The organism is Desulfobotulus pelophilus (assembly GCF_026155325.1).
Taxonomy (GTDB): Bacteria; Desulfobacterota; Desulfobacteria; order Desulfobacterales; family ASO4-4; genus Desulfobotulus; species Desulfobotulus pelophilus.
Genome location: NZ_JAPFPW010000011.1, coordinates 1 through 57,671 on the forward strand (window position 1 = coordinate 1; position 57,671 = coordinate 57,671).

The 57,671-nt window shown below is 49.3% G+C and carries 47 protein-coding genes and 1 riboswitch (1 of these 48 running past the window's edge); of the genes, 24 read left to right on the forward strand and 23 right to left on the reverse strand.

The window, feature by feature from the left end; translation table 11 throughout:
• Positions 1-172: 172 nt before the first annotated feature.
• The 4 genes from OOT00_RS10075 to OOT00_RS10090 all read left to right on the forward strand — a co-directional run bounded on the left by OOT00_RS10075 (position 173) and on the right by OOT00_RS10090 (position 3,683).
• On the forward strand, positions 173-580 hold the full coding sequence (locus tag OOT00_RS10075) for a pancreas/duodenum homeobox protein 1 (RefSeq protein ID WP_265425252.1): 408 nt from the start codon (positions 173-175) through the stop codon (positions 578-580).
• A 311-nt stretch (positions 581-891) separates the two neighbouring features.
• The gene (locus OOT00_RS10080) at positions 892-2,196 is read left to right on the forward strand and encodes an NCS2 family permease (RefSeq protein ID WP_265425253.1); all 1,305 of its coding nucleotides are present in this window, start codon (positions 892-894) and stop codon (positions 2,194-2,196) included.
• 196 nt (positions 2,197-2,392) lie between these two features.
• The gene (locus OOT00_RS10085; RefSeq protein WP_265425254.1) at positions 2,393-2,947 is read left to right on the forward strand and encodes a phosphoribosyltransferase; all 555 of its coding nucleotides are present in this window, start codon (positions 2,393-2,395) and stop codon (positions 2,945-2,947) included.
• 22 nt (positions 2,948-2,969) lie between these two features.
• Positions 2,970-3,683 (forward strand): dolichyl-phosphate beta-glucosyltransferase, encoded by a 714-nt coding sequence (locus OOT00_RS10090; protein ID WP_265425255.1) that lies wholly within the window; start codon positions 2,970-2,972, stop codon positions 3,681-3,683.
• 34 nt (positions 3,684-3,717) lie between these two features.
• Here OOT00_RS10090 and OOT00_RS10095 read toward each other — a convergent pair whose 3' ends face one another.
• The 8 genes from OOT00_RS10095 to OOT00_RS10130 all read right to left on the reverse strand — a co-directional run bounded on the left by OOT00_RS10095 (position 3,718) and on the right by OOT00_RS10130 (position 12,849).
• Complete coding sequence (locus OOT00_RS10095) at positions 3,718-4,374, reverse strand: ATP-binding cassette domain-containing protein (protein ID WP_265425256.1); 657 nt, start codon at positions 4,372-4,374, stop codon at positions 3,718-3,720.
• Entirely contained in the window at positions 4,367-5,107 is a 741-nt protein-coding gene (locus tag OOT00_RS10100; protein ID WP_265425257.1) for an ABC transporter permease, read from the reverse strand. The genes OOT00_RS10095 and OOT00_RS10100 overlap by 8 nt, the downstream gene beginning before the upstream one ends.
• 9 nt (positions 5,108-5,116) lie before the next feature.
• On the reverse strand, positions 5,117-6,133 hold the full coding sequence (locus tag OOT00_RS10105; RefSeq protein WP_265425258.1) for an ABC transporter substrate-binding protein: 1,017 nt from the start codon (positions 6,131-6,133) through the stop codon (positions 5,117-5,119).
• Complete coding sequence (locus OOT00_RS10110) at positions 6,133-8,283, reverse strand: TonB-dependent receptor plug domain-containing protein (RefSeq protein ID WP_265425259.1); 2,151 nt, start codon at positions 8,281-8,283, stop codon at positions 6,133-6,135. The genes OOT00_RS10105 and OOT00_RS10110 overlap by 1 nt, the downstream gene beginning before the upstream one ends.
• A 65-nt stretch (positions 8,284-8,348) precedes the next feature.
• Positions 8,349-10,097, reverse strand: coding sequence for an NADH-dependent [FeFe] hydrogenase, group A6 (locus OOT00_RS10115; protein ID WP_265425260.1), 1,749 nt, complete (start codon positions 10,095-10,097; stop codon positions 8,349-8,351).
• Between the two features lie 31 nt (positions 10,098-10,128).
• Complete coding sequence (locus OOT00_RS10120; protein ID WP_265425261.1) at positions 10,129-11,907, reverse strand: NADH-quinone oxidoreductase subunit NuoF; 1,779 nt, start codon at positions 11,905-11,907, stop codon at positions 10,129-10,131.
• Positions 11,897-12,304, reverse strand: a complete 408-nt coding sequence (locus tag OOT00_RS10125; RefSeq protein WP_265425262.1) for a (2Fe-2S) ferredoxin domain-containing protein — start codon at positions 12,302-12,304, stop codon at positions 11,897-11,899. The genes OOT00_RS10120 and OOT00_RS10125 overlap by 11 nt, the downstream gene beginning before the upstream one ends.
• Before the next feature lie 53 nt (positions 12,305-12,357).
• The gene (locus OOT00_RS10130) at positions 12,358-12,849 is read right to left on the reverse strand and encodes an NADH-quinone oxidoreductase subunit NuoE family protein (protein WP_265425263.1); all 492 of its coding nucleotides are present in this window, start codon (positions 12,847-12,849) and stop codon (positions 12,358-12,360) included.
• Positions 12,850-13,194: 345 nt separating this feature from the next.
• Here OOT00_RS10130 and OOT00_RS10135 point away from each other — a divergent pair, with 345 nt between their 5' ends.
• From OOT00_RS10135 to OOT00_RS10180, 10 genes are all read left to right on the forward strand, one after another.
• Positions 13,195-15,198 carry a sigma 54-interacting transcriptional regulator gene (locus OOT00_RS10135; RefSeq protein WP_265425264.1) on the forward strand — a complete coding sequence of 668 codons (2,004 nt, stop codon included), beginning with the start codon at positions 13,195-13,197 and terminating at the stop codon, positions 15,196-15,198.
• Positions 15,199-15,637: 439 nt separating this feature from the next.
• Positions 15,638-17,080: a 4-hydroxyphenylacetate 3-hydroxylase family protein gene (locus tag OOT00_RS10140; RefSeq protein ID WP_265425265.1), complete on the forward strand. Its 1,443-nt coding sequence runs from the start codon at positions 15,638-15,640 to the stop codon at positions 17,078-17,080.
• A 7-nt stretch (positions 17,081-17,087) separates the two neighbouring features.
• Positions 17,088-17,369: a hypothetical protein gene (locus OOT00_RS10145; protein WP_265425266.1), complete on the forward strand. Its 282-nt coding sequence runs from the start codon at positions 17,088-17,090 to the stop codon at positions 17,367-17,369.
• 34 nt (positions 17,370-17,403) lie between these two features.
• Positions 17,404-18,714 (forward strand): acetyl-CoA hydrolase/transferase family protein, encoded by a 1,311-nt coding sequence (locus OOT00_RS10150; RefSeq protein ID WP_265425267.1) that lies wholly within the window; start codon positions 17,404-17,406, stop codon positions 18,712-18,714.
• A gap of 314 nt (positions 18,715-19,028) precedes the next feature.
• A complete protein-coding gene (locus OOT00_RS10155; protein ID WP_265425268.1) occupies positions 19,029-20,303 on the forward strand; it encodes a hypothetical protein in 1,275 nt (424 codons plus the stop codon).
• A gap of 178 nt (positions 20,304-20,481) precedes the next feature.
• The gene (locus OOT00_RS16455) at positions 20,482-21,192 is read left to right on the forward strand and encodes a nuclease-related domain-containing protein (RefSeq protein WP_265425269.1); all 711 of its coding nucleotides are present in this window, start codon (positions 20,482-20,484) and stop codon (positions 21,190-21,192) included.
• Between the two features lie 231 nt (positions 21,193-21,423).
• Positions 21,424-23,295 carry an MFS transporter gene (locus OOT00_RS10165; RefSeq protein WP_265425270.1) on the forward strand — a complete coding sequence of 624 codons (1,872 nt, stop codon included), beginning with the start codon at positions 21,424-21,426 and terminating at the stop codon, positions 23,293-23,295.
• Positions 23,296-23,468: 173 nt separating this feature from the next.
• Positions 23,469-24,455, forward strand: coding sequence for an AAA family ATPase (locus OOT00_RS10170; protein ID WP_265425271.1), 987 nt, complete (start codon positions 23,469-23,471; stop codon positions 24,453-24,455).
• Positions 24,455-25,795, forward strand: coding sequence for a vWA domain-containing protein (locus OOT00_RS10175; RefSeq protein ID WP_265425272.1), 1,341 nt, complete (start codon positions 24,455-24,457; stop codon positions 25,793-25,795). Before OOT00_RS10170 ends, OOT00_RS10175 begins: the two co-directional genes overlap by 1 nt.
• A gap of 215 nt (positions 25,796-26,010) precedes the next feature.
• On the forward strand, positions 26,011-26,481 hold the full coding sequence (locus OOT00_RS10180; RefSeq protein WP_265425273.1) for a hypothetical protein: 471 nt from the start codon (positions 26,011-26,013) through the stop codon (positions 26,479-26,481).
• Between the two features lie 112 nt (positions 26,482-26,593).
• Here the strand turns inward: OOT00_RS10180 and OOT00_RS10185 are convergent, their stop codons facing one another.
• From OOT00_RS10185 to OOT00_RS10210, 6 genes are all read right to left on the reverse strand, one after another.
• Positions 26,594-27,283, reverse strand: a complete 690-nt coding sequence (locus OOT00_RS10185; RefSeq protein WP_265425274.1) for a hypothetical protein — start codon at positions 27,281-27,283, stop codon at positions 26,594-26,596.
• Positions 27,284-27,517: 234 nt separating this feature from the next.
• Positions 27,518-28,162, reverse strand: coding sequence for a 3,4-dihydroxy-2-butanone-4-phosphate synthase (ribB, locus tag OOT00_RS10190; protein ID WP_265425275.1), 645 nt, complete (start codon positions 28,160-28,162; stop codon positions 27,518-27,520).
• A 114-nt stretch (positions 28,163-28,276) separates the two neighbouring features.
• Positions 28,277-28,425, reverse strand: a riboswitch (FMN riboswitch).
• 99 nt (positions 28,426-28,524) lie between these two features.
• Positions 28,525-29,712: an aminotransferase-like domain-containing protein gene (locus tag OOT00_RS10195; protein WP_265425276.1), complete on the reverse strand. Its 1,188-nt coding sequence runs from the start codon at positions 29,710-29,712 to the stop codon at positions 28,525-28,527.
• A gap of 136 nt (positions 29,713-29,848) precedes the next feature.
• A complete protein-coding gene (locus tag OOT00_RS10200) occupies positions 29,849-31,183 on the reverse strand; it encodes an OmpP1/FadL family transporter (RefSeq protein ID WP_265425277.1) in 1,335 nt (444 codons plus the stop codon).
• Between the two features lie 288 nt (positions 31,184-31,471).
• Positions 31,472-32,782 carry a PAS domain S-box protein gene (locus OOT00_RS10205; protein ID WP_265425278.1) on the reverse strand — a complete coding sequence of 437 codons (1,311 nt, stop codon included), beginning with the start codon at positions 32,780-32,782 and terminating at the stop codon, positions 31,472-31,474.
• The gene (locus OOT00_RS10210) at positions 32,760-34,889 is read right to left on the reverse strand and encodes a Tex family protein (RefSeq protein WP_265425279.1); all 2,130 of its coding nucleotides are present in this window, start codon (positions 34,887-34,889) and stop codon (positions 32,760-32,762) included. Before OOT00_RS10210 ends, OOT00_RS10205 begins: the two co-directional genes overlap by 23 nt.
• Positions 34,890-35,066: 177 nt before the next feature.
• Here OOT00_RS10210 and guaA point away from each other — a divergent pair, with 177 nt between their 5' ends.
• The 4 genes from guaA (at position 35,067) to OOT00_RS10230 (ending at position 39,954) form a co-directional block, all read left to right on the forward strand.
• Positions 35,067-36,335 (forward strand): glutamine-hydrolyzing GMP synthase, encoded by a 1,269-nt coding sequence (gene guaA, locus OOT00_RS10215; RefSeq protein ID WP_265425280.1) that lies wholly within the window; start codon positions 35,067-35,069, stop codon positions 36,333-36,335.
• Between the two features lie 140 nt (positions 36,336-36,475).
• Positions 36,476-37,591: a tRNA-queuosine alpha-mannosyltransferase domain-containing protein gene (locus tag OOT00_RS10220; protein ID WP_265425281.1), complete on the forward strand. Its 1,116-nt coding sequence runs from the start codon at positions 36,476-36,478 to the stop codon at positions 37,589-37,591.
• Positions 37,592-37,778: 187 nt separating this feature from the next.
• Complete coding sequence (locus tag OOT00_RS10225) at positions 37,779-39,050, forward strand: glycosyltransferase family 4 protein (RefSeq protein WP_265425282.1); 1,272 nt, start codon at positions 37,779-37,781, stop codon at positions 39,048-39,050.
• Between the two features lie 88 nt (positions 39,051-39,138).
• A complete protein-coding gene (locus OOT00_RS10230) occupies positions 39,139-39,954 on the forward strand; it encodes a protein phosphatase 2C domain-containing protein (protein WP_265425283.1) in 816 nt (271 codons plus the stop codon).
• A 208-nt stretch (positions 39,955-40,162) separates the two neighbouring features.
• Here OOT00_RS10230 and OOT00_RS10235 read toward each other — a convergent pair whose 3' ends face one another.
• Together OOT00_RS10235 and OOT00_RS10240 are read right to left on the reverse strand one after the other, a co-directional pair.
• The gene (locus OOT00_RS10235; RefSeq protein WP_265425284.1) at positions 40,163-41,647 is read right to left on the reverse strand and encodes a hypothetical protein; all 1,485 of its coding nucleotides are present in this window, start codon (positions 41,645-41,647) and stop codon (positions 40,163-40,165) included.
• A gap of 27 nt (positions 41,648-41,674) precedes the next feature.
• Complete coding sequence (locus OOT00_RS10240; RefSeq protein WP_265425285.1) at positions 41,675-42,247, reverse strand: xanthine phosphoribosyltransferase; 573 nt, start codon at positions 42,245-42,247, stop codon at positions 41,675-41,677.
• A 364-nt stretch (positions 42,248-42,611) separates the two neighbouring features.
• Between OOT00_RS10240 and OOT00_RS10245 the strand changes: the two genes are divergently transcribed.
• The 5 genes from OOT00_RS10245 to OOT00_RS10265 all read left to right on the forward strand — a co-directional run bounded on the left by OOT00_RS10245 (position 42,612) and on the right by OOT00_RS10265 (position 47,121).
• Positions 42,612-43,292 carry a GAF domain-containing protein gene (locus OOT00_RS10245; RefSeq protein ID WP_303649946.1) on the forward strand — a complete coding sequence of 227 codons (681 nt, stop codon included), beginning with the start codon at positions 42,612-42,614 and terminating at the stop codon, positions 43,290-43,292.
• A 373-nt stretch (positions 43,293-43,665) separates the two neighbouring features.
• The gene (locus OOT00_RS10250; protein ID WP_265425286.1) at positions 43,666-44,034 is read left to right on the forward strand and encodes a NifB/NifX family molybdenum-iron cluster-binding protein; all 369 of its coding nucleotides are present in this window, start codon (positions 43,666-43,668) and stop codon (positions 44,032-44,034) included.
• A gap of 98 nt (positions 44,035-44,132) precedes the next feature.
• Positions 44,133-44,921, forward strand: coding sequence for an alpha/beta fold hydrolase (locus OOT00_RS10255; protein WP_265425287.1), 789 nt, complete (start codon positions 44,133-44,135; stop codon positions 44,919-44,921).
• Positions 44,922-45,097: 176 nt separating this feature from the next.
• Positions 45,098-46,528 (forward strand): nicotinate phosphoribosyltransferase, encoded by a 1,431-nt coding sequence (locus OOT00_RS10260; RefSeq protein WP_265425288.1) that lies wholly within the window; start codon positions 45,098-45,100, stop codon positions 46,526-46,528.
• Positions 46,528-47,121, forward strand: coding sequence for a nicotinamidase (locus OOT00_RS10265; protein ID WP_265425289.1), 594 nt, complete (start codon positions 46,528-46,530; stop codon positions 47,119-47,121). The genes OOT00_RS10260 and OOT00_RS10265 overlap by 1 nt, the downstream gene beginning before the upstream one ends.
• A 72-nt stretch (positions 47,122-47,193) precedes the next feature.
• Here the strand turns inward: OOT00_RS10265 and OOT00_RS10270 are convergent, their stop codons facing one another.
• The 6 genes from OOT00_RS10270 to OOT00_RS10290 form a co-directional block, all read right to left on the reverse strand.
• Positions 47,194-47,991 carry an alpha/beta fold hydrolase gene (locus OOT00_RS10270; RefSeq protein ID WP_265425290.1) on the reverse strand — a complete coding sequence of 266 codons (798 nt, stop codon included), beginning with the start codon at positions 47,989-47,991 and terminating at the stop codon, positions 47,194-47,196.
• 485 nt (positions 47,992-48,476) lie between these two features.
• Positions 48,477-49,223, reverse strand: coding sequence for an SAM-dependent methyltransferase (locus tag OOT00_RS10275; protein ID WP_265425291.1), 747 nt, complete (start codon positions 49,221-49,223; stop codon positions 48,477-48,479).
• Positions 49,224-49,341: 118 nt separating this feature from the next.
• On the reverse strand, positions 49,342-49,989 hold the full coding sequence (locus OOT00_RS10280; RefSeq protein WP_265425292.1) for a LysE family translocator: 648 nt from the start codon (positions 49,987-49,989) through the stop codon (positions 49,342-49,344).
• A 44-nt stretch (positions 49,990-50,033) separates the two neighbouring features.
• A complete protein-coding gene (locus tag OOT00_RS16460; RefSeq protein WP_368407591.1) occupies positions 50,034-50,246 on the reverse strand; it encodes a DUF1330 domain-containing protein in 213 nt (70 codons plus the stop codon).
• 132 nt (positions 50,247-50,378) lie between these two features.
• Positions 50,379-51,221: an MBL fold metallo-hydrolase gene (locus OOT00_RS10285; RefSeq protein WP_265425293.1), complete on the reverse strand. Its 843-nt coding sequence runs from the start codon at positions 51,219-51,221 to the stop codon at positions 50,379-50,381.
• A gap of 431 nt (positions 51,222-51,652) precedes the next feature.
• Positions 51,653-52,069: an integrase core domain-containing protein gene (locus OOT00_RS10290; protein WP_265425294.1), complete on the reverse strand. Its 417-nt coding sequence runs from the start codon at positions 52,067-52,069 to the stop codon at positions 51,653-51,655.
• Between the two features lie 416 nt (positions 52,070-52,485).
• Between OOT00_RS10290 and OOT00_RS10295 the strand changes: the two genes are divergently transcribed.
• Positions 52,486-55,455 (forward strand): DUF748 domain-containing protein, encoded by a 2,970-nt coding sequence (locus OOT00_RS10295; protein WP_438266397.1) that lies wholly within the window; start codon positions 52,486-52,488, stop codon positions 55,453-55,455.
• Between the two features lie 26 nt (positions 55,456-55,481).
• Here OOT00_RS10295 and OOT00_RS10300 read toward each other — a convergent pair whose 3' ends face one another.
• Positions 55,482-57,671 carry the 3' portion of a SulP family inorganic anion transporter gene (locus OOT00_RS10300; protein WP_265425296.1) on the reverse strand. 45 nt of this gene lie beyond the right edge of the window, so only the last 2,190 of its 2,235 coding nucleotides appear in the window; the start codon falls outside the window, past its right edge; its stop codon occupies positions 55,482-55,484.

Below are 57,671 nucleotides of genomic sequence, written 5' to 3' on the forward strand. Positions count from 1 at the left end.
CTTACCCATGAAACATAGCGGATTAGGTTTGACGATACCTTTCCCTTAGGGTAAGGTACCGCATTTTGGGGCTGCTGTTTACGGCAGACAATGATTTTATCAGGAAAGAACAAGGGAGTTTCTTATTGTAAAGTTTTCTTTGCAATAGGAATCATTCCGTTAGGGAGAACCAATGGTATCAAAAAAATGGAGCACCATTTTCACACCCGAAAAAATGAAAAATTTATTTCCAGAAGATCGTTCCAATTCTTTTTTCGATGCACTGTTTGGGGATCCTGAGGAAGGAGCCTATGATATCAGCCTTACATTCCGGGGGGAAGGGGCAGAAGATGTACTGGATTTCGCTTTTGTGCTGGAACAGAGGCCTGGAAAGTGCCTTGTCTGCAGCCTGACCTATGGTTTGCCAGATGTTTTTATGCGTCACCCCGTGATCAATGTAAAAGGGCTTGTTTCCGATCTTGTTGCAGCCATTGGAGAGAATGCACAATGCAAGAGCTGGGAACTTGGTCCAACGCGGGAAATAAGCCGTTCCTCCCATGAAATCCCCTTACGCCTCACGATTGTTTCTGGCATGGAGTAATTCATGTGTTCTGTATTTTTTTGATGCGTAATAAAAAGAGTCGGGCTTTTGTTGGATATTGCCTGGCTTTTTCTATCGTTCATGCGGGTTTTTTTGTCTTGGTTTACAGTCTAAAGCCTTTGTATTCATGAGTTTTTTAGAACCACATGAAAATGCAGGGGGCCTTGACATTGACCTGCATAAGACGGCATATTGTTTATTTAAACACACAACAGAAACCGGGCTTGCAGGGCATGGCAGGAGGTGCTGCCGCCTGTCTGCAGGAACCATGGCAACAACGATTGATAACTTTGCTTAAAGAGACTCTGAATATGACCGCACAGTTAGCTAATCTTTTTAAACTTGCAGAAAACAGAACAACAGCACGTCAGGAAGTGATAGCAGGCCTTACCACCTTTCTGACCATGGCCTACATCATTTTCGTGAATCCCACCATATTGGAAAAAGCGGGAATGGACAAGGGAGCACTGATCACAGCAACTATCCTTGCTGCTGGCTTTGCGACCATACTCGTTGGGCTTTGGGCCAATGTGCCGTTTGGAATGGCGCCGGGCATGGGTTTGAATGCTTTTTTTGCCTACACTCTGGTTCAGGGGCAGGAGATGGCGTGGCAGACTGCTCTCGGTGTTGTTTTCATATCCGGTATCTTTTTTCTCCTGCTCACCCTGCTGGGTGTCCGAAAATGGATTATAGCCGCCATACCTGTGGAGTTACGTCTGGGAACCGCTGCGGGTATTGGTCTTTTCATTACATTTATCGGGCTTCAGAATCTTGGTCTGATTGTCCAGCATCCGGTTACCATGGTTGGTCTCGGTAAATTGACGACACCGGTTATCCTTGGGCTTGGAGGACTGGCATTGATAGCCATCCTTGAAGTGATGCGTATTCGGGGTTCCATACTTATCGGAATTATTGTCACAACTATTTTAGGTATGTTATCTGGTGTGGTGAGCGCTCCGGAGAAACTTTTTTCTACGCCTCCATCCATTGCTCCCATTTTCATGCAGCTGGACATTTTGTCTGCTCTGAAATGGGGGTTCGCTGGTGCCATCTTTTCGTTTATGTTTGTTGATCTTTTTGATTCCATAGGCACGGTTGTGGCGTGCTCTTATGAAGCAGAGATGGTGGAAGAAGATGGAACCATCCGGTCCATTGACAGGGTCCTTGAAGCGGATGCAGTGGCTACGGTTGCCGGTGCTCTCATGGGAACGAGCACGACCACTACTTATGTGGAATCCGGCGCCGGTATTGCAGAAGGTGGGCGAACAGGTCTTACGGCTCTGACAACGGGCCTTCTGTTCCTTTCAGCACTTCTTGTTACGCCTTTTATTGCCGTTGTACCTGCATTCGCAACGGCTCCGGCTCTTATTGTTGTGGGCGTATTCATGTTTAAAAATGTTCATAAAATTGATTTTCAGACATTTGAAACGGCTTTTCCGGCTTTTCTGACCATTATTTTGATGCCCTTGACCTACAGCATCAGCATGGGACTTTGTGTGGGGTTTCTCTCTTTTATTCTTGTATCATCGTTTTCAGGGAAAATTCGGACTATTCATCCTGTTATGTGGATTATTGGTGCTTTTTCTCTTGTTGAACTCCTGCTGAAAGCCTTATAAAAGTATATATGTTGTTTCTAACAGGCGGCTTTCGTTTCCCGAAGGCCGCCTGTTACAGCAAAATCAATGCTGCTGGTATTTTGAAAAAGAACAATCTTTCTTGTGCGTTTATGATGGTTAACAGCTTTCAAATATTGCAGGCATCATCGAACATGTGACCAATACTCAATCAGGATGTAACGGATACAGGAGAACTATGGAAGCTGCCCCTAATAAAGTGTATATCAGTGCCGGGCAGATGGAGCAGGATTGCTGGGCGTTTGCTAAGGATCTTTTCAGAAAGGGTCTGAATTTTGATCTTTTTGTTGGTGTAACCCGTGGTGGAGCCCAGGTATCCATCTATATGCAGGAAGTGTTCAGTGTTCTTACGGGCAAAATGAAGGGATACGCAACCATACAGGCTCGATCCTATGAGGGGTTTTTTGATGCCCGAAATAATGTGGAAGTGGACAATGTCGAGTCCGTAATTCGTCATGTGAAACCCGGCATCCGAATTCTTGTGATTGATGATATTTTTGACAGAGGGAAAACCTTTGAAGCTGTCAAGGATGCCATTATAAGGGAACTTCCCTATCCGGATGTGCATTTGTCCCTGGCGGCACTTTATTATAAACCGGAGAACAGTCAGGTTTCCATACGGCCGGATTATTTCTACCGAATTTTTGCTTCCCGAGACTGGCTGGTCCTGCCCCACGAACTGGATGGTTTAACCAGAGACGAGATGACTGCAAAAGGTTTTGTCTGGCCCTGATGGCATGTTAGCAAAGGATTCTATGATATTTTCTATTGTCATACCCGCTTATAACGAAGAAGATCGCATTCGAAGAACCTTAGAGGAAACAAGCCGATGGCTTGAATCGGAGTCCATGAGTGCGGAGATTCTTGTGGTTAGTGATGGAAGCCGGGATGGGACCCGTAAGGTAGTGGAGAGTTTTTCAGCCCCAAAAAATGTAAAGCTGCACTGTATGGAATATTTTCCTAATAGAGGGAAGGGGTATGCCGTTCGCCACGGTATGCTCCATGCGGAAGGTGAACGTATTCTGTTCATGGATGCAGATTATTCCGTACCGGCATCGTTTATTCATACCGCAATGGGCATGCTGGACGAGGGGGCGGATGTTGCCATTGCTTCCCGGGCTATGGCAGGCTCTACCATTCAGCAGCACCAGAAACCTGTCAGAGAACTTGCAGGGAAATGCTATACTCTGATACAAAATCTTTATCTTGGATTGAGTTACCCGGATACGCAGTGCGGATTTAAACTGTTTAGCCGAAAAGCCTGTCAGGATCTTTTTGCACGTCAGAAGCTTCACAGTGTCATTTTTGATCCGGAAATTCTCTATCTGGCACACAGGCTGGGGTACAGTGTGTCGCAGTTCCCGGTTGCATGGACCCATCAGGAAGACTCGCGTATCCAGTACGATTCCATTTCAAAGACACTGGCAGTTTTTAAAGAGCTTTTCCGTATCCGACAAATTCATGGCTGATCGGCAGGTTAAAAAATAAACAAACATCAATTTGTCAGGGGGGAAGCCCCGGAACGTCTCGTAAGGAGGCGTTTTCTGCTTTTGAAGTGAGCTGCACGGGGGAGCTAAGCAGTGGAACAATGCGAATACTTTCATTATTCAGGGGTGCTGTTTCATGACTGGCCATGAGAATTGCTGTATGGTACTCCTTGTTTAATCTGATGAGAAGCCTTATAAATTCTGCCTGCCATGGGGCATCCAAAAACGCAAATGGTTCATCAAGAAAAAGCATGTCCGGTTCGAGGGCCATACAACAGGCAAAGGCAAGACGTCTTTTCATACCCCCGCTCATTTCGGAAGGTTTTTGATGGGTGGCGCCTTGAAGCTCCATCCGTTCCAGCCAGAACAGGGCTTTTTCCTTTCTGGCTGGTGCAGAAAAATACCCTGAAAGCTGATATTCCATATTGCCCAGAGCCGAACACCATGGAAGCAGGGGAGTATCCTGCAGAAGACAGGCCGGACGCTGGGCATGAAGCTCCCGGATACCTGAATCCGGCTGGATGATACCGGCTGCTATTTCAAGAAGAGTTGTTTTGCCAATACCCGATGGACCGGTAAGGCAGACCATTTCTCCCGCCTTAATGGAAAAAGTTACATTCCCCAGTACGTTTTTTTTCTGCAAAGTTTTCGTAACATTCAAGAGTTTAAGCATGCTTTCCTCGCTGCGTGGCCGCCGCCTGTCTCATGGGCCGTATCAGGCCAAATTCGATAGCCATGCCCATTCCAACAAGGATGCAGCCCCAGGCAAAAAGTTCCGGCATTTCCAACATTCTGTAGGCCCAGTAAATCCTTGATCCTATACCTTGGGTACTGCCCAGAAATTCGGCTACAGCCGTGACTTTCCAGCAACTTCCCAGAGCAAAGGAGAGGCCTGCAAGAAGATTGGGTTGAATGCCTCTCAATATAAGGTCTTTGGCTATGCGACCTTTTTTGACACCATGAATTCTTGCCATCTTGAACAGGCGGGTGTCCAGACTGGCTACGCCGTTGGCTATTGTAAAAAAAAGGGGAGGAAATAGGGACGCCAGTACAACGAAGATGGGAACAGTACTGCCCGTACCTGCCCATATCATGATGAGGGTGATCCATAAAATGGGGGGCGTTGCCTGGAGTGCTGCCACAAGAGGGGTTATGAGGGACATGGTTTTTTGGGAGAGACCCGCAGGAATCCCTGTGAGAAGTGCGAGGCCAAGGGTGATGGATATGGCGGACACTCCTCGGAAAACCGTGATGGTAATATGGATCCAGGTGTTCCCATCAAGGCTCATGGCAGCAAGGCATAAGCCCGTTTCCAGAGGGCTTGGAACGAGATGGCTGCCCATTATCCATGAAAGGGATGTCCATAATAAGAACAGAAGACCGAAGGAAAAAAAGAAAGGTGACATGGTGTCCGTCTACATGGGTTCCCAGAAAAAATCATTCCGGTTTTTCAGTGTTTCAAGGAAACCGGGCATGAGAATGGACAGATAGGACCTGATTTCTTTTTCCGCATCAAGAGCGGTTTTCACCAGTACCACATCCCTTTCAAGGGACGCCGCTATCATTTCCTTCGGAATAAAGCCTGTAAACATAGTTGGCAGTGCATCCAGAGCCTCCATTGCAGCGTCTGCATCCATGGTCAGTTTTTCCCCTTCTCTGATGAGTGTGTCAAGAATAGATTGTACAAGATGGGGATAGGCGGCAGCGGTTTTTGCATTGACGGCTATGCCAGCCAGGGGAATGCGCCCTGGCCCTCCTGTTTTTCTTCCGTAATAATCTTCTATGTTCTCAACTATCCGTATGGTTTTATCTTTTGCTATGAGACTGGAGAGTAAGGGTTCGGGTAGGAGAGCCGTATCCAGCCGGCCATCGAGAAGCATGAGGGCAAGTTGTCGGGGTTCGTGAGATGCAAAAATGATGGCTTGCCTGTCCTCTTTCTGAATGGATCGGATGAGGGAAACAGCTGGGGTACCCGGAGGAGTGAAGGCCAGCTGAGTTCCCTTTATATCATCCAGTCCATGGATTTTGGAATTCCTTGAAACAAGATAAAATTTACGCCATCCGCTGATCAGAAGAAGCCTGACCGGTGCTCCGGCGGACTGAGCCCTGGCAAAGCCTTCCGTATCACCCAGCCACAGGTCACCCTTACCGGCCAGCATGATTCCCCTTAAATCATCAAGATTTTTCCATAGTTCAACGCGGATGTTGCAGTTCTCAAGGAGCTCCCCTTTTTTCAGGGCGGACCAGAAGGGGAGCTGTGGTGTGGTGGCAAGGTCTGAAGTATAGAAGGTAAGGGTGGGAAGATCAGGATTCCGGCCAAAAAGAAGGGTCTCATCGGGTCGGTTTTTGACAAGCAGGAGGCCTCCTGCTAAAGCCAATATGCTTATACATGTCAGTGTTATCAGAATTTTTGCCTGGTTGGATTTCAGCATCAGAAGATAACCCTGTAGGTGATAACAATGTTTCTGCCCGGTTCATTCAGAAGAGCAGGTTTTCGTCCTGTGGAGAGATGGTCTCTGTAGGTGGCATCCAGCAGATTGTTGGCCGTTAAGGCCAGTTCGTGAAAACTTCCGGCAAAGGGCATGCTGTAGCTGATACCTGTATTGAGGGTAAGCCATCCGGGAGTTTTTCTTTCATCCGGTGCAACCTCGGACTGCCTGGCTGCCCAAACGGCTTCCATATGACCGTTCAGCCCGGAGGATGCCGTACGACGAATACCGGCAAGGCCATTGAAAGGATAAATGTTGTCAAGGTCTTGGTTTTCCGTTCGGTTTTTCCCCCGTAACCATGCCACATGGCCATAGGCCGTCCAGTCTTCCATGAAGTGCCATTCGATTTCAGCCTCGCTTCCGTAAATTCGGGCTGTTTCGATATTTTGCATTTCATGTCTTTGGTCGCTGATTCTTTTTTCGACAATCAGGTCATCCACCTCATTGAAAAAAGCACTGATGCTGGCATTGATTCTGCTGGTGGTGTGGTGCAGGCCGTATTCAAAAAACCGGGATCTCTCCGGATCCAGATCCCGGTTACCGTAGACGGCATATTGGCCAAGGTCGATATATTTGAAGCGTTCCATGAGATCGGGTGCACGATAGCTCGAGGCTGCGAGAAAAGTCATGGACCATTGTGGAATAAACCGCCAGGCCAGACCTGCATGGAAGTTCCAGCTGAAGTCATGGTAATCATCTTCCGTACGAATCAAGGGGTTTTCCGTATTGGGGGCAGGGGGAAGAATCCATTGGTAATGGTCTTTACTGTCAGCCCTGAGAAAATCCAGCCTGCCGCCAAAATTGAGGGTGAGGTTGGGGGAAAGAGCCCACATATCCTCTGCAAAAATGCCACCAGAAAATTGTTTTGAGTCTGCAAGGGGGTTGTCAATACCTGTGGTTCCGTTCCGAAAGTTTCGTTTTCGGGTGGATTTCATCTCCCATTCCCATATATCCATCCCAAGGGCGAGGTCATGTTTACCTGTTTCAATCTCGTTGATCCATTTCATCCCCCAGGTGGTATGGCTGGCAGAAGGATTGAGGCTGGCTACGGCTCCTGCTGGCGGCATCTGGTCAATGCGGACATCCCTGTCGATTTTCTGATGGAAGAAACTGATATCGGAGCGTTTCCACGCATACTGGTGCGGAGTAAAGGAGTGATGGATGCTCATCATTTCCCTTGATATATCCCTGTAGGTAACATCAGCCACAGCGGGCATGGAAGCTTCACCTTTTCCGGGAATACCGATCTCATTTCCTTTTATATATTGAAACTGAAAGACTGTCTGGTGTAGCTCATTCCATCGGAAGCCTGTTTTAATGGAGCCGCCCATGTCGTCAAACTGACTGTTATGGACCTCTGCTCCATCTCCGTCTTTGTAGCTGTCGTGATCCCTCAGGCTCCCTGATGCATAGACCCAGTGGTTGGGGGCCGTATGCATGAGGGATGTATGGGTGCTGTATCCTTCCGGGTTGCTCTGGTGGGTGACGGTGAAGGAAGCATGGAACGACGGTTCTGGAGAAAAAGTACCTTTTTTGGTGATAACGTTGACAACACCTCCTATGGATCCGGAGCCGTAGAGTGCACTCACAGGACCTTTAAGTACTTCAATTCGTTCAATTTCATCGGGATGGAGCAGGCCGAACTGGGCGTTGAGATCTGTGGCTGTGTTAACACGGCAGCCGTCAATGAGAAAAATAACGCGGTTTCTGCTCAGTCCCCGTATGCTTACCTCAGAACCCCACAGAGAATCCGAAGTTTTGTTGACTCCGGATATCCGCTGGAGAGCGTTGCTGATACTGACGGGCTGTGCCTGGAAAATGGTGGTGTCATTCACTATTCCCACGCCCCCGGGGGTCTGAGATATGGGAGTGGCACTTCCTCTGGCGGAAACAATCAGCTTTTCGAGGACAATGGCCTCTTCCGCATGTTTTGCCGGAGGTTCTGATGGGTTGGCCTGACAGTGCAGAGCCGGAAAGAGGCTTCCAAAACTCAGTAAAAGGCCCAGCGTCACGCACTTGGTGCAAGCACATTGTTTATGAAGAACAATTTGGTATAGTTTGATTTTAATGCGCTGTAAGGCGTATCCGGTCAAGGGCTTTCTCCTCGGCGTCTGGTCTTTCCTCCTTCTCCTCAGAGGAAAAGGAGGAAAGGGCATTTTTATTTCGTGTAGAGAGGTCTCGGATGATAATGGGTATGCAGCAGAGAGTGGGACTTTTCGCTGCAGGGTGTACCGAGGAAATCTCTGTACACTTCCTGAATAAATGGGTTCTGATGAGAACAACGGATTTCTGACTGCTGGTCATCGGCATACATTCCGGCGATACGAGCGTTTCTTACCTCATCTGTTGTGTTGTAGGGCTGCCCGCCACCTGCGATGCAACCGCCACGGCAGGCCATGACTTCCACAAAGTGGTAGGGAGGCTCTTTGCCTTCATCACGGGCTTTACGAATTTCATTGAGAAGATCCCGCACATTGGCAATACCATGGGCAATGGCTACCCGAAGTTCTTTGCCGTCAATTGATAAGGTGGCGCTGCGGATACCTTCCATACCACGGACGGCATCGAAGGTAATTGCCTGATATTCTTTTCCTGTAACCAGAAAATGCGCCGTTCTGAGTGCGGCTTCCATAACCCCCCCTGTTGCACCGAAAATAGTGCCGGCACCTGTGTAGGCACCGATGGGAGAATCCGCTTCTTCATCGGGAAGGGCCAGAAAATCAATCCCGGACTGTTTGATAAGGCGTGCCAGCTCCCGGGTTGTCAGAACCAGATCCACGTCCTGTTGCCCGGAAGCATACATATCCTTATCTCTCACAATTTCAAATTTTTTGCTGGTGCAGGGCATGATGGCGGCAGAAAATATTTTGTCTTTGGGCAGGCCCATTTTGTCAGCATAGTAGGTTTTGGTAAGGGCGCCCTGCATCATCATGGGGGATTTAGCTGTGGAAAAATTGGGAATCATGTCGTCACAGTATTTTTCCATATAATCCACCCAGCTGGGGCAGCAGGAAGTGATCAGGGGGAGCACGCCACCTTCGGTCAGGCGCTGAACAAACTCCGTTCCTTCTTCCATAATTGTGAGATCTGCGGAGAAATTGGTATCAAAGACCGCGTTGACTCCCAAGCGCCTGAGGGCTGAGTAAATTTTTCCTGTGGTGATGGTTCCTGGTTTGAGACCAAAGGCCTCACCAATGGCCACGCGAACGGCCGGAGCAATCTGTACGGCTACATGGAGTTCCGGATTGAGAATGGCATTCAGCAGTTCTTTGGTGTCATCTCTTTCGTAGATGGCTCCCACAGGGCAATGGGCACTGCACTGGCCGCATTTAATGCAGGGACTTTCACTGAGGCTGGCACCGGCTGCAGGCATCATTTCCGTATGATCACCCCTGCCCAGAAATTCCAGAGCCCAGACGTCCTGAAGCTGCTGGCAAACAAGCACGCAGCGGCCGCATTTAATGCATTTACGGGGATCGAGAACGATGGAAAGGGTGGAGTCGTCTTTGGGTAGTTCCGTTACATTGTGTTCAAAGGGGACTTCACGGATACTGAAGTTGGCAGCCAGAGTCTGCAGTTCACAACTGCCGCTTCGTCCGCAGGTAAGGCACTCATTGGGATGATTGGAGAGAATCATCTCCACAATGGTGCGGCGAATTTTGTTGAGTTCAGGGTCATGGGTGATATAGCTGGCACCTTCTGCGACTTCGGTGACACAGGCACGGGGCAGTTTGGGCATGCCTTCCACCTTGACAACACAGAGACCGCAAGCTCCCCATGGGGTGAGATCCGGATGGGCGCAAAGGGTGGGGATGTGGATACCTGCCTGCCTTGCAGCGGCCAGAACGGAGGTCCCCTGTTTTACTTCAAGGGGAATATTATTGATTTTTATAGTGACTTTCTGCACGTGTCAGCTCCTTTTTTTTCTGTTCAGGGACCTAAGCGATTTTTACCGCACCAAACTTGCAGCCCTTGTAGCAGATGCCGCATTTGATGCAGCGTTCCTGATCAATGAAATGGGGCTCTTTACGTTCTCCTGTAATGCAGTTATTGGGGCATTTTCGGGAGCAGACCGTACAGCCGATGCAGATATCCGGGTCGATGGTGTAGGTGACAAGGGCCTTGCAGACACCGGCAGGGCAGCGTTTGTCCTGTATGTGTGCCAGGTATTCATCCTCAAAGTACCGGAGCGTGGACAAAATGGGGTTGGGTGCTGCCTGACCCAGGCCACAGAGGGATGCTTTCTGCATGGGAACCGCAAGGGCCTTGAGGTGCTGAATGTCCTCCATCGTCCCGTTGCCTCTGGTGATTTTATTCAGGATATTGTACATTTTTCGTCCGCCTATGCGGCAGGGAGCACATTTCCCGCAGGATTCCTCAACGGAAAAATCGAGATAAAACTTGGTAACATCCACTATGCAGTCGTCTTCATCCATAACGATCATGCCGCCGGAGCCCATCATGGAACCTAAGGCCACCAGATTTTCATAATCGATTGGAGTATCGAGATGGTCTGCTGTGATCACCCCACCGGAAGGCCCGCCGGTCTGCACGGCCTTGAATGCTTTTCCTTTAGGAATACCACCGCCGATATCATAGATAATTTCCCGTAGAGTGGTTCCCATGGGCACTTCTACGAGACCCGAGTTGTTAATTTTTCCCGTAAGGGCAAAGACTTTGGTCCCTTTGGATTTTTCCGTTCCGATCTGGCTGAACCAGTCTCCGCCCCGGAGGATAATTTGCGCAATATTGGCGTAGGTTTCCACGTTATTGATGACCGTAGGTTTTCCCCATAAACCTTTCACAGCCGGGAAGGGCGGACGAGGGCGGGGCATACCCCGCTCGCCTTCAATGGAGGCGAGGAGTGCTGTTTCTTCCCCACAGACAAAAGCGCCTGCCCCAAGCCTGATTTCTATATCGAAGTTAAAACCGCTGCCAAGAATGTTGTCGCCCAGCAGGCCGTATTCCCTTGCCTGACTCATGGCGGTGTAAAGGCGTTCAATGGCAAGGGGGTACTCAGCACGGATGTAGATATAGCCTTTGCTGGAGCCACAGGCGTAACCGGCGAGGGTCATGGCTTCCAGCACGGACTGGGGATCACCTTCAAGGATGGAACGATCCATGTAGGCGCCGGGATCTCCTTCATCGGCATTACAGACAATGTAGACTTCATCGGACTGGTCTTTTACGTCGTGGGTGAATTTCCACTTAAGCCATGTGGGGAAGCCCGCACCACCACGGCCCCTGAGTCCGGATTTTCTGAGTTCTTCGATGACATCCGCCGGTTTCATTTCAAAAATAGCTTTACCCAGGGCTGCATAGCCATCTCTGCCAATGTATTCTGTGATATCTTCAGGATTGATGACGCCGCAGTTTCGGAGGGCAATGCGGATCTGTTTCTGGTAATGACGGGGGTCTTTCCCGGGGGCTTTGCCCTTAAACTTCAGGCGTTCAATAGTTTGGCCGCCTATGATGTGTTCATGGATGATGGCCTTTACATCCCCTGTATCGACCCCAACATAGAATGTTTCATCAGGAAGAATCTTCACGATGGGACCTTGGGTGCACAAGCCGAAACAGCCTGTTTTCACAACTTGAATTTCCTGTCCGAGGTTCAGGTCTGTTACCGTTTTTTTTAATTCCTTGAAGATTTCTTCTGATTTTGCGGATTCACACTGGTTGCCGCTGCAGACCAGACAGAAATTTTTATAAGGCATGGGTAGGCTCCTTTACCACGTCCTGGGCGGGTCGGTCATAGATATGCCCGCATACCAGCTCTTTTCCGATGATGTGCTTTTCAATGATCTGCTGGGCAACATCCTGGGTGACCTTACCATAGATAATATCCGGCATACCCGTCATTTTGATTTCAACGGTGGGTTCTGCGTGGTCCAGGCCGAGGGATCCGGTTCGCCGGATCAAAACGTTGGTGATGCCCCGCTCGTTCAGAATCTCGTTGAAGGTTCGGAGAACGTTTTTGGCTCCGGAAGCGATGCCGCTGCTACCCATGCCGATAAGAATTTCAATTTTATCTTCATTGCCCTTCCGGTAATGAAGTTCCAGTCGTTTTTTTTCACGGAGCTCATTGATTGCATCAAGGGGTGTCTGTCCCATATTTCTATTTCCTCATATCTGAAAATGCCTTCTGAAAATTGAGAAAGGAGGCATCAGTTAACGGGAGTTTTACTGTGAAATCTGGATATGGCTTCGGCCAGATCGTCGGGCTGTACCACCCCGAATACCTCGTCATTTATGGTCATGACAGGGGACAGACCGCAGCACCCGATGCAGCGAACGGCTTCAACGGAGAATTCGCCATCGTCTGTGGTTTCCTTTACTCCTACGCCAAGGAGGTTCTCCACTTCATTCAGCAAACCCTGGGCGCCTTTCAGATAGCATGCTGTGCCTGTGCAGACAGCCAGGGTGTTTCGTCCTGGTTTTTCCTGTTTGAAGTAATGATAAAAAGTAAGAACACCATATATCTTAGCCAGTGGGACTTCAATATACCGACTCAGTTCAATGGCTATGGCCTTTGGCACATATCCGAACTCCTGCTGGATCCGGTGGAGAATCATGATGAGATTCCCCCGTTTTTCTTTCCACACATCAATAAAGGTTAGAAGCTCATCAGACAGTTTTAGCTCCTGCTGCATTTCCATGGTTTTTTCTCCCTTGGTCTGGGTCATGGTTTACACGGCAACGTAGGATTTCCTACTGAGACAACGGCCCTACCCTATACCGTACTTGACGGAGGATTCAATAAAAAAATGTTAAGAAAAGATCGTATCTATAAAAATAAATACAATTGTCTTTTTGGTAAACGCCGTTATTGTGTGCTCTGTCAATAAACTATAGCCAGAAAAAACTGACGGGACAAAAAAAAATATTGTGGTGCAGCAATAAAATCATTTTTAAAAAATATCGAAAAGTGGGTAAGGTATCGGTAAGAAAAAGATTCACCCAATGGAAGCCGGCAAGTTCGTTCTCAGGCAGAGGGGGAAGAAGTGGGTATTGAAACAGTGTTAAAGTATGAGGCCCATGCTTTAAGTGATACAGAGACCCTGAAAGCGGCAGCTGCTTTCCTCCATGCCCATGGAATTGAAATGGCTCCTGTTGTGGATGAAGCGCAAACTCTTTCAGGTTTTTTTTCCAGAGAAGATATTGTACGGGCCATCCGGTATGACATTCCTTTTGATACAGAGATTGGAAAAATCATTACATGGAACAAGGGGCTGAAAAACGGTGATGGTACACCCTATGATATTCCGGGTGGGGCCTCTCCCTCTGGACTTATGGATGCCATAGTGAATGCTTCGGGTAGCATGGTGATTGTCACGGATCCTGATTTAACTATACGATTTGTCAGCAGATCAGCAGAAATAGCTCTCAAAACAGAAAGCCAAGTTCTGCTTGGGCAGAAATTGTCAGTTTTCCTGAATCAGACCGATATCTCTGGAGATTGCAGCCGCAGGGTAAAGGGTGGTACATACAAAATAGATGTGGGTGAAAGGTCTTATATTCCGAGGCGTTGCGCCATAGAGCATGAGGGGCGTATTCTTGGTTTTTTGGTCCGGTTTAAGGAAGTTCTTCGTCCGGAGCCAGTGTCTGGTGAGCTGGCGTCGGCAAAGGAGTTGAACAGGGAACTGCATGCAATTATAGAGTCCTCTTCGGATGGCATTTATGTTTGTGACGGCGAGGCCAATGTTCTCCGAATCAACAGGGCTTACCGGGAAATAACCGAACTGGATACTTCCGATTTCTATGGTAGAAATATGAGAGATCTGGTCAAAGAAGGTATCTACTCAGAGTCTGTGACCCTGAAAGTTCTGGAAAACAGTACGCCCGTGAGCATCGTTCAGAAAACAAGTACGGGAAAATCCCTTCTCGCAACGGGTAACCCCATTTTTAATGATGATGGAAGTGTTTTTCGCGTTGTGACCAGTGTGAGAGATATCACGGAATTGTACTCCCTCCAGCTTCGCCTTGAGGAGACCCGCAGAATTTCAGAACAATACATGAAAGAGCTGCAGAATCTGCGTGTAAAAAGGGTGAGAAATGTGGAGGGCATGGTCATCGGTTCGGATGAAATGGAAAAAGTGGTGGAAATGGCCATGCGATTTGCGGGCATCAACGCAACGGTGCTCATAACCGGTGAGTCGGGAACGGGCAAGGAAATGGTTGCCGATATCATCCATAAGCATAGTGAAAGGGCAGACAGACCCTGCGTTAAGGTAAACTGTGGGGCCATACCCAAAGATCTCATGGAGTCAGAATTCTTCGGATATGAAGAAGGCGCTTTTACGGGAGCACGGAAAGGCGGGCGGGCCGGATATTTTTCCATGGCTGAGGGAGGAACTCTTTTTCTGGATGAGATTGGTGAGCTGCCCTATGACCTGCAGGCAAAACTTTTGAGAATTCTGCAGCACAGGGAGCTGATGCGCATAGGGGGCCGAACGTCCAGTAAAGTCGATGTGCGCATCATCGCTGCCACCAATAAAGATCTGGAAGCCATGGTTGCGGAAAAAAGTTTTCGGGAAGATCTTTATTACAGAATCAATGTTTTTCCTCTGCACATTCCAACCCTGCGGGAAAGACCCGCTGACATACAGTTTCTGGCGGCCCATTTTTTGCGTTTTTTCAATAAAAACTATGGAACGCAGAAACGGCTTTCTCCGGATGTGCTGGATCATTTTGAGCGTTATTCCTGGCCCGGTAATATCCGGGAACTTCAGAATCTTATTGAGAGACTGGTTGTGATTGCACCGGACGATCTGATTACAGCCAAAGATCTGCCCTGTTGTTTCTCTGAACCTTGTGGGGCTGCGTCCGCCGATATTGCCGTAAAAGGACTGATGCCCCTTAAGGAAGCTCTGGAGTCAGTGGAAAAGCAGTTGATACGAATGGCCTATGATCATTTTGCCACTACCCGAGATATGGCAGAATATTTGCGCATCAGTGCGGCTTCCGTAGTGCGTAAGGCGGCTAAGTACGGGATCAGAAAAAAATGAGTGGCCTGAGTGCGGCTTCGGCCTTTGATAAGTTCCCCTAGGGGGAAATGTTTGTTTTGTTTTTGAAACGTGTTTCGTTTTTGCAACGGGCGGAAAGACTATGGTAGGATTCATACCTCAGTAAGCCGTGCTACCTTGCATGCCGTTTTTTTGCTGTCCTCATCCATGGGCTGGATGGGGTTTTTTTTTTGCGTTGTACCGGTCCTGTTTCTTTTTTGAAACAGGACTTTTTTTTCAGAAGACCGAAGAAGAAACCGACAGGTGTGGTTGTTTTGTTTTTTATCACTTTGGTTTCAGGGTCTTAGGCGTTATTCCGCCGGTGGTGTTTTGCCTGGTTTTTCATTGAACGATGGTGGCACGTTCAGTGCAATTTATGATTGTAATCAAGCAAAACAGACAGATAGGTCTCTGTCACCCACCCCAGCTAAGGAGGTTAGGAATGAAAACAGGAATAGAATATGAAGACAGTTTGAGAAAGCTCAACCTTCAGGTTTTTCTTTTTGGAAAAAAGGTTGCCAATGTTGTGGATGATCCCATTATCCGGCCGTCCATGAATGCGGTAAAGCTTACCTATGAGCTTGCAGAAAAGCCGGAATATGAAGATCTCATGACCGTGAGCTCCCATCTGACCGGGAAAAAAATCAATCGTTTTACCCATATCCACCAGACAACAGAAGATCTGGTGAAAAAAACCAAGATGGAAAGGCTTCTGGGCGCTAAATCCGGGTGCTGTTTTCAGCGCTGTGTGGGTATGGATGCGCTGAATGCGCTGTCTATCACCACGTACAATATCGATAAAAAATATGGCTCGGATTATAACCGCCGCTTTCTCCGATACCTGGAGTATGTACAGGAAGAGGATCTTGTTTGCGATGGCGCCATGACCGATCCTAAGGGAGACAGAAGCCTTCCGCCCCACCAGCAGGCAGATCCGGACCTGTTTCTGCGTGTTGTGGAGGAAAGGGAAGACGGTATGGTTGTGAGGGGGGCCAAGGCGCATCAGACCGGTGCCCTCAATTCCCACGAGATCATTGTTATGCCTACCATTTCCATGGGAGAGAAAGACAAGGACTATGCCGTATCCTTTGCTCTGCCATCGGACGCACAGGGAATTACCTATATTTACGGCCGCCAGTCCTGCGATACCAGAAAACTGGAAAAGGGTACCATTGACAGAGGCAACCAATGTTATGGCGGACATGAGGCGCTGGTAGTTTTTGATGATGTGTTTGTGCCGTGGGACAGGGTTTTTCTTTTTAAAGAATTTGAGTTTGCCGGTGAGCTTGTGGAAAACTTTGCTTCCTACCACAGGCAGAGCTATGCCTGCAAGGTGGGGGTTGGGGATGTTCTCATCGGGGCCTCCCAGGTAGCAGCTGAATATAATGGAGTGCATAAGGTCTCTCATATCAAAGATAAAATCATTGAAATGAATCATCTGAATGAAACCCTGTTCTGCGGATCCCTGGCCTGTGCCTGTGAAGGGAGCCGTCAGCCTTCAGGAACCTATCTGGTCAATACTTTGCTCGCCAATGTCTGTAAGCAGAATGTGACTCGATTTCCATATGAAATTGCAAGACTTGCTCAGGATATTGCCGGAGGTCTCATGGTGACCATGCCGGCGGAAGATGATTTTAACTCTCCGGATGTGGGACATTGGCTCCGTAAATACTATGCAGCAAGCTCTTCCGCAAGTGTAGAGAACCGCATGAGGATTCTGAGGCTGATTGAAAATATTACCCTTGGTACGGCCGCTGTTGGATATCTCACGGAATCCATGCATGGAGCCGGTTCCCCTCAGGCACAGAGAATCATGATCGCCAGACAGGTCAACATGGACGAAAAGAAGAAAACAGCTAAACATCTTTGCGGTATCGTGGAGTAAAGAGACTGTGAGGATTGGAGTCAAGTTCTGTGGCGGTTGCCATCCCGTTGTGGACAGAGTCGCCATAGCAGCAGAAGTGATCAAAGTCATGGAACCTCTGGCAGCCATTGTTCCGTACGGGGATGCAGAAGCAGATCTGGTTCTTGTTTTTGTAGGATGTCCAGCGGCATGCCCGGATGTGAGGGGCATTGCTGATGAAAAACTACGGTATATAGGTAGCTACGAAGATGCGGATCTTTTTTTGCGTGCATTGAAAAAATTGTTCCCTGATCCGGAATCTGGCCGCTGAATGCTGCGCTTTCATGGGAAAGAAGGTGTGTTCTATGCAATGGATGAATGAATATCAAAAAAAACTCTGCACCGCGGAAGAAGCCGTGCGGCATATTTGCTCCGGCAATCGGGTCGTGCTGGGGCATGCCGCTGGAGAACCCTGCTTGCTTGTGGATGCCATGGTCCGGAATGCAGGGGCTTTTGAGAATGTGGAAGTTGTGCACATGGTTGCCCTGGGAAAAGGTGCGTACTGTCTTCCGCAATATGAGGGTGTATTCAGGCATAATTCCCTGTTTGCGGGAGGCAATACGAGACCGGCCATTCATGAGGGGAGGGCCGTGTTTACCCCCTGTCATTTTAGCAGAATCCCGGATCTCTTTTCCAAAGAGATCCTGCCGGTGGATGTTGCCCTCATCAAGGTTTCTGTTCCGGATGAGCATGGATTCTGTTCGTTCGGGGTTTCAGTTGATTACACCAAGGCCGCGGCAGAAAATGCAAAAACGGTGATTGCCGAGGTGTCATCCCGCATGCCGAGGACCTTGGGAGATTCCTTTATTCATATATCCGACATTGATTTTTGTGTGGAAAGTGATGAGGGACCCATTCTGCTCAAGCCCCCCGTGCTGACGGATAAAGATGAGAAAATTGGAAAGTATATTGCTGGTCTGATTCAGGATGGTGACTGCCTGCAGTTGGGAATCGGGGCTGTTCCCGATGCTATCCTCGGTTTTCTGAAAGACAAAAAAGATCTTGGCATTCATAGCGAGATGATCTCTGACGGAGTGGTGGATCTTGTGAACTGCGGTGTTATTAACGGGGCCATGAAAAATTGTCACAGAGGTCGGATGGTTGTCACCTTTCTGATGGGTACAGAAAAACTTTATGATTTTATCAATAACAATCCATCTATTGAGATGCATCCCGTTAACTATACAAATGATCCTGCAGTCATAGCTAAAAACGACAATATGGTTTCTGTGAATTCTGCGCTGCAGGCAGATCTTACGGGACAGGTTGTGGCCGATACCTTGGGATACAGGCAGTACAGCGGAACCGGAGGGCAGCTGGATTTTATCCGGGGCGCTGCCAGCTCGAAAAACGGGCGTTCCATTTTGGCGTTTCATTCAACGGCGTCCAAGGGAAAGATTTCCAGAATTGTGGCGCATATTGATGAGGGGGCCAGTGTCACCACTCCACGGGCCGATACCCACTTCATCGTTACGGAGTACGGAGTCGCGGATCTGCGAGGTAAATCCGTGCCGGAAAGGGCAAGAGCTCTGATTTCCATAGCGCACCCGGCATTTCGTGATCAATTGAAAAAAGAATTCCATGAGATTTACAATATAAAACTGAACCCATCCTAGAAGGTCTACTTATTCGTTCTGTATAGCATATAGGTTTTATATTCAGTTCTTTATTGGCAAGGATGCAAGGTGATTTACAACCTGATGGGTAGAATTGCCGCATGAATCAAATAAAGGAGCATCGTATGGCTATCAGAAAAAATAGAGAAACGGGTGAGGTTCAACCAGGTGTGCCATTGGGACCTCTGACCCTGCGTCTGCCATTTGTCCACTATCGCTTTGAATGGGCTGATTACATCCAGGGGCTGATGATGTGTGCCGTTTGTCTGGGTATTATTCCCATATTGACGGGTAAGCTGGGAATGAGTTTTGAGGTGGCCCTTGCCATTGTCATTCTTAACGGAACCCTCTATCTGGCCCATGTTACATTCGGAGATCCTGTTGTTCCGGGATGGATTACCCCTGCTATTCCACTGATCATCGTCTATGTTGAGGGGTTTAACATGGGCGTGGAAAGAATGCAGGCTCTGATCGCTTTCCAGATGCTTTTTGGCGTTTTCTGTATCGTACTAGGCGCAACAGGTCTGGCAAGAAAGTTTATTCGTCTGATCCCTAATGCTGTGCAGTCGGCAGTTCTGATGGGGGCAGGTTTTGCTGCGGTGATGCTTATTTTTAAACCGGGTGAAGGGATCCGTACATTTGATTCCATCCCATGGACAATTACTATCTGTGTGGGGCTTGCCTTTTATCTTTTGTTTTCTGAGAGTTTTAAATCATTTAAAAAAAAGCATCGATGGGCTTACTATCTTGGTAACCTGGGTATGATGCCAGCTCTGGTTTTAGCTGTTTTTATCGGTCCTATGACAGGAGAAATCCCATGGCCCGACTATTCGGGGGTCGGTTTGCTGTCAAAACCTGACTTTGTGACTATGATTAAAGATTTCACAATGCTGGGTGCTATCCCTTTTCCTACCTTTGAAATGTTTCTTGCCTCTGTCCCCCTGGTGTTGAGTGCTTATATAGTTGTTTTTGGAGATGTTATTCAAAGTCAGGCCCTTCTTGACGATGCCCAGAAATACCGGCCTGATGAGAAAATTGATTATGATCCTAACAGATCTCACATCATATTCGGTGGTCGTAATGTTTTTATGTGTATCTTTGGTCCTGATATCTCCATGTGCGGACCATTATGGGCAGCTATGCAGGTTGTCGTCTGCGAGCGTTACAAAAACGGTCCGGAAGCTATGGAGTCCATTAATGGCGGTGCCGGTGCCTTTCGATGGGGGACATGGACGGGGTATTTTCTTGCCCCTATCGTTGCCACTGTGAAACCTATATTGGGAATTGCCCTTGCCTCGACTATGCTTATACAGGGGTATGTCAGTGTGCGTGTAGGCATTCTGAAGGCAAGAGGATTCAATGATTTAGGCATAGCTGGAGTGGCCGGAGCCATTCTTGCGACACGAGGAGCTGCATGGGGGCTCGGTGCGGCTCTTTTTTTGGTGGTGCTGCAATATGCCGGGCATGCATGGGGCAAGTCATATACAGCTGAAGAGCCCGTTTTCCCGCTCAACTCTCCTGAAGTTATTCAGAAAGAAGTTGAAGAAAATGTCGGAATCGTTTCATCCCGTTCAAAAATAAAGGCTTAGTGATTATTCTATTGTCAGTGTATGCTCCGGCGGATGGATTAGGGTTGGGATGTCGTGTGGAGTTTTGGGTGCTTTTTTGAGTCGCCTTAGGTCTGAGTAAAGTGGTTGGCTTTCATTGATTTGTAAATGTATCACAGCAGAACAATCCGCCGGAGCTGCTAATTGAAGGAGGAAAATTGTGGCCTATTTTGAAAGCAAAAATTCGACAGGCAGAGAACATTCCATTGCAAAATATGTTGTTTTGTTTCTTGCTGGAAGCTTAACCTTATCTGCTAATATGATTTTTTTTTCTAAAAATGATGAAATAGATTTTTTATCTCTGATGATCATCGTTGGCGTAATAGGTTGTTTGATTGTATCCATATCACGAAAAGTAAATCCTCTTGCCTGGAAGAAACTTTTAGATAAAAAAGGCTACGAGCTGAGTTGCTCACAGATGAATCAGGTGACTCAAACTCTGAAAGCCTTAGATGATTCCTACTTTATTTTTAGTAACTTTACCCTTGAATTGTTTCAGGTTGATCATCTTGTTATCTCTGATAAAGGTTTTTTTGTTATTGCAAGAATACCGTTTCAAGGAGATATTCAAATAACGAACGGCAGGCTTTTAGCCGGATCGAAAAATCTAGACCGAATGGCTTCACGGGTCTGGCAGGTATCTCATATGATTAACAAGATAGTCATGAAAGGTTACGAGGACTGTGATGTCATGCCTGTTCCAGTTTTGGTAGCTACCGATTCCGTTACGATATGTGTTCGAGAATTCAACGGCATTGCAGTACTGCCAATTTGTGCTCTAAAGGATTTTATAGTGGGAACGACTACTAATGCTATGGATAAGAGTTTTGCTGAAAGTTTTGCTTTCTATATAAAAAAAAGATACATGTAACCGTCAGCTTGCTATTCCTGCCTCCCTTGTCAGAAGGCATTAAGCTGAAAATTAAATTGATAGTTTAGCAACCCTGCCATTATTGCCCACCTGATTTGATCGCTGAATAAATACTTCCATAGTCTTGAAAATTAAATTATTAAAAAATTCGGATAAACATTTTCTGTTTGATTTTGTATGGATGGCAGGCTTATGCCAATAATTTATGCAATAATAAAAGAAAGACAAGGAATGTCGGCTCGAACAGTTATTTTGACAAAACGGTTTCTCCCCTTTTTTCTCACCCAGGCCAGCGGCGCATTAAATGATAATATATTTAAAAACAGTCTGATGCTCCTGCTTGCCTTCACGGCTTCCGCTGCCATTCCATGGGATACGGATTTTACCATGAATCTTGCGGCGGCTCTGTTCATCCTTCCCTTTCTGCTCTTTTCGGCAACAGCAGGCAGCCTGGCGGATGCTGTATGTAAAACCCGTCTGATACGGGCGCTGAAGCTCACGGAAATGGCTCTCATGGTCGTGGCAGCCTTTGCGTTTTATACAGAACGGTATTTTCTGCTTTTAGGTCTTCTTTTCCTTATGGGAACCCAGTCCGCCTTTTTCGGACCGGTCAAGTATGCCATCTTACCCCAGTTACTGAAAGACAAGGAACTGCTGGCCGGCAATGCCTGGGTGGAGATGGGTACCTTTCTAGCCATCCTTGCGGGCACCATAATGGGAGGTCTTCTTGTTGGTTTTTCACAGGCGGCCCTGTGGATAGGCTTGCTGATCGTGTTTTTTTCTTTTTTAGGGTATTGGATCAGCAGACAGATACCCCTTGTGGGCAGGATGGGGCCGGCCGGGTCTTTCCAGTTCTCGCCTGTTTCACAGACCTTTGAAATTGTCCGCATCAGTTATGCAAACCGTACCCTCTATCTTTCCATCATGGCCATCAGCTGGTTCTGGTTTCTCGGTGCAAGCTATCTCACACAGTTTCCCAATTACACCAAAACTGTGCTGATGGGTGACAATACGGTTGTTACGGCTCTGCTGGTAGCCTTTTCCGTGGGTGTCGGGATTGGTTCCATGCTTTGTGAACGTCTGTCCGGTGACAGAATTGAACTGGGGATTGTTCCCATGGGGTCTCTGGGGATTACGGCGGGTGGCATTGCTCTTTTTCTGGCCGTACCGGCAGCTGCCGGTAAAGAGATCATTGGTTTTATGGATTTTCTTGCGCAGCCGGCCGGTGTGGGGGTTTTGGTGTCGCTGACTCTTATCGGTATATCCGGAGGGCTGTTCATTGTACCCCTGTACGCCCTTCTTCAGAAACGGGCCGAGCCGGAGCAGCGCGCCAGAATGATTGCTGCCAACAATATTTTCAATGCCCTTTTTATGGTAGGCAGTGCCTTTGCGGGGATGCTTTTTCTGACTTTATTTAAGTTGAGTATCCCGCACTATTTTTTGATTCTGGCTATTATGAATGGCGTTGTTGCCGTTTATGTATATGGACAGGTTCCGGAATTCATGCTGCGTTTTGCGGTTTATCTTCTGACCCATACCATGTATCGTGTTCGCAGTGAAGGGCTGAGTCATATTCCCGATGAAGGCGGAGTCGTGCTGGTGGCAAACCACGTAAGTTATGTGGACGCTCTTCTGATTGCCGGTGCCTGCAGGCGGCCTGTGCGTTTTGTGATGGAAAAGGCTATTTATGACCTTCCAGGGCTGAATATTTTGTTCCGCGCTGCCAGAACCATTCCCATCTGCAGTCAGAAAAAGAACCCAGAGGTATTTGAAAATGCTTTTGCCAGTGTGGCCGCAGAGTTGAAGGAAGGGAATGTTGTATGCATTTTCCCGGAAGGTCGACTGACACGGGATGGGAACATGAATCCCTTTCGTCCTGGTATTGGACGGATTCTTACGGATACCCCTGTACCTGTGGTTCCTGTGGCTTTACAGGGGCTTTGGGGCTCTTTTTTCAGTCATCAAGGAAAGGGCGCCATGAAATTTAAAGGAAGGTTTCGTTCAAGGGTGCGTCTTGTGGCAGGTCCGGCTCTCAGCCATGAAACCGCCAGTGCAGAAATTTTGGAAAAAGCAGTGAGAGACTTGAGGGGAACGGGCGTTTAGTGGGAAAGAGAAACCGGGCGGTTTTGAGGCCGCCACGGTTTTTGCGTAATGGTTAAAGGGGTATGATCAGGTCACGCATTTTAGTCTTGGCTAAAAAATATTTGACATAAAAACTTGTTGTGGTGTAAAGAGCCTCTGTGGTTGATGATTCTGAAATCCGGAGGTGAATTTTTATGAGAGCCAGTGAAGTTCAGGGGGCTGTGGAAACCTTGGTCCGTGCAGGGCAGCCCATTTATATATGGGGACCGCCCGGTGTGGGCAAAAGTGATGTGGTGCGTCAGGCTGCTGCCAGCCTTAATCGTCAAGTTGTTGATATTAGAGCGCTTTTGCTGGACCCTGTGGATCTGAGGGGGTTGCCCCGTATAGGAGAAGATGGCCGCACATCCTGGTCGACCCCGGATTTTTTACCCCAGTCCGGTAATGGAATCCTGTTCCTTGATGAGCTGAATGCCGCCCCTCCTCTTGTACAGGCAGCCTGTTATCAGCTGGTGCTGGATCGTCGCATAGGAGATTACCATCTCCCCCGGGGTTGGTCTGTCGTTGCAGCCGGGAACCGAGAGACAGACAGATCCGTTACGCACCGTATGCCCTCTGCGCTGGCCAACCGTTTTACCCATATTGATTTTGAAGTGCGTCTGGAAGACTGGATTAGCTGGGCACTGCAGGAAGGGATGGCTCCGGAAGTAATTGCCTTCCTTCGTTTCAGGCCAAGATTGATTCATGATTTTGATCCTGCCCGTAATGATAAGGCCTTTCCTACACCGAGATCATGGTCGTTTGTTTCAAAAATTCTGGAGGTTGCAGAAGATGACGGACTGCTGAAAGAGCTCATTGCCGGTACCGTAGGTCCCGGAGCTGCGGCGGAGTTCATGGGTTTTCTGTCTGCCTGCCGTGAGCTTCCAACCGCTGAGATCCTTTTGGCTGATCCGGCGGGTTGGCGTCTTCCTTCCGATGACCCAGCTTTGCTGTACGCCCTATGTGAACTTCTTGCCAGTCACGCTTCACCGGAGAGTTTTGGTGCCATCACACAGATTGCCGCCGATATGCCCGCGGAGTTCAGTGTCCTTCTGATACGGGATGCAGTGAGAAAAGACGCCTCCCTTGTGGAAACACCTGAGTTTCTGGATTGGGCTGAAAACCACGCGGAGATTCTTGTCTGATGGAGTCACCTCTGAATAAAACTGCTTCAGCCATATTCCTGATACGTAAGGCCAGAGCCCAGCTTCTGCTGGAATACCCTTTTTTCGGTACGGTAGCCATGGGACTGCAGCCCCTGGCTGACCCGGATGCACCCACAGCCTGGACCGATGGGGTTGTGCTGGGATACCGGCCGGAATGGATTCGTGCCTTACCCTTTGACACCCTGAAAGGGATGGTGGGGCACCTTGTTCTTCATGCGGCCCTGGGGCACAACAGCCGCAGGCAGGGTAGGGATCCTTCTCTATGGAACATGGCATGTGATCATACCATCAACTGGATGCTGCTGGAGGCTGGCCTGAAACTCCCGGAAGGCTATCTGGACAACCCTGAGTTCCGCTTTTTGTCGGCGGAGATTGTCTACGAGCGCATTCTGAGTCGGCAGGATGATCAGGAAGGTAAGGGCCGTGGGGATTCCGGAACCGGAGAGCAGGGTGACGGACGTGAGATGAATGGTGCTGGAGCGGATGGAGAAAAAATCCCGGGTGACGGTGACAAGGCCGGCAATTCTGTTCAGGGAAAATCCGGATCCGATGGACCCGGTGCGGGTGCCATGGCCGATTATCATTTCAGAGAGTCGGACAGCGACGATACAGGGGGCGGAGATCCCGGTGGAACAGGAGAAGTCAGGGACAGCTTGAATCCGGGAGAAGGCTCGGATGGTGAGCCTGATGCGGGAGGACTGGAGGCCCTTGTGGCCAAGGCACTTCTGTCTCGCCGCGATTGCGGTCGCCTGCCGGTACGTTTGGAGCGTGAGGTTCGTAAAACCCTTGAACCGGGCATGGACTGGCGTATGCTGCTTTCTCGTTTTATTGACCTGAGTGCAAGAAATGATTATGCATGGTCGCCTCCTAACCGCCGTTACCTCCATCAGGGTATCTATCTGCCGTCGGTGAGAAGTGAGGAGGCTGATTGCATTGTGATTGTGGTGGATACTTCCGGCAGTATATCCGCTGGGGAACTGGATAGCTTCTGCTCGGAAGTGTCTGCCATCCTTACGGCTTTTTCTGGTGAAATCCTTGTTATGGGCTGTGATGCGGATGTCGGGAGCGTTTTCCGGCTCTCCCGTTCGGACCTTCCCGTGCATCCGGTTTTTTTTGGAGGGGGTGGAACGGATTTCAGAGCTCCTTTCCGCTGGCTGGAAAAGGAGGGTATTGCTCCCCGATGCCTGGTTTATCTTACGGATCTTGCCTGCAGCCATTATCCACCGGAACCTTTCTTTCCTGTCCTGTGGGCTGTATGCGGTGAAGGGGGGGAAGCAGCTCCTCCGTTTGGTGACATGCTGCACATGGGGATGGCGTGAAGGTGCTGATCGGGCCAGAACGGTCTCTTTCCAGAAGGTTGTATTGTTACAGGCTTTTATTCCCGGCAAAAGGGTAATGCGGGCTCTTTTTGTATAGGGTGAAGACCAGCCACAATGGCAGGCTGTGAGGGCAATGTAGAGGTATGGTTGCCGAACGGCTTTGGGTGCAGTGTGACATGGAAATCAGGGACATCTTTCCTGACAGAGGAGGTAGGATGGAAATCTGCTGGAAGATAGAGAAAAAGCGGGGTAATTATCGGCCTGTGCTGAGCTGGGTCATTACCCTGGAACCAGCTGAAAAAGAACTTGCCATGGCTCCGGTGGCTGTAGATACGGGAATCCCCATGCCCCATGATTACTGGGAAAGTCACTGCTATCCGGATAAAAATGAGAGAAGAGGGTTGCCTGCAAGGGGTGCGTGGGAGGTGATTACACCATCCCATAAAGCAGCCAGATCTGAAGGACGCATGGTACTGCCATGGAGAAAAGATAACCTTTACCCTGAGGTGGAGGAGGGCTTCAGCCGGGTGCGGGCGGTCATGGAGAAGGCTCTGACCCGTGCAGCCGTCAGTCTGCCCATGAATGATGAGGGCAAAATGGAGCTTCGCAATATGGCTAAAAAAAGGCTGGCGGCCGGGTTAACGGCGGATCGTATGCTGAGTGGCGTCATCCAGAAGGTCGCCTGAGTATTCTGATATGGCTTTTAGGCCATCCAGAAATGCAGGCATAAACTGCGCATAACAGCAGACCGGGAATTTCCGGGCTGCTGTTGTTTTTTACCCTGATTGTGACGAGTATTTAGATGCTTTTCAACAAGAGCACTATTTCATAGGTATGATATTCCATGGCCTCCAGCAGATTCAGCTGCTTTTCCTGAAGGGAAACCATTGTTTCAAAAGAATTCATGGCTTTTTTCAGGTCTCTGTTGGCAACATGGCGAATATAACGCCGGGTTTCACGCAGGATGCTGCCAGCCGTATAATCGGCGGCTTTCCCATCCTTACTGAGCTGGCGGATTGAATTTTTAAAAGCGATGTATTCATCTCCGCTCATTTCCCGGGCATCGCTGGCAAGAATTGCCAGCAGCTCCCTGCGGATTTCATGCAGATGTTTTTCCACATCCGATGCAAGGAGATAGGCCTGTCTGGAGTTATCAATAAAGGCTTTTTTCAGTAGGATCTGTTTTTCAACCGCAGTGATGACCCGTCCGCCTTTTTCTCGGGAATTTTCCCATCGTTCCCTGCGGGACAGGGCATGTTCTTCTTCCTCAGCGATCATATCAGTAATGGCGCCGTTGAGGGCAGGGTCCACAATATTGTGGCCATCGGAACATGATTTCTGGTCATCCATGCCGCTGGTCAGCATTTCCAGGATGTCGGCTATTTCCTGTTCCATTGCGGCCAGACTGTCTGTCTGCGTACTGTGTGCAGGTAGACAGAGTAAAAAAAATATTCCTGCCAGAAGGGCTGAGCGGTTTATTTTTTTCATTCCAACCTCCCATAAAGGTAGTGTGCAAGTTAGTTTATGCCTAACAGGAAAGAGGACGAAATGGAAGAAATATTTTCAATGGTTTGTTTAAACATTGTTTTGTTCCGTCAACCCATGACGCTAGCACTGTTCACAGAGGTGGCCGGGAGTATAAAGCAGCGAATGAAAGATCCGGAAGGATGCACGGGGCTCTGGCTGCGGAACGGCCGGATAGCCGGGCCGTTCCGCCAGGGATCATGCTTTTATGCTGTTACGGTAGTATACGATGTCTTCCACAGTGAGTACGGGGAAGCCGTATGTTTCACTAAAAGTCAGAATTTCTGGCATGCGGGCCATGGTTCCGTCAGGATTGGTCAACTCACAGAGAACACCGCAGGGTTTTAGCCCGGCCAGCTGCATGAGGTCAATGGTGGATTCCGTGTGCCCTCTCCGCTCCAGCACACCGCCGGGGCGGGCGCGGAGCGGAAAAATGTGGCCGGGCCGGTTCAGGTCCCCGGGTTTCGCATTATCTGCGGAGGCGGCCTGAACGGTTCTGACCCGATCCGATGCGGAAACACCTGTGGTGACACCTTCTGCGGCCTCAATGGACACGGTGAAGGCCGTCTGGTACCGGCTGGAATTACTCGCCACCATGGGTGGCAGCTCCAGAGACCGCGCTTTTTTATCCGTGAGACAGAGGCAGACAATGCCACTGCATTCACGTATGAGAAGGGCCATCTGGCTGGATGTGAGGGTTTCCGCAGGGAAGATGAGATCGCCTTCATTTTCACGATCTTCATCATCGGTCACCAGAACACCGCTTCCGCTCTGGATGGAAAGAATGGCGTTTCGGACACGTTCCACAGGATCGCCGAAACGGGTGGAAAGGTTCTGATTCATGGTAAGAAACTCCTTTTATATCTGTCAGGTTACCAGAATCAGGGCACAGAAAAAGACAGCCACGCAAGGCGTAAAACAGCCAAGACAGACAACCAGTCTGCGCAGGCAGGACTGCCTTATTCTCTTTCATCCGGACTGTTACCGTCGGCTCCGGCCTTTCACCGGATCTGCTGACCCCCTTCGGGCTGAAGGAGCGCTCGCGGGCTCTCCGGCATAGCCGGAATACCGCCGGTGGGGATTTCCACCCCGCCCTGAGAATAAGCAGGCTAAGACAAGTCTCTTTTGTCCTTTCTGTCAAGAAGAAAATGCCCGCAGCAGTGCGCTCCTTCCGCTCACGGTCATAGTGACATGGGCCATAGTTTTCAACGCTGTTCCATGGCTTCTCTCACGGCACCTCCCAGCCGGGCCATGCCAGTATCAATACCGGCCTTATCCACGCATGAAAAGTTGAGGCGCAGGGTAGAAACATGCTTACGGCTGGCATAGAAGGGGTCTCCGGGTACAAAAGCCACTTTTTTGTCGATGGCCCTGTGGAAAAGAGACATGGCGGAAAGGTCTGATGGCAGGGTCATCCACAGAAACATTCCGCCTTCGGGTCGGGTAAACTGAACACCTTCCGGAAAGTACTGCTCCACGCCCCGGATCATGGCAAGGCGCTGTTGATTGTACACATCCGTAATGGTGCTGATGTGTCCATCAAGGTCGTTGTCCTGCAGAAACTGCCGGATAATGAGTTGGCCGAGATACTGGGTGTGCAGATCGCTTGCCTGTTTAGCTACAATGAGCTTTTCCATGATGAGATCCGGAGCCACTATCCATCCGATGCGGAGACCCGGCGCAACGATCTTTGAAAAAGAACCCAGCATGACTGTCTGATCCGGCAGGCGCTTTGCAAAAGACGTTTTGTCCTTACCCGTAAACCGGAGTTCCCCGTAAGGATCGTCTTCGATCAGCAGTGTGTCGGATCGCTCGAGGACCGCTGCAAGGGCATCCCGGCCTGCTTCGGAATAGGTGATGCCAGACGGGTTCTGAAAGTTCGGTACGGTATAGAGAATTCTGGGTTTCTTTTGTTGGAGAATGGACTGCAGCCGTTCCGTATCCATTCCTTCCTCGGATATGGGGACAGGATGAAAACTTGCCCTGTAAACGGAAAAAGCCTGAATGGCTCCCAGATAGCCCGGTTCTTCAATGACAACGCCATCTCCATCATTCAGAAGAATTTTACCCATCAAATCCAGTCCCTGCTGGGAGCCGCTGGTGATGAGAATGTTGTCTACTTTTATATCCAGCCCTTTTTTTTCTTTATAACGGCTTGCAATCATTTCCCGCAGAATCAGATCTCCTTCAGAGTTAGCGTACTGAAGGGCTTCTCTGCCCGCTGTTTCAAAAACTTTATTGCTTGCGTTCTGCAGTGCTTCCACTGGAAAGAAGTTTCGGTTGGGAAGCCCGCCCGCAAAGGATATGATTTGTGGATCAATGGCAACTTTAAGGATTTCACGGATAAAAGATCTGGGTACGTCGGAAATGCGGTCGGAAAAGGGGATGGTCATGGCAAGTCTCCTGACTGAAAGTTTCCTGCGAGGATTTGGGAAGGCATCTGTCGTTTCGGAGGGCAGATGGTTGTTCGTGCTGCTGAGCAGAATTGCCTATCTGACTTTCTGTTGGAATGCAAGCCCGCATAGCTTTTTAAAAATGCCGGGAAAAAGTGAAGGCAAAACCAAAGACTTCTCCATCCGCATCAAAGCTTGCCATGGCATGGGGAAGACCATACCCATCGGGCATGTCATAGGACTCATTCAGTGCTTCTGAATTACCCCTGATATGCCTCTGATTGATGATGCGGGTCCATGTTACGGCCATATCCATAATCCAGCCGGGTGCAAAGGCATATCCGGCCCCCGCAGACCATGTTTCCTTGTCCGCATCCGGCCAGATGAAATCCATGGAAGCATCCGGAATGGGCGAAGGGTCTGTGTAAAACCCGCAGCGAAGGGCAAGTTTTTCCGTAGTCTGGTATTCAAGGCCGACTCGTACCTGATGAGTATCTTTCCAGTTTCTTGCTATGGCAAGGCTTGTAACGGGAGCAGAATGGCCGGGCAGGGAGAGGCCCGGAGTAAGGTGGGCATCCTGTGTTTCATTGATGCTCCACCGGGTCCAGAGGCCGTCTATTTCAATGGAAAAGCCTGGCAGCCCAGGAGGACGGTATCGGATTCCAGCCTGTACCTGTTCGGGGTGGTCATACTTCAGGCTGACACCGCTAGCCTTCCATCCGTTGGCAAGGAGGTCGCCCTTGAAATCTGTGGATGTCGGTCCGCGCCAGGTAAGTCCCATGCTGAACACTTCTCCGGTGTAGAGAACACCGAGGTTCAGGGATGTATTGAAATCATCGGTCATGGAAGCCCGCATGGAATAGCCCGTTCCTGCCTGAATCCACTGATTCATTACCTTTGATTTTCCGATGGAAATGCCCGCACCCACGCTGATGTTTTTATTCAGGGCAAAGGCGATGGTTGGAGTGACCACTTCCCTGAAATAGTAGGCTCGTGTGGCATTGTAGGCAAGGGGATTGGAAGGGGCATCTTCCCATGAAATTTCAAGGCCCCATGGCACGTAGGCGGCAAAGCCGATGGATATGCTGTCGTTTACGGGCATGGTGGCACCGAAGGCGGGAATGGTAAGGGCTGTGGTCTTGTCCTGATGATTTGTATGGCCCTGCAGATGGGGCCAGGCAGCGGCCTGGGGCAGATCTGCCGCACCGCCTGAAATGCTGAAACGGTTGATATCGATATCCGGCATGAGGAAGTGAACCCCTGCCGCAAGGGTAAGGGTGTCCGACTGAGTGATGCCAGCAGGGTTGTAATAAATGGCAAAGGGATCATCGGCCCTTGCTGCAAAGGCCCCTCCAAGGGCTGTTGCTCTGGCACCGATGCCGTAGGTATCCACCATGCCGGATTTTGCAGCCGGGACACTGAGTAATATACAAATAAGGGATACTGCCATGTGCCTGAAAAGGCCTGACATGAATGCTGTCCTTTCGTTTACTGTTTTCATGTGACAAAATGTCGGGATTGTTGGCAAAGGTCTGACGGCAGGTTCACCATATTGTGAAAAGTCATAAGCGCTCTATGCTTTTCTGCTTACATCTTGAGATATAAGCAAAGCGAGGCGTAGCTTGCCCTTATCCCGATCATTAGGCAATAGGTAAAGAATCTATGGTTAGTATAGGTATAAAGCATATATTTTGGCTGGGATAATGGTGGTATGAGGCTGGGGAGATTGGCATCCACAAGGGAAATAACGTTCAGAACATCAGATGTTTTCAGGTAGGGAAGTATTCTCGCTGAGTGAAAGAAGATGGGTTCTCAGATTGATGTGAGCATTTTTGATGCCGAGTTTGCTGCGGATATTATTCCTGTGAAAATCTACGGTTCCTTTGGAAAGGGACAGGATATCAGCAATCTCTTTGCTGCTCCGTCCATGGCGGACAAGATTGGCGATGCGTATTTCCATTGGTGTGAAGCGGTGATAGGCACTGGAAAGCTGACGCACAAAGGGTGATGCAATGGCATCGAGGTTGCTGATTGCCGTTGTGAGCAGGGCATGTTCCCTTCCTTTTAGACCTGCCCCGGCGAGTTCTTCAAGGTAGGGCAACACCAGTTCCTGAACATTGGCAACCATACTGCGGGCCAGCTCTTCCCTATCGGCTTCCCTCTGGCGGACCAGTACCCTGAGAGCGGTGTTTGTCTCTTCCAGATGACGTGATTTTTGTTCTGTTTTTTTTTTCTGAAGGAGTAGATCCTTTTCCATGCGTACCCGTTCGGAAATGTCACGAATGGATGCCAGAATATGGGGCTTACCCTGGTAAAGAAAACGGATTCCATGGACTTCCACATCCATAAGACTGCCATTTTTTCTGGGGTGACGGCTAAGGGAGAAATAGCGTCCATTGGTACGAACCTGCTGAAGAAATGCCGAAAAAACCGGATGAAAATCTTCTGGGGTCAAGTCCAGGCCGCAGCGGCCAGCGAGTTCTTCTTCCTGATAACCGTATAGTTCTGTTGCAGAAGGATTAAGGGCCACCATATTGCCATCCAGGTCAAAAAGAAAAAACGCATCTGTGGCAGCCTCAAAAATGGCCCTGTACTGTTCTTCCCGTTGGGCAAGGGCTTCCCGTGCCAGCTTTTTTTCCGTAATATCAACGGCAATACCGCGCAGTTCGGCTGCCAGGCCGTCTTCGAACCGGATTTTAGCTTTGGTTTCAATCCATATCCATGTGCCATCCTTGCGACGGACCCGAAATTCCAGAGGATCACGGTAGATGTCGTAGTTGGCCGAATCCGCAAGTTTGCGAAATGCGGATTCGGACTGCTCTTCCGGAATCAGATCAAAAAAATTCAGGCCCAGAGCTTCTTGCCTTGAATACCCCATCAACTGAATAGCCGTCTGGTTGATATCAAGGAAGTTTCCCTTCATATCCAGGATGTACACAGCATCCAGTGCCCGCTCAAAAAGGGTTCTGTATCGGTTTTCCGGCTCATTGTGGGAGTTCTTGACCTCAGCAAGCTGGTTTTCGAGAAAGTGGATTTTATTTTCCAGTTCAGCAATCCGTGCTGTTGTCATGGCGCTCCTTCATGGAAAGAGAGATACGTTTTCTGGCTATATCCACATTCAGTACCCACACATTCACCGTCTGTCCAGGAATGACTACCTCATGGGGATTTTTAACATACCGATCGGCCATCTGGCTGATATGGACAAGTCCATCCTGGTGTACACCCACATCCACAAAACACCCGAAATTCGTTACATTGGTGACAATTCCAGGAAGTTTCATTCCAGGCTTCAGATCGGAAGGGGTGTGTACATCCGCAAAGGAAAAAATGGAAAATCCTTCCCTTGGATCCCGCCCCGGCTTGTCCAGCTCTGCCAGAATATCTTTCAATGTGGGCAGGCCCACATCTCCATCCACATAGTTTTCAGGCCGAATGCCGGCTCTCATCCCGGAGCTTTTCATCAGCATTGCCACATCGGTACCCAGATCGTTTGCCATGCGGGTGACAAGGGCATAGCGTTCCGGGTGAACACTGCTGCCATCCAGTGGGTTGGCGCTTTCCGGCACCCTGAGGAAGCCTGCGGCCTGCTCAAAGGTCCTGGCTCCCAGTCGGGGTACTTTCATAAGGGACTTTCTATCCCTGAAGGGACCATTTTCTGCTCTGTACTGCACTACAGCCCTGGCAAGTCCGGGGCCAAGGCCGGAGACATGGGACAGCAGGGATGCGCTGGCCGTGTTCAGGTTAACACCCACCCGGTTGACACAGTAGGAAACCACCATGTCCAGGCGCTGGCGCAGAAGCTTTTGATCCACATCATGCTGATACTGGCCCACTCCAATGGCTTTTGGATCGATTTTGACCAGCTCGGAAAGGGGGTCCATGAGTCTGCGACCTATGGAAACCGCGCCTCTTACGGTTACATCCTGATCCGGGAGCTCTTCCCTTGCAATGGAGGATGCCGAATAGACGGAAGCTCCGGCTTCATTGACCATGATGACGGGAATGGAGAGGTCCATGGTTCTGAAAAAGGTTTCCGTTTCCCTGCCTGCCGTACCGTTGCCAATGGCAATGGCAGCCGCTCCAAAGCGGTGAAGAAGGTCTTTTATGCGTTGTTCCGCCTCGTTTTTTTTATCCATGGGAAAAATAAGGGTATCGGCCTGCAGGCTGCCGCTACTGTCCAGAACGACCACTTTGCAGCCTGACCGGAAGCCCGGATCTACAGCAATTACAGGCTTTGCGCCCATGGGGGGAGCCATGAGCAAAGCATGGAGGTTGGTGGCAAATACCTGAATGGCTTCCTGATCCGCTTTTTCTTTCAGGTGTTGTCTCAGTTCTGTTTCAAGGGCCGGAGCAATGAGGCGCTTCCATGCATCCTGAGCTGCTTTTTCCACCTCTTCGGAGGCTTTGTTTTTACGATAGATCACCCGGCCAAGAAGGCGGTTCAGGGCTTCGTTCTGTTCGGGGCGGATACTGATACGCAGAAAGCCTTCCCTTTCTCCGCGGAACATGGCAAGGATGCGGTGTCCACCAGCGCGGGAGATCGGTTCCTCATGGGCAAAATAATCCCGAAAGGTGGTCCCTTCTGTTTCTTTCCCCTTGATCACCTGGCTGGCTATCATGGCTTTTTTGAAGAACAGATCCCTGAGGGAGGATCGTATGACAGCGTCTTCACTGATCTTTTCTGCAAGTATATCCCGTGCGCCGTCCAGAGCAGCCTGGGCATCCGGAACATCTTTGTTGACAAAGGCTGCTGCTTCATAAAGGGGATTCATGGAGCTGGTTTGAGCCCAGAGGTGTTCCGCCAGAGGTTCAAGCCCTCTCTCTCTGGCCATGATGGCACGGGTCCGGCGTTTGGGACGGTAGGGCAGATAAAGGTCTTCCAGTGAAGCGAGGCTGGCAGCCTTTTCAACAGCTTTGATGAGTTCTCTATCTGTGATTGCCTGATCCATGAGAGATGCCAGCACGGTTTTCCGGCGGGCTTCCAGTTTTTCATGGGCTTCCAGCCTGTCCTGGATGGTGGCTATCTGAACCTCATCCAGTCCGCCGGTTTTTTCCTTTCTGTAACGGGCTATGAAGGGTATGGTAGCGCCTTCAGACAGAAGGGTGAGTACGGCATTCACCTGATGGCTATGAATGGAAAGCTCGGCAGCAATGTTTGTCTGGATGCTTTTCATGGTGTTTCCCTGATGGTATGGATGGGGAGGTACAAGGGGAAGGATTCCCGGAATACGGCGGAAAATGTACGCCATGGCCGCTCAGAATGCAAGGTTTGCAGGGGCTGATGCGGTATAGGTTTTATTTTGTTGAGAATGGTATCCAATTAGATATACCCACGGGAGGTAGCTGGTTTCATGGCAAAACAACATGATTGTGTGGTGATACTGGATTTTGGGGCCATCAATGCCCAGATGGTGGCTAAGGCTGTGCGGCAGCGGAATATTTACTGTGAAGTGCTGCCCTATACTACGGAGGTGGACAGGATTGTTGCACTTAAGCCCAAAGCATTGATCCTTCAGAGGGGAAAAGCCTGCGGGGAGCGTACTCTGGGCCGTGAGCTGCCCGCTGAAACGGCAGCACTGAATCTCCCAGTGCTGGATATGGCCGTCTCTTCCTGGGAAGAAACGGAGATGAGGGATTTTCTTGTAGATACCTGTGGCCTGAGTCAGGATTGGACCACAGAAGCCTTTATTGACGAGACCGTGGCTGATCTCCGGGTCCGGATTGGTGACAGAAAAGTGCTGTTGGCCATGTCTGGCGGAGTTGACTCTTCCGTATGTGCAGCCCTGCTTCATCGGGCTGTTGGTCATCAGCTTACCTGTGTTTTTGTGGATCATGGCTGCATGCGCATGGATGAACCCCGGCAGATTGAAGAGGTGTTCCGTGGGCAGTTCGGCATCAACCTTGTTTCCGTGAATGCTGAAGAACGGTTTTTGAAAAAACTGAAGGGTATCCGTGATCCGGAGAAGAAGCGTGCCATTATCGGGGAGGAATTCATCCGGGTGTTTGAGGAAGAAGCCCGTAAGCTGGGTGATCTCGATTATTTTGTTCAGGGTACGATTTATCCGGATATCATTGAAAGCGGTTGGGATGGGGGTAAGACCGTCAAAGCTCACCACAATGTGGGAGGTCTTCCGGATCGGATTGATTTCAAAGGTATTCTTGAGCCGGTTAAGTACCTCTTCAAGGATGAGGTACGCAAGGTGGGCGAGGCAATGGGAATTCCCCATGTGGTTACCCGGCGTCAGCCTTTTCCCGGCCCGGGACTGGCCGTGCGGTGTCTGGGAGAACTGACCCTGGAAAAGCTTGAAATACTTCGAAAAGCCGATGCTATCTTCCGGAAATCCATGGATGACAGGGGATACGGGACCCAGGCCAGCCAGTATTTTGCTGTTCTGACCAACGCGCAGTCCGTAGGGGTGACCGATGATGCCCGTACCTATGGATATGTGATCGCCCTGCGTGCGGTGCAGACCACAGACTTTATGACCGCAGGCGTTGTGCCCCTGCCCATTGACTTTCTCACGGAGGTGGCGGGAAGAATTGCCGCAGAGGTAAAGGATGTCAATCGTGTGGTCTACGATATCACCAGCAAGCCGCCCGCGACCATAGAGTGGGAATAGGCTTGCCTGCTCTAGGGTTTTGCAGGCGCGGGAAATGACAGATCTGAATCCGTTCCATGAACAGCTGGCTGAATTTTAACAACAAAAGGCCTGCATGCCGTTGCAGGCCTTCTCTGTTGAAACAGGAAGGTAGTTTTGCCATGCGTTTTCTCATGCTGGAAGCATACTACGGCGGTTCCCACAAAGCGTTTATGGACGGTCTCTGCCGTCATTTGCCCCATACCACAGAAATAAAGACACTCCCGGCAAGGCACTGGAAATGGCGCATGCGATCGGCTGCTCTTCTTTTCATAAAAGAAACGGAGAGAATGGAAGCCTACGACGGCATTGTTGCCACCAATATGATGAGTGTTGCGGATTTCAAGGCCCTTGCCGGTCCCATGTGTCCACCCGTATTATTGTATTTCCATGAAAATCAGTTTGATTATCCGCCATCTCCCAGAAGTCATGTGGATTATCAGCCTGCCATGACCGACCTGACATCGGCTATGGCAGCCGATGTTGTGGCGTTTAATTCGGCATCTCACAGCCATCGTTTTTTTCAGTCCGCCGATGCCTTTTTTCGTCGTTTTCCTAAGCCCGACCTCTTGTGGGTACTGGATACAATACGGGAAAAGAGTGTTGTGCTGTACCCAGGCTGCGATTTTACGGGTCTGACTCCTGCCGGGGATAAAAGCTATGCGCTGCCCCGGTGCATAGTATGGAATCATCGATGGGAACACGATAAAAACCCGTCTGATTTTTTCTTTGCTCTGGAAGAGGTCAGAAAAAAAAATGTTAACTTTAAGCTCATGCTGCTTGGAGCAAGACATGCCAGAGTTCCGGATAGTTTTAGCCGGGCAATGGAAACCTTCCGAGAGCACATCATCTGCTCCGATTATCCTGAGGATAAAACAGACTATTTCCGTTTTCTTTCGAGGGCTCACATCTGTATCAGCACGGCATGGCAGGAGAATTTTGGGATAGCCGTGGCGGAAGCCATGGCAGCAGGCTGCCTGCCCCTGCTTCCTTCCCGGCTGTCTTACCCTGAACTGCTACCCCCTGAATTTCATTCCTCATGTTTGTACAAGGATACCAGTGGATTGATCAGCCAGCTGGAATGGTTTGCAAGCTGCCCTGAAGAGGAGTTTAGGAAATATCAGGATCTTCGTTCATGGGTTCTTCGTTTTGACTGGAAAGAACGGATTGTTCCATTCAATAAGGCTCTGGAAGATATGGTGCATGCCAAAAAAGGAACGTTGGGCAGCGGCAGGTAGCCAGGGTGGGGCAAGAAGGAGGGCTGGTCCTTCGGAACCTCCCCATGGCGGAAGTCGGGGGTTTTACGGCAGTCTTTGTTACCAATACCGTTTTGAAAAGCCTGCACAGGCTGATTGGCTCTATTTATATGAAGACAGTATCATACTGGCTGGAATTTGGCCGGGTCAATAATGGAAGAAAGATTCAATGCGGATTTTATATCTTCTGAGCCAGAAGCCCGGTTGCACGGGAAGCGGCTTTTACACCCAGTCCATGATACGTGAGGCAAAGTCTCTGGGCCATGAAACATGGCTGGTTGCCGCCGTTGAAAAAGGAGAGGAGTCTTCATTTCAGGGCCCGTGGAAGAAGAATGTTTCTTTCGTGCGGTTTGGTACAAGGGACCTTACCTTTCCCATTCCGGGCATGAGTGATGGAATGCCCTATCGCAGCACCCGCTTCATGGACCTTGGGGAAGGGCAGCTGCATGCCCTGGAAAAGGCATTCCGTGTAGCCATATCCGAAGCGGTCCTGACTTTCAGGCCGGATGTGATTCATGGCAATCATCTGTGGCTCATGGCTTCTCTGGTGAAGGATCTTTTTCCCACTATCCCCCTTGTCATTACCTCTCATGGTACGGACCTGAGGCAGTTTGAAAACTGCCCCCATTTACGTCAAAAAGTGATCGGCTGCGGGAGGGCTGATGCCGTAATTGCCCTTACCCAAACCCAGAAAAAGGAAATATCTTTTCTGTACCGTATTCCGGAAGAACGGATTCACGTGATCGGTACAGGATATAATGCACAGTGCTTTTATCCCGCACCCAAGCCGGACCTCCCTCCTGTGCGTCTTTTGTATGCGGGTAAGATTTCCTTTGCCAAAGGTGTTTTCTGGCTTTTATCGGCCATAAAAATACTGAACGACATATCCCTTCCTTTCCATCTTTCTCTTGCCGGTTCTGGTTCTGGCGATGAGTATGATGCCTGTGTCCGACTGGCCGGTTCCATGAAAAAGAATGTCTCATGGCTGGGCATGCTGAATCAGACGGAGCTTGCTGCTCGCATGAGGGAGGCCCATATGTTTATTCTGCCATCTTTTTTTGAAGGTCAGCCTCTGGTTCTTTTGGAGGCTTTGGCTTCCGGGTGCCGTATTATCACCACAAAACTTCCGGGAACGGAGGCCCTTTTTGTCGGCTTGCACGGTCACGCCATTCGCATGATTGAGCTGCCACCTCTCCAGACCATTGACAGGCCCCATGAAAGAGATGTGCCCGCTCTGGTGCACAATCTTGCCGATGTTATCAATGATGAAGTGCATGCCTGTTATGAGGGCCTGGATCCCCCTGATGATACACTGGCCGAAGCAATGCAGTGCCACACATGGGGGGCTCTTTTTCGTCGGGTTCAGTTTCTGTACGAACAGGTCAGAACAGAGCCTGCAGTACATGGAGACCTCTGTGTATTCTCTATGGAAAAGCCCTGATAGATTGATATTATCGATTTGAATGACTGCTTTTTCTGTATTAAATTACCAGAATTTTACAAGAGTGTCCGTTCAAAGGGGTGAATCTGTGGAGTTCCGCATTTCATATATTCTGGAAAAGGGAACGGGTGCTCTTAATGAAGATGCCATTTCGTTGAATGGTACTACATTCGGGGTGTTCGATGGAGCGACAAGTCTTTGCGGCAGGCGCTTTGAGAATGGGGTTACGGGTGGTTTTCTGGCTTCCCATACGGCAAAAGAGATTTTTACCACGGGAAAAGGTACTTTGAAATTCCTTGCCGGAGAAGCCAACGGGGCTATCCGTGAGAACATGCTGGCTCATCAGGTTGATATGTCAGACAGGGCCTCTCTCTGGAGTACCTCTGCGGCTGTGGTTCAAATGGATAGTGACCGGATGCACTGGATTCAGATTGGTGACAGCCTGATTCTTTTTGTGCATAAAGATGGCTCTTTTTCAGTACCGGTAAAAAATGTTGATCATGATGCGGAAACCCTTTCCATGTGGAAATCCATGGCCGGTAAAACGGAACAGACCATTATGGAAGCCCTTGGAGACCAGATCCGCCGGGTACGGAGCCGGATGAACCGGGATTATGGTGTCCTGAACGGTGAGCCCTGTTTTATTTCCTTTCTGAATCAAGGAACAGCGGACCTTAAGGATATTGCCCATGTGCTTATTTTTACCGATGGGTTGTTCATTCCCACCGAAGATCCTTCCATAACCTGCTTTGATGCCATGGCAGACCTGTTTCAGATGGGCGGGCTTCCCGCTGTCCGTGATTATGTGCGTGAACTTGAGGCTTCTGATCCAGACTGTGTTCGTTACCCCAGATTTAAAACCCATGATGATATGGGCGCTGTGGCTCTCCGTATCATAGAATAATCCCCTTCTTTTCTTTTCTCATCATGCCGATTCCATACTTTTTTATAAAGAGGTCTGACCTTATGGCATACCTCTGAAACTCCCCATGGCAAAGCCGGGGGCTTTACGGAGACTTCCGCTAAGCGTATGCATGGGCCATTATGGGTGGGTTGGCGGTACGAAAAAGAAGGGAAGGGAGCAGAGAGGTTCCTGCCCCCGTTAAAAAAGTTTACGCAGATGGGCTTTTTTTGGCGTACAGGAAATGGAATCCCATCAGCATAACAGCGACAAGTACGTATCCGAGGGCATATTCACTGGACAGATTGAGAGCCAGTCGTGGTGCATGCATAAAACCGGAGGCACTCAGGGCAGCGGCAATTATGGCAAACACGGAGGCTCTTTTGTACTGTTCATCGATCAGACAGACGAGTATGGAGCCCCAGACAAGCCCCGTGAACATAGCCCCCTGGCCTAAGGGTACAATGGCCTGGGAAAGGTTGGACACAACCTCACCCGCGGCAATATTGAAACGGGTCATTATGTAATTGGCAAAATAGGGGAACATGGCAATGACAACCGCAGGGTAATGTTTGTTTTCCACGGAATCAAAGGCCTGGGAGATCATGGAAATGCCCACGAAGACCAGTATGGGTGCAATGACAGGTACCGGAATGATGGATGCCATGGCCGCGATGATGCCAAACATGGATGCGAAAAGGAAAACAAAGCCATTTAAAATGGAATAGCCCCTCCCCGCATTCATCCATTTTGAACCGATGGAGGCAATGTATACGGTGGTGGGAAATACGCCCCCGAAGAATGTACCGATAATAGTACCTGTACCGTCTGCCGCCTGGGCTTCCTGAACATTGTAGCGATCACCGGCGGAAGCCATGGCTTCCACGTTATTCATGGTTTCGATAAAGTTGTAGATGGATATGGGCAGGAGTATGGCCAGAAGTCCCATCATTTCGGATGAAAGAAGCTGAAGCCCGTGAAATACACCAAAGGTGGGCAGAGGCAGGTAAAAGCCGAAGGCGGAAAAACCTTCTTTAATCTGGGCAGGGCTGGAGCTGCCGATGCTGTAAGCAAGAAAGGTTCCGATGACAATGGCAAAAAGAGATGCGGGTATTTTAAACGGCATGGGTTTTTTGGTGATAAGACCGATCAGTATGATGGTGAGAACGATGAGACCCACCACAGGCATTTCATAGGTTCGGAAGAAAAGTTCGCCACCGATAAAGGCAAATGCCACACCTGCCAGTGCTCCCATCATTGCTGCCCTGGGCAGTCTGGAGTGAACCCATTTACCGATAAAGCTTCCGAGAATTTCAATAACCCCCCCCAGAAAGCAGGCAGCCAGACCAATTTTCCATGCCAGTTCCGGGTCGCCGGTTATGGTCAGGGCAGGTTTCAGTACGCCGAAAAGATAAATGAACATAACAGGTGTGCTGACACCGTAGGCAAGGGCTGTAACATCCGTACGGCCTTCTTTTTGTGCCAGTTTTTTGGCCATATGGGCATAATAAAGGTTGCCGAACAGCACGGCAATGGCAATTCCAGGAATTACTTTGCCATACACGATGGATGCCGGATAGCCCATGGCCAGCATGGTAATGGTAATGATCACAAAGTTTGCCAGGTTATTCTGGAAGAGAGCAAAAAAACCGTCCAGATCTTCCCGTTTAAAAAGTGGATAGTGTACCGACTGCATGCATTCCCCCCGTTTGTGCATCAAGATTTAGTGTAAGAATGTTATGGTGCCTTCTTTCATGGATGCTATGCTTGCAAGGGCCTGAATGTTCAGACCTTGTGCGCGGAGCTTATCACCGCCTCCCTGGAAGTGCTTTTCAATGACCACTCCGGCTCCCACCAGTGTAGCCCCTGCGCTTTCAACGATTTCACAGAGTCCTCTGATGGCTTCACCTTTTGCCAGAAAATCATCAATGATAAGAACCCGGTCGCTGGCAGGCAGATAGTGTTTGGAAACCCTGAACTTATATTGTCTCTGCCGTGTATAGGAGTAGACATTACCCTCATAGGTTTCTTTATCCAGATTTAATGATTCCGTTTTTTTGGCAAACACTACAGGAACGTCAAAATACTGTGCGGTAATGGCTGCAATGGCAATGCCGGAGACTTCAGCTGTCAGGATCTTCGTGATAGATTCATTTTGAAAGATTTCTTTAAAGGCTTTACCGATGGCGTTTAAAAGGGGTACATCAAGCTGGTGATTGAGAAAATGATCCACCTTCAGAATATGATCTCCGATGATACGCCCTTCTTTTATAATTTTATCTGTAAGCAGCTTCACTACAATCTCCTGTTTTATTTATAAAAAAAAGACCGCATCTCCCTGCGGTCAAAAAAATATGAACTACCGTTGCAAAGCAGTGTGACAGTGGTCTGGCAGAGACTTATGGACCATATTGTAGAAAATTACAATCATTTGAAATGGAAATATTTGATTTTTTAGACAGAACAGCATGCTTCCGCGCATGACAAGCGGCGTTGTGCTGGCAGAAACTTCTGTTTTGCCGAATCTTAACGGAAAACAGGCCCTGCTGTAATTGATAATCAGTTTTCCTGTCGATGGAAAATCTGTTTTCCCGTAACAGATTCAGATGGCTATTCATGTTACCGGACAACAGGATAATTCTGTACTAAAGGAGCCTTTGATGATTGTTGCCCCATTTCCTGAAAATGAAACGGAGCGCCTGAGAATGTTGGGATTGTACAGGGTACTGGATACGGCATCGGACAAAACTCTGGATGAACTGACAGGTCTGGCAGCGGTAATCTGTGGTACTCCCATCAGCCTCATCAGTCTTGTGGACAAAGAGCGGCAGTGGTTCAAGGCAAGGGTAGGGCTGGATGTCATTGAGTGGGCACGTCATCTGGCATTTTGCAGTCATGCAATCTTAAAAGATGAAGTGCTGATTGTGGAGGATGCAAGTCAGGACCCGCGTTTTTGCGGTAACCCACTGGTGACGGGCGATCCTTTGATTCGATTTTATGCTGGCGCTCCCCTTTGTGTGCCGGGTGGTTTTGCCCTGGGCACCCTCTGTGTCATCGACAGAAGGCCGCGCAGGCTTTCTTCCCATCAACTGGAAGCCTTACAGGTTCTTGGCCAGGCAGTGGTCTCCCAGCTTGAGCTGAGGAGACTTCAGCAGGATCTGCACTCCCTTGAAAAATTCCTTCCGATGTGTGCATGGTGCCGTTCTGTCCGCACGGATGATGGGAAATGGCAATCTCTGCAGAGTTATGTGGCCGATATGGTTCCGGTGACCCATGGTATCTGTCCTGTCTGTTCCGGAGAAGCGGAGTGGGGGGAAGAAGACAAAGATGATTCGGAGTAACCTCGGTACAGGTAAAGCAAGAAAATTCTGAGCTTTTTTGGAAAGGCCAGGCTGCCCTTCAGTGAAAGAAGCAGCAATCTGTATGCTAAGGTTTTGTGGTTGTTTGTAACGGGAGTATCTCCGCTGAATCAGTTTGGCCGTAAATGAGTATGAAAAAAGGATTGCAGTAAAGGGCTTTGTTGGATACGGAAGGCCTTGTTGGGAAGGGAGTACGGAATTTTCTTCCGGCCTGATCAGACTCAGAGGCTTTGTCCCTTGTTGTTGAAACAGCAGGGCAAATGACGGGTGTTTTTGAAATAACAGAACAATCCAGCAGAAAAGAAAGGCGCCGTTGCTTCCTTGCCATGGAGCGGGGATGCGGTGAACGTGAAAGATGAAAATTGCCTTACCGACAAAAGAGGACAGCACCATAGACAGCCATTTTGGCCATTGTGAATACTTTACGGTTTTTACACTGAATGAAAACAGGGAAATTGTGCTGGAAGAAAAGGTAGCATCACCCGTGGGTTGCGGATGTAAATCCAACATAGCCGAAACACTGGCAGGGCTGGGAGTAACCATAATGCTGGCCGGGAATATGGGCGATGGTGCCGTACGGGTGCTGCAAAGCAATGGTATTGAAGTGCTGAGGGGATGCATGGGCAAGGTGAGGGATGTTGCGGACAAATGGCTTGCCGGAAAACTCATGGATTCGGGTATGGGATGCATGATTCATGGACATGAATGCCAGCATGGAGAATAGTCCGGTCTTTTGTCCCTTGTGAAAAGTATGGACTGAAGAAACGGCAGGGGGGCAACTGCCGTTTTTTATTTTCGCCCGCAGGACAGGTCAGGGAGTGTATGCCCGTTGTTCATGTAAACGGAATCCGTTTTTATTACCGGATGAAGGGCAGGGGGGAACCCTTGCTCCTGATTCATGGGCTGGGATCCAGTTCTCGTGACTGGGACTGGCAGGTGGATGTATTAGCGGAAAAATTTCAGGTTATTACGCCCGATCTTCGTGGGCATGGTCTTTCCGGTAAGCCCGCCGGGCCATACAGCATAGGTCTTTTTGCTTCGGATATGACAGGACTGCTGGAGTCCCTGAGTTGTCCCTCTGTCCATGTGGTGGGCCTTTCACTGGGGGGTGCGGTGGCTTTTCAGCTGGCACTGGATCAGCCAGATCGGGTCCGGTCTCTGGTGATTGTTAATAGTTCACCGGAGTTTATTTTTCGTTCTTTCAAGGAGAAATTTTTGTTGTGGCAGCGGATTTTCATGGTTCGCATACTGGGCATGCGCAGGGTGGGAGTTTTTTTGGCCAGACGTTTTTTCCCCTCACCGGAGCATGCCGCTCTGCGCAGTGTCTTTGTAAGCCGCTGGGCGGAGAATGATTCACGAGCTTATGAGCAAAGCCTCCATGCCCTTGCAGGGTGGAGCGTGAAGGACAGGCTGGATTTGTTGTGCTGCCCTGCGCTGATCATTTCTGCAGACAATGATATCATTCCTTTTTCCCATAAGGAAATCTGTGTTCGGCGCATGCCCCATGCCAGGCTTGTGGTGATAGGGAATTCCCGCCATGCCCTGCCCGTTGAACGGGCGGAAGAGTTCAACCGTGTCCTGTTGGCTTTTTATGGAAAAAGTGATGTGTAAGTTTTTATAACAGTTTCATTTTCATCCTCTCCTCCCTTTTTTCCCGGTACTTCTGTCCTATAATTTAGTAAGAAAGCCCCTTGCCACAGGTTTCTTTCCGGGCGTGGCAATCAAGGCTTTATCCAGCAGACCCTGCTCCCGGAACAGGGCCGATGTCAAGGGACAGGGAAAACATTATGCGTACATCCCCTCTGCTTACGGATTTATATCAGCTAACCATGCTTGCGGGTTATTTCGAAGAAAAGATGGCGGATAAACATGCCGTGTTTGATCTGTATTTCCGGACCCATCCCTTTGGGGGCGGATATGCGGTATTTGCCGGTCTGGAACCGGCCCTGACCGCCCTGGAAGGGCTTCGTTTCCTGCCGGAGGAAATAGCCTGGTTACGTAGCCTGAAGCTGTTTAAACCCGATTTTCTCCATTTTCTGGAAGATTTCCGTTTCCGGGGAGATATCACTGCGCCGCCGGAGGGTTCACTGGTTTTTGCCCATGAACCCCTGATGAGCGTGGAGGGGAAACTGGCTGAGGTACAGCTGGTGGAAACACTGCTTCTGAATATCATTAATTTTCAAACCCTTGTGGCAACAAAGGCGGCAAGGATCTGTCATGCAGCTAAGGATGCCAGTGTTGTGGAATTCGGGCTTCGCAGGGCGCAGGGACCCGATGGCGGGCTTTCCGCATCCAGGGCGGCCTGCATCGGGGGTGTGCTGGGAACCAGCAATCTGCTGGCTGGTATGACCTTCGGGCTTCCTGTCTACGGAACCCATGCCCATAGCTGGGTGCAGTCCTTTTCCGATGAACTGAGTGCTTTCCGCGCTTATGCAGCAGCCTTTCCGGACAGCACAGTCCTGCTTGTGGATACCTACGATACCTTGAAAAGCGGGCTGCCCAATGCCATAACCGTGGCCCGTGAGTTGCGGGAAAAGGGACAGGCTTTACGGGGAATCCGTCTGGATTCGGGAGATCTGGCCTGGCTTTCCCGGAAGGCACGGCAGATGCTGGATGAGGCCGGGCTGCCGGATGTGGCCATTTTTGCCTCCAATGATCTGGATGAGCATGTCATCAGTTCCATTCGTGCGGAAAATGGCCGGGTGGACGTGTACGGTGCAGGAACCCGCCTCAGTACGGCGGCGGGAGAAGGAGGAGGAGCACTGGGTGGCGTATATAAACTGGTATGGCTGGATGGTGAACCCAGAATGAAAATTACCGCCGACATTGCCAAGACCACACTGCCGGGTAAGAAACGGGTATTTCGGGCTGTGGGCCCGGAAGGTGAATGGGTGCAGGATCTGATCTGTCTGCACGATGAAGCCCTGCCGGAGTCCGGCCTTGTTTATGACCCCACCAATCCCCTGCACCACAGGCATTTGCCGGGAGGGATTGAGCTTGTGGATCTCCACAGACAGGTCATGCGGAAGGGACAGCCTGTTTTCAGGAAAGAAAGTCTGCAGGAAATGGCCGGTCGTTGCAGAAAGGAAATGGCATTGCTTCCGGAAGGCTGTCTGCGCTTTATCAATCCCCATAAATACAAGGTATCCATATCCGAATCGTTAAAAGAGCTGCGCTGTTCCATGATACGGTCCCGCGCAGGGGAAAGGGAGTACTGATGTCTGGAAAAATGGCTTTTGTGATTGTGGATGTCCAAAATGATTTCTGCCCCGGCGGTGCGCTGGGGGTTGCCGGGGGTGACAGGGTTATCGCTCCCATCAACCGGGTAGCACGGCTGTTTGCCGAGGCCGGTCTGCCTGTTTTTGTCAGCCGGGACTGGCATCCTCCGGAAACCGGACATTTTGAGATCTTCGGAGGCCCATGGCCGGTGCATTGCGTGCAGGAAAGCAGGGGGGCAGCCTTCCATCCGGACCTGGAGCTGCCCCATGGATCTACGGTTGTTTCCAAGGGAAAAGATCCGGACAGTGACGGATATTCTGCATTTGAAGCCTTTACGGATGAGGGACATTCTCTGGGAGAGCTTCTGCACAGGGCAGGTGTGCATCATCTTGTCATAGGAGGTCTGGCCACGGATTACTGTGTGCGGGCAACGGCGCTGGAAGCCCTTGCACAGGGCTTTCGGGTTACGGTACTGGAGGATGGGGTTGCGGGTGTGAATGTGAAACCTGGAGATTCCCTCCGTGCCATGGAAACTATGAAAGCGGAAGGGGCCCGTTTCATCCGGGCCCATAATCTGGTCATTGAGACTTGAGAGAAGAAGGCGGGCTTTCTGTTTCTTTCATGAATGCTGAACGGCAGAGCGGTTGATAAGCCGGACCGGTTTTTATTCCGGAGTGGGATCAGTCCGGTTTTGTTTTGAGCAGGAAGAAAGAAAGTCCGCAATGGCCCGGTTAACGGGCTGGGGTGCTTCCACGGGGGAAAGATGGCCTGCTCTGTCAATACAGATGAGGGTGGAGCCGGAAATATGGTCTTTGAGATACTGGCCGTATTTTACCGGAGAGAGTTGATCATCGGATGCGGTGAGGATGAGTACGGGAGCTGTGATCTGGTGCAGCCGGTCCATGATGTCAAAATCGTCACAGGCCCTGAAGTCTTTTAGGATAGTTTCCGGTCTGTCAATGGATGCGGCATCCAGAATAGGCTTTACGGTATCGGCGGGTGTGGATGGAGAAATGCTGAGCTGTGTCTGGAGATTTTTAAAGTGGTTACAATCCTTTTCAACCATCTCAAAAATCATTGGGTTTACCCGGAGTCTGGCCCCGGAATTGATGATGATACCACCGGAAAAGCGGGTGGAATTATCCGTGAGCAGGGTCAGCACAATGGCCCCGCCCATGGAAATGCCACAGATAAAGGGCTTTTCAATTTTTATCTCATCCAGAAAGGCCGTAATGTGGGAAGCCTGTTCTGCCACGGTAGTGCAGGCGGGCAGTTGCGAAGTCTTTCGTCCGGGAAGGGTGATGGCAAGGCAGTTGACGGAAGAAGTCAGCCCTTCCATCTGCCGTTGCCAGAAACGGCCATCCAGACCGGCCCCGTGAATAAAGAGCAGAGTGGGTTTTTCCGGGTCAAAGGGAGCGTTTCCCTGAAACCAGACAAAAGGTGTCTTTTGGATGGTTTGCATGGCTGATATCCTTTGCTTTGGGAGTTGTGTGCATGGGCAACCTCGAAGCAGCGCTTGTATTCAGGTGAGGTGGCCGTTCCCTGACGGCACCCTTTGCAACCGGCATGTGTAAAATGGTCTAGCAGCACCCTAAAGGAAGGGTAGTTTTCGAAAACGGCATGGACCCGGAGAACCGCTTTGCGTAATAGTCGAAAGCTCCGAGCAGTCTTTTTAGCTCCGTGGCCTTTATTTTTATATCACCGTTGACATAGCTTATGCATTGCGAACAGTTCAACCCGCAAGGTGCAAGCACTCTGACGATTGTATCATAGTTCATATTTTTTCATCCTTCCTGTGTTCTGACGGGGAGAAATGTATCTGTTCCATGGTTGAATTTTTCTCCTGACCGGCTTTGGGCGCAGATCCGGTGAGAAATGGCGGTTCAGGCTGATAGGCGAAAGCGCAAAATCCAGCGCTGATGAGACTCTCATGAAGCCAGTCCCTGCTTACCGGGGCATCAGCGCGAATACACCCCAGCCCAGATATTCACGCGTGTAGGTGGCATAGCGTTCTGGTTCTGAGGTCAGTTTGGCACGAACCTCATGGACCAGTTCGTCTTCAGGACTGGTCTCAAGCCACCGGCGCATGGTGAGCCATTTGGCGGCCTCGTATCTGTCCCACCCATCCTGATCAGCCAGAACCATTTCAACGACATCGTAACCCAGATCTCTGAAAGACACGAGAAGTTCCGGAAGCACAAGAAAGTCGGATATGGCGTTGGCAAGGCAGCCCCTGGCAACATCTTCCGTTGGCGGTAACTGTCGCCAGTAGGGCTCGCCGATGAGAACGATCCCCCCGGTGCGCAGGCTGCGTGTCAAAAGCTCCAGCGTGCCGGAAATACCTCCGCCAATCCAGCTAGCACCGACACAGGCTGCCACATCGACCTTGTCGTCAGAAACATGGCCTGCAGCATCATCATGGATAAATGTGACCTTATCGCTAACTCCGAGTTCTTCCGCGCGTAGTGTTGCCTGCCCGGTAAATAGCGGGCTCATGTCGATGCCTGTACCCATAATTCCGTAATCGCGCGCCCATGTGCACAGCATCTCGCCGGAACCGCTGCCGAGGTCAAGAATTCGGGCTCCCGGTTCCAGACGCAGCGCCGCGCCAAGAGTTGCGAATTTTTCTGATGTGAAGGGGTTATGGATGCGGTGGGCACTTTCGGTGATGTTGAAGATCCGTGGAATATCCAATGAGGACAGTCTCCTTAAAAATATGAATAGATTGGGGTTACGCCTGACGCATTTATCACCTGCCGGTGTGGAGCGGCAGCGAAATAACTGACAGGTGCAAAAAACGGTTAGGCCAGGCCTACTGATCCGCCATAGCCAGCCTGGCTCCAATGGCTGCGAAAGTTGCTGCAAATGATCGTTGAAGCCAGCGGACCAACGCAGGTGAACCAGTCACGTGCTTGCTTATACCATTCGCTACGAGGCCATAGATAATAAAGGTGATCAACGTCATAACCATGAATACCAAGCTTAGCCGTATCATTATCAGCATGGTCGAGGCCTCTCCGGATGAGACAAAAAGCGGCAGAAAGGCCAGGAAGAATATGGACAGTTTAGGGTTGAGGATGTTTACTAAAAATCCCTTGAGCATGATCTTGAAAAAACCGTATTTCACGGAATTAGGATTGAGTTTCAATGCGCCCGTTTCATGCCACATGGACCAGGCAAGATAGAACAAATAGAGGACACCTGCTAATTTGACGCACTGAAAGGCAACGGAGCTCATATGCAAAATAGCCGATAGCCCGAGGATGCAGGCGGTGAGGTGCGGAAGAATACCGGCTGTGCAGCCAATTGCGGCGGCAATGCTCGACCGCCAGCCAAAGAAAAGTCCAGTCGATACCGTATAGATCACACCGGTTCCCGGAATCAGGATTACAATCAGGGAGGTTAAAAGAAATTCTGGATCAAACAAAGCAATCTCCTTTTCAGGTTTCGTGGGAAGCATGTTGGGAACTCTTTGATGGGCGTTGTTTATGTGGATTTTTCTGTTCACTCATTTTCCATAAATAAAGCTTCCGATGTAGCACTGTTCTTCCTTAAGTGTTGTATTGTTTCATATTCTGACGAATAGAAACATTGCCGGGCTATTTCCAATGAGTCAAAACCAATGATGACAGACCGCTCCGGTCTTTTTCCGGAAAGAGCCGGTATTTTATTGTTTCTGACAAAATACTCCCCCTTGGTTTTTGGGATGATTTTCACAAGCTATCGGATATACTTATCATGCATTCGACAAAGCATCGGCTGTTTCAGATCTGATCACAATGATCAGGTATTTTTATCTGCGTCGAGTGGAAAATGTGCTTTTTGGTATTACGACAAATACTACTTTTTTCATATTCGATGTCCCTTGAATGCTCTGTCAACAATGGGATTGATATAAAAATCAGGCAATTTTAATTGTACTATTGCCTTTCTGCAAAAATCCAACGGCTCAGACTCTTCCCCGGCATACACATTTTTTACAGTCTCATCCAATGCTTTCAGATAGCGCTCACCTTCATCCAGAAACATTTCGACGTCTTTCGGTTTGGTAATCGCCGGTGTCCAGGAAGTCAGCAAGATTTCATAGTCCCTGCGTGTTCTTATGCAATCCAAAGAGTTCACAAGATCATGAAAGTTGTCATAATTAGGAATATCATTTTTTACAGGGATGGAATCGGCGGTGAATAAAATTCTGTCCTCAAGGAATAGAATATTTACGGAACCTCTGGAATGACCAGGCGAATGAATGATTTTCATAGTGATATTCTCATCTGCTTGTATTTCTAAGTCATGTTCTAAAAAAGCATCGATTTTGACAGGCTGGTCCACCAGTTGGTAAAAGCCCGGAACAGGGCGCTCTTTATTTTGGATTTCAATATTCTCGATCCAGTTCTTTTCACTTTCGTGCGCCAGAATTTGGCATCGGGTCGTATTTTTAATCTGAGCGGCAGATCCTATGTGATCTGGATGTGAATGGGATAAAATTACTGTTCCGATATCCGAAATATCCCTGCCGTTTTCTTTAATATAGTTGAATATTTTGAGTAAGCTGCTTTTTGTACCCGTATCTATCAGGGTTATTTTTTTCCCAAAAATGATGATACAGTTTACAAATCTATCGATTTTTTCATTTGGATTCAGGCTTATCTGAAAATCCAGTCGCAGCAGATGTATCTTCCCCGTAAGTTTCATGAGGCTAACCTTTTTTCGTTATCTGTTTTGCATATATTGGGGTACGGGATCGGGGGGATCTTCTGAAGGCGAAAGATGGTCGGTGCGTAGCACGCCAGCTATCAAAATACTGCAAAGATCAAAATCTACTCGACATGATATCCTGTATTCCCGTTTTCATATTTTGTACCCTACGCCTATGGTGGGAAAAAAACAGTTACAGTTTTTTCTTTTTTTAAGGGGTACAGCTTGGGGTGAATGGAAAGTATCGGACGCCAATTGTTGCCGGTGCTCGGCAGTCAGGCAGTTTTGCCAACGCATTCAGCCACCGGCATAAAGAAGAAAAAGGGTTCGAACCCGAAACGATAGCCGCTCTTAACAGAGCGAAAGAAACCTGTAGCCCGGAACCTTCAGTAGGCATCAGAATCCATGTCACCGGAAGCGTGATTTTTTTAAGCCGCCTCCAGGTAAGACTTTTTCATGATATGGTTTTGCTTTTTGCCGGGAGTACGTATCACCGTAAGCTCAGGCTGCCAGTTTCTTGTATCGGAAGTCCGTCTTTCCGTTCGGACAGTCCTGGCTTTCTGATAGACCTCATGACGTTTCTTGAGAATATCCAGATGCCTGCCATAGTGCCGGCCATCCGGTGTCACAAAAAGAATACGGCCGCGAAGGTTCTTTGTATTATACCAGACCACAAATTCATCCACCCACTCATGGGCCTGCGGTAAAGAAAAAAACGGCTTGAAAGGATAGACAGGACGATATTTTATGGTTCTGAAAAGGGTTTCTGGGTAGGAATTATACATGCTCACACCCGGCCTTGAAAAAGATGGAACCTTACCGGGTTTCTGCAATGTGGCCAGCATGGTAGCTCCTTTCACAGGACCAGCATTATTTGCATGCAAAACCAGACTGTCAGGACGGATACCGTGAAGCATACAGCTCACACAAGTTTTGAGCTAAGAACATGCACTCATTCTCATGAACCCTTGCAGCAATGGTTTGTATGCTGGATTTTTTAACAGATACGAATAAGACCGAAACCCTCTCGATAAAGCATCCGCTGTTTCAGATATGATCACACCGATCAGATATTTTTATCTGCGTCGAGTGGGAAATGAACTTTTTAATAACTCTTTGATGGACTCGTAAAATTTCTTGCTTCAGATTTTCAGTAATAACAAGATCAGCCTGTGTAGCCCTGAAAAATGGCGTTTGTGGATTTTTTGCGAGACTACAATTGTAATGTCATATGTTTATATTTCTGATGGAGGTCGGGTGAATGAAGCGGATAATCAGAAATTCTTTAATTGTTACAGCATCATGTATGGTTTTGTGGTTTCCGGGTGTTTTTTTTGGACTTTCCATGGTGTTGACGCACATGGTGCCGGACAGATTGTCTCATTTTCTGGGCCGGATCGTGAGCATTGAGCAGATCCGTGTGAATCCTTTTACCCTTTCTGTAACGGTGCGGAAATTTGAGATCAGGGAAAAAGACGGGAGAGACTCCTTTGTTTCTTTTGATCGTTTTTATGTTAATGCGGAAATTCTTTCTTTGATTCAGCGTGGCCTGATTTTAAAGGCTGTGGAACTGGATAAACCCGAAATTTATCTGACTCGTTTTTCGGATATGACATTTAATTTTTCAGATATTCTTGCGGGCATTCAAAGTGCTGCACCGGCGGATGCAGAAGTTGACAAAACAGGTTCTGAATACCCACCCAGCTCCTTTCACTTTACCGTGCAGGATATTCGAATTGTGGATGGACGTATTGAATACAGAGATCTTCCTGCGGACAAGACGCATCGATTTGATCCCATTAACTGGCACTTGCCCCTGATTTCCAATACAGAGCACCACAGGGATATTTTTTCAGAGCCTGCCCTACGCTTTGCTCTGGATGGCGCCCAGATCTTTGTTAATGTGTGGACAAAGCCCTTTAAAGACACCATGGAAACGTTTGTGGAACTTGGAGTGTCCGGTCTGTCCCTTCCCATGTATGCGTCATATCTTCCAGAGGATCAGGTGAGTTTTATGCTTGAAAAAGGCACTCTGGATCTTACGGGCCAAGTGTCCTTTCGTATGGAGGAAAACCCGGTAGTGGAGGTGCAGGGGGATCTGATTCTTTCGGATATACATGTGATGGATAAGGCAGGTGAAGATATTTTTATGCTGCCCCGGCTGGAGTTGAGTCTTAACCCATCTCCAGTTCTCGAAAACCGTCTGCACATTGATACGCTTTTGATTCAGTCCCCCGGTCTTTTTGTTCAGCGCAGGGAAGATGGCAGCATCAGCCTGAATGATCTGATACCGGCTCCGGTTGATGCAGCTGATACATCCATTTCGGAAAAGATGGTTGCAGAAGATGAAAAAAATAAGGAAATCAGTGATGAAAGTGGCTTTTGGGTGGAGGTGGACAACTTTATTCTGGATGATGGCAGACTGCAATTCATGGATTTTGCAGTGCAGGCCGGAGGCAGTAACCCCACCCAGTTTTCTGTGCTAACGGATATTTATCCCCTGCAACTTGAGATATCTCCTTTTACCACGGTTCCTGACCATGCTTCTGTTTTTGATTTCAGTGCAGGTCTGAATGGGTCGGCCCAGCTTGCCATAAAAGGAGAGGTGCAGCTGACTCCCCTTTCCCTTGCAAGCGATCTTGTTTTGTCGGATTTTGCCCTTATCTGGCTGCAGCCTTATCTGCCTGAGAATATCCAGCTGGTGATCCGTGACGGAATGGCTTCTGCCGGAGCCAGTATTGCCTTTGCCATGGAGGAAAACAGTGGTTTTTCCCTTTCCCTTGAGTCTGATACGGCAATACTTGCCTTTAGCTCTGAGGATGCTCTGGAAGGAAATTCTTTTCTGGGCTGGGATGCTTTGACTGTTCAGGGTATCCGGGTGGATATGCATCCATTGCGTGTGGATGTGGATGAAATCGCCTTCAAAGGTATGTATGCCAGCCTTGCAGTGCTGGAAGACGGTGGCATGAACCTTGATAATATTTTCATCAGGGAGGAACAGGAGGAAGACGCTGCCGTAAAAAAAGAAAAAGCCGATGAATCAGGCGGCCCTGTTTTTCTCCGCATCGGTGCCTTTGTAATGGATGATTCAGATTTCCGTTTTACAGACCGCCGTGTACTGCCCCATTACGATACCCGTCTGAACCTTGGGAATCTTCGCATTGCGGGCCTGACCTCCGAGGATTTCAGGGCTGCGGATGTTCATGCGAAGGGGCTGATTGACGGGTATGCTCCTTTGAAAATTACCGGCTCCATGAATCCTTTGAGTGAAAATCTTTTTGTGAATCTGGATTTCAGCCTTGGCAATCTGGAGATGGTGCCCTTTTCTCCGTATACGGGAAAATTTATAGGAAGGGCCATTGAGAAGGGCAAGTTACATCTTGATGTGAAATATCATATAGAAAATCAAAGGATTACAGCAGATAATCATCTTCTTTTAGATCAGTTCACCCTTGGCAGAAGGGTGCCAGGTCCCGACGCCATGAACCTGCCTGTGGGACTTGCCATCTCCCTTCTCAAGGACAGGCATGGCAAAATAGAAATTGACCTGCCCGTCTCAGGGAGAACCGATGATCCGGAATTTGCCTGGGGAAAGCTTGTACTGAGAACCCTTCAGAATCTCATTGTGCGGGCGGCAGCTTCACCGTTTTCTCTGGTGGCATCTCTGGTGGGCGGTGGCGAGGAAATGCAGTTCATTGAATTTGAACCCGGAACTGCGGATCTGGATGAGACAGCCCATGGCAAACTTCTGTCCATCCGGACCCTTCTTTATGAAAGACCGGGCCTGAGGATGGAGATTTTAGGATACGCAGATGAAAAAAATGATACCCGTGCCCTGGCGAAACAGAATCTGGAGAGAAGAATCCGGATGCGTGCATCCGCAGAGGGTGTGATTTCTGATAAAGGTGATATGAATGCTGAAACAAGACATGATTATCTGAAGATACTGTATCAGGATGCCATGGCTGCCCGAGGGGATGAAAGTCCCGAAGCCAGTAAAGATGCGGAGCTGTCCGTTGAAGAAATGGAAGAGGTTTTGCTGGAGGGGTGGGATATCCGGACGGCTGATCTTTACCGCCTTGCCATGGAAAGGGCCGGTGCCGTCAGAGCCTATATCCTTGATGACGAGAGAATTGACGCGCAGCGGGTTTTTTTCAGGGAATCTTCCCAACCCCTGAAAACAGGCGATGATTTCGTAAGGGCCGGTCGGGTGGAGCTGGGGCTGCAGTAGGGCTTTACAGAATTATCATGCAGGTTTCAGTGGGTCTGACGTGAGAGCTCATCAATTATCATACGATGCACATGAAGGGCTGTCTGCGGATCGCTGGATTCCATTCTGCGGAGGGCTGTGGAAGTTAAAAAGGACAGATGCGCATCGGTTTCCGCCACATAGGAGAGCGGACTGATCCATGAATCATAGGCTGCGAACTCGGCAAAGAAGGTGCCGGGTTCCAGTGCCCGCAGCGCCGTGTGTTTCCCTTCTGCTGTGACTTCATATTCCCTGATCAGTCCTTCTTTGACAAAAACCATGGATTTCACCGGGTACCCGGATCTGAATATGACTGACCGGGCTTCAAATTTTTTATGGTCCATAAAAGGATTCATTTTTTCCATTAATGCTTCCACCTTTTCCTGACGGGCAAGGTGGGCAAGCAGATCGTCGGCAACGGCATCAAAAAGGGATTCTTTTATACTGTCCCCGTAAAGGTTGTTCAGGTTGGCATTCATTTCAATCTCTTCGAGAATTCTGTCTTCACTCCATTCCAGTGCCTTGTTTCTATTTTCAAAAAACTTACTATTTTTTTCTGTTTTGTTGTCTGTACCATGGAGGATCAGTTCTTTGAAACGGGGAGATACTCCGGAAAAAAGTACTGCAATTCCGGAACCGTCGATTTTTTGGAAAAGCCGTAAAAAACTGTTGATGGCAGAAATATCAAAACCTGTTACCCCTTCAAAACTGATGAGAACAAAACGGGTATCCTGATTTTCTGTTTTTTTCATTATGGCAGTGGTCAGCGTACTGACGGAACCGAAAAAAAGGTATCCTGTAAGATGAAAGATCTGCACTCTGTGTCCGTTTTGGATCAGCATACGTCTGTGGGGTAAAGACCTTTGTTTTGTACTTTGTTCTTTTTCAAGGCTTTGGGATTGCGCCAGAGCAGGGATGCGGCTGAAGCGGACTACAAAAAGTACAAGGCTTGCAAGAAGGCCGAAGAGAACACCTTCCAGATATCCAAAGATCCCTATAATGGCAAAGACGAAAAGGATAACGCTATAGTCTGCAAGGGGCATGCGGCTGCGTGTATCCACAATAAAATCAGAAATAAAGGAAATTCCCAGTAGCAGAAGAAACCCGCCTAAAAGACCTTTGGGAAAGACGGAAAGAATCTGTCCCCCAAAAAAGAGAGCGCATGTCAGCAGAAGGGCCGCAGTGATGCCGACAAGGCGGGTGTATGCTCCGGTTTTAAAACCCAGCATGGAAAGGCTGATGGAATTGTAACCAGCAGGAGCACCGGCAAAGGCTGCCAGTATATTACCGCTGCCGTTGACCACCAGTTCCCGGTTGATATCCAGGTCCTGCCGGGAAGCCAGTTCAATCCCATTGGAGTTAAGCAGAAGACCGATCATGGCAATGAAAGGAATAATGGCAAGGGTGGGCATTTGCCCTGCAATGGCAGACCAGTCAACCTTGTAGATGTCTGTGTAACTGAAGGCCGGCCAGAGGCTTGTGGTGGAAAAGTCAGCAAAAAAAAGGCCTTTTTCTCTGGCCATATCCATATGGATACCGGATATGGGTAAAAATGCGTGATAAAGAAAAAGTACCACCAGCATGGACCCCGGAAGGATCATGAAATGGGACCAGCGCTTCATGCAGAAAAAGAGAAGAAAAGCATACAAGGTACCCGGCACCCAGAGTATAATGTTTTCTTTGTCCAATAGAAAATGCAATGAATCCTTTGTTATGGAAATACCGGTCATGACTTCCAGGCTGCCATGGGTGAGAAGCCATCCGGTGCCTGCCAGAAAACCTGCCACAACCGGATAGGGCATGAAGCGCAGGAGTTCGGCAAAGCGCAGCTTTGCGGCCAGAATAAAGACAAGGCCCGTAGCCAGACTGGAGAGCATCAGTCCGGCTACTATGGTGATAAAAACCGTATCCGGGTCCGTCATTACCATGGAAGCGGCCATGCCTGCTGCGGCACCTGCGTAAATGGCCGTTGGCGCATCCTGAGGGAAGTTGATGCTGGATCTGAATCCACCGAAAAGTGTTGTGATACCAAGCAGAAGAACGGCACCCGTCAGGGTAAGTCCCATGGCCCGCTGGGCGTGTATCTGCAGCGGGCCTGCAAAGATCATGGCTGCAAATGAAACCTGAATAATCAGGCCCATGAGACCTATAATAAGACCTGCACTCAGGCCGGGAAAAGCCTTTGATGAAGACAGATC

Bases quoted from the DNA above. Each gene is read 5' to 3' on its own strand.
- OOT00_RS10280 (WP_265425292.1), bottom strand. From the start codon at position 49,989: ATGCTTCCCACGAAACCTGAAAAGGAGATTGCTTTGTTTGATCCAGAA.
- OOT00_RS10105 (WP_265425258.1), bottom strand. From the start codon at position 6,133: ATGCTGAAATCCAACCAGGCAAAAATTCTGATAACACTGACATGTATA.
- OOT00_RS10100 (WP_265425257.1), bottom strand. From the start codon at position 5,107: ATGTCACCTTTCTTTTTTTCCTTCGGTCTTCTGTTCTTATTATGGACA.
- OOT00_RS10180 (WP_265425273.1), top strand. From the start codon at position 26,011: ATGGAAATCTGCTGGAAGATAGAGAAAAAGCGGGGTAATTATCGGCCT.
- OOT00_RS10195 (WP_265425276.1), bottom strand. From the start codon at position 29,712: ATGACCATCCCCTTTTCCGACCGCATTTCCGACGTACCCAGATCTTTT.
- OOT00_RS10120 (WP_265425261.1), bottom strand. From the start codon at position 11,907: ATGCCTTATAAAAATTTCTGTCTGGTCTGCAGCGGCAACCAGTGTGAA.
- OOT00_RS10250 (WP_265425286.1), top strand. From the start codon at position 43,666: ATGAAAATTGCCTTACCGACAAAAGAGGACAGCACCATAGACAGCCAT.
- OOT00_RS10085 (WP_265425254.1), top strand. From the start codon at position 2,393: ATGGAAGCTGCCCCTAATAAAGTGTATATCAGTGCCGGGCAGATGGAG.
- ribB (WP_265425275.1), bottom strand. From the start codon at position 28,162: ATGAATCAGAACCTTTCCACCCGTTTCGGCGATCCTGTGGAACGTGTC.
- OOT00_RS10220 (WP_265425281.1), top strand. From the start codon at position 36,476: ATGCGTTTTCTCATGCTGGAAGCATACTACGGCGGTTCCCACAAAGCG.
- OOT00_RS10075 (WP_265425252.1), top strand. From the start codon at position 173: ATGGTATCAAAAAAATGGAGCACCATTTTCACACCCGAAAAAATGAAA.
- OOT00_RS10130 (WP_265425263.1), bottom strand. From the start codon at position 12,849: ATGGAAATGCAGCAGGAGCTAAAACTGTCTGATGAGCTTCTAACCTTT.
- OOT00_RS10150 (WP_265425267.1), top strand. From the start codon at position 17,404: ATGCAATGGATGAATGAATATCAAAAAAAACTCTGCACCGCGGAAGAA.
- OOT00_RS10095 (WP_265425256.1), bottom strand. From the start codon at position 4,374: ATGCTTAAACTCTTGAATGTTACGAAAACTTTGCAGAAAAAAAACGTA.
- OOT00_RS10185 (WP_265425274.1), bottom strand. From the start codon at position 27,283: ATGAAAAAAATAAACCGCTCAGCCCTTCTGGCAGGAATATTTTTTTTA.
- OOT00_RS10225 (WP_265425282.1), top strand. From the start codon at position 37,779: ATGCGGATTTTATATCTTCTGAGCCAGAAGCCCGGTTGCACGGGAAGC.
- OOT00_RS10125 (WP_265425262.1), bottom strand. From the start codon at position 12,304: ATGGGACAGACACCCCTTGATGCAATCAATGAGCTCCGTGAAAAAAAA.
- OOT00_RS10175 (WP_265425272.1), top strand. From the start codon at position 24,455: ATGGAGTCACCTCTGAATAAAACTGCTTCAGCCATATTCCTGATACGT.
- OOT00_RS10080 (WP_265425253.1), top strand. From the start codon at position 892: ATGACCGCACAGTTAGCTAATCTTTTTAAACTTGCAGAAAACAGAACA.
- OOT00_RS10235 (WP_265425284.1), bottom strand. From the start codon at position 41,647: ATGCAGTCGGTACACTATCCACTTTTTAAACGGGAAGATCTGGACGGT.
- OOT00_RS10255 (WP_265425287.1), top strand. From the start codon at position 44,133: ATGCCCGTTGTTCATGTAAACGGAATCCGTTTTTATTACCGGATGAAG.
- OOT00_RS10265 (WP_265425289.1), top strand. From the start codon at position 46,528: ATGTCTGGAAAAATGGCTTTTGTGATTGTGGATGTCCAAAATGATTTC.
- OOT00_RS10210 (WP_265425279.1), bottom strand. From the start codon at position 34,889: ATGAAAAGCATCCAGACAAACATTGCTGCCGAGCTTTCCATTCATAGC.
- OOT00_RS10270 (WP_265425290.1), bottom strand. From the start codon at position 47,991: ATGCAAACCATCCAAAAGACACCTTTTGTCTGGTTTCAGGGAAACGCT.
- OOT00_RS10290 (WP_265425294.1), bottom strand. From the start codon at position 52,069: ATGCTGGCCACATTGCAGAAACCCGGTAAGGTTCCATCTTTTTCAAGG.
- OOT00_RS10140 (WP_265425265.1), top strand. From the start codon at position 15,638: ATGAAAACAGGAATAGAATATGAAGACAGTTTGAGAAAGCTCAACCTT.
- OOT00_RS10170 (WP_265425271.1), top strand. From the start codon at position 23,469: ATGAGAGCCAGTGAAGTTCAGGGGGCTGTGGAAACCTTGGTCCGTGCA.
- OOT00_RS10090 (WP_265425255.1), top strand. From the start codon at position 2,970: ATGATATTTTCTATTGTCATACCCGCTTATAACGAAGAAGATCGCATT.
- OOT00_RS10295 (WP_438266397.1), top strand. From the start codon at position 52,486: ATGAAGCGGATAATCAGAAATTCTTTAATTGTTACAGCATCATGTATG.
- OOT00_RS10165 (WP_265425270.1), top strand. From the start codon at position 21,424: ATGTCGGCTCGAACAGTTATTTTGACAAAACGGTTTCTCCCCTTTTTT.
- guaA (WP_265425280.1), top strand. From the start codon at position 35,067: ATGGCAAAACAACATGATTGTGTGGTGATACTGGATTTTGGGGCCATC.
- OOT00_RS10205 (WP_265425278.1), bottom strand. From the start codon at position 32,782: ATGACAACAGCACGGATTGCTGAACTGGAAAATAAAATCCACTTTCTC.
- OOT00_RS10285 (WP_265425293.1), bottom strand. From the start codon at position 51,221: ATGAAACTTACGGGGAAGATACATCTGCTGCGACTGGATTTTCAGATA.
- OOT00_RS10260 (WP_265425288.1), top strand. From the start codon at position 45,098: ATGCGTACATCCCCTCTGCTTACGGATTTATATCAGCTAACCATGCTT.
- OOT00_RS10200 (WP_265425277.1), bottom strand. From the start codon at position 31,183: ATGTCAGGCCTTTTCAGGCACATGGCAGTATCCCTTATTTGTATATTA.
- OOT00_RS10245 (WP_303649946.1), top strand. From the start codon at position 42,612: ATGATTGTTGCCCCATTTCCTGAAAATGAAACGGAGCGCCTGAGAATG.